This window comes from Marinobacter sp. NFXS11, assembly GCF_040148675.1.
Lineage (GTDB): Bacteria > Pseudomonadota > Gammaproteobacteria > Pseudomonadales > Oleiphilaceae > Marinobacter.
In genome coordinates this window covers 114,943-172,613 of record NZ_JAGDDV010000003.1, presented here as the reverse complement: position 1 = coordinate 172,613, position 57,671 = coordinate 114,943, and the positions used below count along the sequence as shown (strand labels likewise).

Genomic DNA, 57,671 nt, shown 5'->3' with positions numbered 1-57,671 from the left:
TCTCGGCCTCCCACTGGCAAAGGCGGGCGACATTGCTGACGACTTCGTTCAGCGCGATTGGTGCGGTGCGCTTCTGGCCTTTGCGTAAGAAGGCTCGCAAACGTTTGATGACCTCCGAGGCCCGGTTGGCATGGTGAACAATCTTCTGGAGGCCGTCGTCCACTCGGTCGAGGCACTCGGGATTGGTTCGGGCGCTCTTAAGATAGCGCTGGCTGGCGCTGGCAAAGTTAACGATGGTGGCCAGGGGCTGGTTCATCTCGTGGGCAATGCTTGAAGCAAGCTCCCCCAGAGTGGCAAGCCTGGCTGTGTGGGCGAGTTCGTCGGCCAGCCTCCGGTTGTTCTCCTCGGATTCTACCCGGGCGGTGATATCCCGGGATACGCTGATGACCTCAATGACGGCGCCAGTGTAGGTTTCCCGAATGGCCCTGCTGGCAATCTCGAACCAGCGGCGGGAACCGTCCCGGTGAATGATCTCCAGGGTCATGGTGGCGTAGCCGTCATCCCGTAGTTGGTTGCGGGTTTCGGCCAGCTTATGAACCACCTGATCGCCCCGGAATATCTCTTCCAGGGGCTTACCCCTCAGTTCTTCCGGCCAGTAGCCCAGCAGCCGCCAGGATGCGGGCGTGGCATCGATAAACCGTCCGTCCGGGGCATGGCGGGATATGAGGTCGGTGGTGTTCTCGGTAATCAGCCGGTAGAGACGGTTGGAGCGGGTCGCTTCTTCCCGGTTGATGATTTCGTCTGTAGCGTCTCTGGCCCGCGCCAGAACCGTCGAGCTCCCGATATCGGGCACGAACGTCCACACCAGGAAACGCTCGGTGGTGTCTGCCGGGATTCTGGCTTCCACATTCTCGATCGATCGTTCCTGGTCCAGGGACGACTTCACGAGCGCCTGAACGTTGATCGGCAGCAGATGGAACAGCGAGGTCAGGTTGGCGTTCTGGCAGAGATGAAGGCTGGCCAGGTTGCCCTCCAGAACGCTGCCTGTCGCATCCAGGATCAACCCGGGTTGCGGGTCGGCGTCATGCAAACTAAATACACTTGGAGTGGAAAAATCGTTCATGGCTTATCGTTATAGTAAATTAACTATAATACGTTAGTATAGTTTCTAGTGTTTTTGCTATCCAATACTATTCTGACCAGCCCGAAGTATAGCTAGTTTAGCGATATTCCTGAATACGCCATAAGAACAACAGTACTCAAGAGGACCACGCAATGACCTCGATATTTGATCAAGGCCTGGCGCCCGTAGACGCCAACTACGCCGTTCAATCTCCCGTCGATTTTATCGAACGCACAGCTGCCGTATACCCGGAGTACCCCGCCGTCATTCACGGGGCGATCCGTTACACCTGGGCGCAGACCTACGAGCGCTGCCGCCGCCTTGCCTCAGCCCTCAAAGGGCGCGGCATCGGACGTGGTGATACCGTTGCCGTCATGCTTCCGAATATTCCCGCGATGGTGGAAGCCCATTTCGGGGTGCCCATGATCGGTGCGGTGCTGAACACACTGAACGTTCGCCTGGACGCTGAGGCCATCGCCTTCATGCTGGAGCACGGTGAGGCCAAGGTTGTGATTGCAGACCGGGAGTTCGGTGAGGTGATCAAGGACGCCGTCAGCCGGCTGGACACCAAGCCGCTGGTGATCGATGTGGACGACCCCGAGTATGGTGAGGGTGTTCAGGTCAGCGATCTGGATTACGAGGCGTTCCTGCAGGAGGGCGATCCGGCATTCCAGTGGAGCTTCCCGGAGAACGAGTGGGATGCCATCTCGCTGAATTACACCTCCGGCACTACCGGCAATCCAAAAGGTGTGGTCTATCACCACCGCGGCGCCTACATCAACGCTATCGGCAACCAGACTGTCTGGTCCATGGATATGCACCCGGTCTATCTGTGGACTCTGCCGATGTTCCACTGCAATGGCTGGTGTTTTCCCTGGACCATCACCGCCATGGCCGGTACTCATGTTTGCCTGCGCCGCGTTGATCCGGAGAAGATCCTGCAACTGATCCGTGATCACCAGGTCACCCACATGTGTGGCGCCCCGATTGTTCTTAACGCGTTGCTGAACGTGCCGGAATCCGCCAAGGCCGGCATCGATCACGACGTGAAGTCCATGACAGCCGGCGCGGCACCCCCCGCCCAGGTTATTGGTGCCATCGAGGAAATGGGCATCCAGGTGACTCACGTTTACGGCCTGACCGAAGTCTATGGTCCGGTAACCGTTTGTGCCTGGAAATCCGAGTGGGATTCGCTGCCACTGCATGACCGTGCCCGAAAGAAGGCCCGTCAGGGCGTTCGCTATCATACTCTGGCAGGCACGATGGTCGGCGACCCGAACACCATGGAGCCAGTGCCCAAAGATGGCAAAACCATCGGTGAGATTTTCCTGCGCGGCAATACGGTGATGAAGGGCTACCTGAAGAACCCCAAAGCCACCGAAGAGGCCTTCCGGGGTGGCTGGTTCCACACTGGCGACCTGGCGGTATGGCACGAAGACGGCTACATGGAGATCAAGGACCGGCTGAAGGACATCATCATCTCCGGTGGTGAGAACATTTCCACCATTGAGGTTGAGGATACCCTATACCGCCATCCGGCTGTGCTTGAGGCGGCTGTGGTTGCCCGGCCTGACGAGAAGTGGGGCGAAACTCCCTGCGCCTTTGTGACCCTGAAGCCGGAAGCCGGTGAAGTCAGCGAGGAAGACATCATCAACTTCTGTCGCGAGCATCTGGCCCGGTTCAAGGTGCCGAAGACCATCGTTTTCTCGGAACTGCCCAAAACCTCCACGGGCAAGATCCAGAAGTTTGTGCTGAGGGACCAGGCCAAAGAACTGGACTGATTCCCCGATTGGCTGCGCCGGCCCCGGCGCAGCCAAATTAAACCCGAAAAAACAACGCTGTCAGGCACACGCGCCGCGTGAGCCCGGAGACCTTTTTATGCAAATGTTTCACCGAAAGAACGGGGAAGAGCAGCCGTTCTGGCCGGCCGGTCCGTTCAAGGTTCGTCTGCCGTTCGTTCATTACCGCTGGGAGTTCGCGGAGATGGTGCAGGCACTGATCATGTTCGTGGTCAGCCTGGCCATGATTCCCCTTCTTGAGAAATATCTGGGTGTGCCCTACGACGTGGCTCTGGCTTATGTGGTGATCTGTGGTATCGGTTTCATGCTGCCGGCACTGCTGGGTGTTCCCCTCGTGCCGGGCTGGATTACGCCAGGGATTCCTGTGGTTCTGCTGTTCCTGAGTGACTATGAGCCGGGCCCCGAGGCGATTCAGGCGCTGTTCGCGCTGCAGTTCCTGGTGTTCATTATCTTCCTGGTTCTGGGTATTACCCGCCTGGGCAGCAAACTGGTGGAGCTGATTCCCCGTTCCATGAAAGGCGGGATTATCATCGGTGCCGGTATCGCCGCCCTGATGGGTGAGATTGAGGCAGGCGGCCGTCTCGCCAACACGCCGATCTCCCTGATCATCGGTGGCCTGGTGTGCCTCTACCTGATGTTCTCGGTATCGTTCAAAGGTTTTGTGGAAAGCAATTCAATCGCCCGCAAGATTGCCAACTACGGCATGGTGCCGGGCATGGTGATTGCGATCCTGGTTGGCTTTGCCACTGGCGAATACGAGGTGCCCAATGTGGAGTGGGGCATCACCAAACCCGCGTTTGATGAGCTGTGGAACTACCTGCCGTTCGCCGTCGGATTCCCGGATGCCAACGTCTTCCTGTACGCCATTCCCACGGCGGTGATCGCCTACGTGATTGCCTTCGGCGATATCGTGGTCGGCCAGTCATTGATGAACCGCGTTGATCATCTGCGCAAAGACGAAGATATCGATAACAGCATCGACCGGGTGCATCTGGTAACCGCTATCCGCAATGGTGGCCACGCGTTCTTCGCACCCTATCCGGGGCTGGCGGGCCCGATCTGGACGGCTGTCACTGCCACCATGGCCGAGCGCTACAAGTACGGTCGTAACGCCATGGACTCCATCTACAGTGGCGGCGGTACTTTCTGGATTACGGGTTTTATTGCCCTTTTCGTTCTGCCGCTGGTGAGCTTCTTTCAACCGGTGCTGCCGATTGCCCTGTCACTGACACTGCTGCTGACCGGCTATATCTGCCTGATGGTAGGGCTGGAGCAGCTGGAGAATAACACCGAGCGTGGCATTGCCGGCACCATGGGCGTTGTTCTGGCCGTCTATGGCGCTGGCTGGGGCCTGGCCACCGGCGCCGTCCTCTATTTCCTGATTGAGCGAACCAAATTGCTTGGCTTTACCGCCGACCCGGAAGCCCCGGGCGTGAAAGCCGCGGAAGAGCACTAAACCTGCGTCTTCCGGCTCTGCACCGGAAGGCGTTGACCCCCTGTGTGTCCTTGGGAGGCCTCGTGCCTCCCTTTTTTATGCCTGAATTTTCCCTGAACATGGTCGTTGACAGATTGTCATTTCGTGACAATTTGTCTGATTTTTCCGCCTGAAGTATTCCTTCCGCGCGGTTTCCGGGTTTAAACTGCCAGGACTGATGAATTTTTGTCCGCTGTTCACTACTGATAACAACACTACAAAAACAGGAGGCAGTCATGACCATCAGCTCCACGCCCGAGGGTGTGTCTGTCGAGCCGAGACATTTGCGGTTCGATGTCAGCGAGGATCTGAAAACGCTCTGGCATGGCAATGATGCTTTCCGGACTGCGTTCTTCAACGCCCTTTCCCTGCAGTTCCCTGATGGCGAGCAGCAGTTCATTAATGCGGTACGGCTCTATCGGGACAAGATCGAAGATCCAAAGCTGAAGGCGGAGATCCGCGGATTTATTGGCCAGGAAGCCCTGCACAGCAGGGAGCACAAGGATTATAACGAAGCCCTTAAGGCCCGGGGCTACGATATTGATGCTCTGGACCAACGGTTCCGCAAGCATATGGAGTGGGTGGGTAAACTGCCGCCAAGCCGCCAACTGGCAGGTACCTGTGGGGCCGAGCATTACACCGCCGTCCTGGCCAACGCCATCCTGAGCCACCCGGAGTGGATGGAAGGCGCTACGCCGGCCATGGCGAAGCTCTGGCGCTGGCATGCGATTGAGGAAACCGAACACAAATCCGTCGCCTTTGATGTTTACCGGGAATGTGTCGGTAATGAACGGCTTCGCCGGATCGTTTTCCTTTTTGTCACCTGGAATTTCTTCAAGTACACCTTTCTGAATACCTGTAGCCTGTTGAAGGCTGATGGCAAACTCTGGAACTTGGGCACCTGGGTTGGCGGGCTTAATTTTCTCTGGGGTAAGCCCGGAGTGCTCCGCAAGTGTCTGCCGGAATTCCTGGCGTATTTCCGTAAAGGCTTTCACCCCTGGCAGCAGGACAACCGCGAGCTGCTCGAGCAGAATCTTCGTGAGCTGAATCTGACATCGGTTGCACGATAGGGCGGGCCGGGTTGCTGAAATTCTGATCGCGGTGTGTAAAACTGGGCGGCATAAAGAATAACGACAATAAAGGGGGCTTCCGGTCGAGAAGCTGCCCGGAGCTGGAGGCCCACCATGCGAGTTGGTTTGATCGTCGATTCTGCGTGCGATTTACCCTATGAGTTCAGTCGCAAGCACGACCTGTTCGTCCTGCCGGTAACCGCTGTAATCGATGGCCAGACCTATATAGACAAGCATGATCCGGTTCGGACCCAGGAGTTTTATCAGAGCGGCCTGTTACAGAAAGGACATCAGGCGGAAACCCGCGCCTTCACCGCAGAGCAGATCCACGACCTGTTCATGGAGAAGATTGTCACTCAGTTCGATGTTGCTATCTGTGAGACCGTCACGAAATCCCGAAGCCTGATTTTCCAGAATGCCACCGAGGCTATGAACAGCGTCCTGGCGAATTACGAAGGTGCCCGGGAGGCCGCCGGTCGTGATGGCCGGTTCTTTATGCGGGTGATCGACAGCAAACAGATTTTTGCCGGCCAGGGCCTGCTGGCAGCTCACACCCTCAAGCTGATTGACCAGAAAGTGTCCAAGAATGCCCTGCGCCATGAGGTGGAAACCTTTAGCGACAAGATCTATACCTGCGTGATTCCGAGGGATCTGCACTACATCCGTGAACGGGCGAGGCGTCGTGGTGACAAGAGTGTGTCGGCGCTGGTTGCCTTCCTTGGCAAAGCACTGAACATTACGCCGGTTATCTTTGGGCAGGGGGCTGAAGGCCAGCCTGCGGCCAAAACCCGTAGTTTCGATGTGGCCGTCGAAAAGGTGATGAACTATGCCGCTGCCCGTGTCGAAGCCGGGCTTCTGACACCCTATGTGAGCCTCTCCTGTGGTCTGACCTGGACCGAGATCGAGGATTTGCCGGGTCTCAATCGACTGCGCGATGCTTGCGAACGCAATGGTGTGGAACTGCTGCTCTCCCAGATGGGGATTACCAGCAGCATCTACGTTGGCCCCGGCAGTCTTTGTCTTGCACTTGCTTCGGAACCCCATACCTTCAACGATTTTCAGTAACTCCTTCTCAGAGTGCGTCGCTGAACCAAACTGGCCCGGCCGCGCCTTCCCACCTGTAGTTTTGGCAAACCTGCCAGCGTTTGGTTCGTGTTAGCCTCTGGCCTTTGTGTTTCATTTCAACAACAGGACAACTGACGCCATGACCAAAGGCAAAACGGATCTCGCCGACCAACTGCTTGAGCAGCATGTGAAACATGAGCTGGCTTCGCTAAAGGGTGCAAAGCTGCGCAAGTTCCTGGGGCAGGAACTGGATGAGCTTTGGCATTATGCCGGCGAGATAACCCTTGGCCGGATAACCTCGGAAGAGCAGGTGATGGGCGTTATCCAGCGTATCGTTATGGATATGGAACTGGATGCCGGCATTCCGGAACTGGCCGCGGAGATGGCCACCGAGGTCCTCAATGCCGATGTGCAATCAGAGACCACCCTGGGCGAGATCATCACCCGCGAACAGGCCACGGGCTTTCTGGAAGAAACTCTGGAACTCCGGCAACAGCGGGAACGGGTAATCAGCGAGATCATGGCCCACCCGGTCTATCAGGAGCTGGTGTCCAATGTGGTTTACCACGGCCTGGTGAACTACCTGTACGAGGACAACCTGATCACCAAGTCCGTACCGGGCGTTGGCTCGATGATGAAGTTCGGCAAGCGCATGGCCAACAGGGCCGTTCCGGGACTGGATGAAACCTTTGAGCGGCGACTGAAGGCCTGGCTGTCGGACAGCCTGCCCGGTCTGATCAGCCGCAGTGAGCAGTTCCTGCACAGTGCTCTGTCTGATGACGAGCTGCGGGACAGCGTGATGGCCGCCTGGGTATCGCTGGAAGACCGCACTATTGAGGAGCTTCGCGAGGGCCTCGGGGAGGTGGAGCTTCAGGAGTTTGTCGTGCTCGGTTATGAGTTCTGGTTGCAGTTCCGGAAAACTCCTTACTTTGAGGGCTGCGCGAGGGCCGTGGTTTCCTACCTGTTCGTGAAATATGGTGACCGCCCTCTCACGGACCTGCTGGGCGATATGGGTGTGAGCCGAGAAGTCGTCATGGCAGAGATTGATGCCTACGCAATTCCGGTTATAGACGTGTTACGTGAAGAGGGCTATGTTGAGGCCCTGATTCGTCGGCGGCTTGCGCCATTTTACAAGTCCGCCGCCGCGCGTAAGATTCTCCAGCAGGAGGCCTGAGTCTGAGATTGTCGGCAGGGCCCCGGGGAAGGTTTCGTTCAGGATTTTGAGAGGGCATGACGTTGATATCGGATCTGTTCTGGGCCTATCTGGTTGCCATTACCTTGCTCACCATCACGCCCGGTGTGGATACCCTGCTGGTGATGCGTAATACCGGCCGGGGCGGATTGCGGGATGGTTGCGTGACCAGCGTCGGCATCTGTAGCGGCCTGTTCATTCATGCCACGCTCTCGGCGCTGGGCATTTCCCTTCTATTGGTGGAAACCGCCTGGGCATTCTCTGCATTGAAGTGGGCCGGTGCCTGCTATCTCGTGTGGCTGGGCATCGGTTCGTTGCGCCAGGCCCTTCGCCGGGGTGAGGCGCCCGCGACAAAGGCGGAAAAGGTTGCCCGCCGGAAGGTCGCGGTGGTGGTGTCGTTTCGGGAGGGTCTGCTGTCCAATGTTCTGAATCCGAAAACCGCGCTGTTCTACATGGCTTTGCTACCACAGTTTGTGGATCCGGCGGGTAACGCCTTTCAGCAGTCCCTGATGCTGGCCGGCGTGCATTTTCTGCTGGCAATGCTCTGGCAGTGTGGTCTGGCCTGGGTGGTGGTTACGTTTCGGAGTCTTGGTGTAAACGCGCGCGTGAAGCGAACGCTGAACGGCCTGACGGGAGGGTTTTTCGTGGCCATGGGCGCCAAGCTGGCCAGCACCTGACGCAATCACAGAACTTCAGGCAAAGAAAAGGGAAGCCTCGGCTTCCCTTTTTTGTTCCGGTTCCGGATGCTTACTTTTCCAGATACTGAAGCTTGTTCGGCTTGCCATCCCACTCTTCAGCGTCTGGCAGCGGATCTTTCTTTTCGGTGATGTTCGGCCATTTGGCGGCCAGATCGGCATTCAGCTCCACAAACTGGACCTGATCGGCCGGCAGCTCGTCTTCCGAGAAAATGGCTTCGGCCGGGCACTCTGGCTCGCACAGGGCACAGTCGATACATTCGTCCGGGTCGATTACCAGAAAGTTCGGTCCCTCGTAGAAGCAGTCTACCGGACAGACTTCCACGCAGTCTGTGTACTTACACTTGATGCAGTTATCAGTAACGATAAACGCCATAGTCAGATCCCTGGTCCAGTGGTCGGTCAGTCTCATCAGGAGCGCCGTCGGGCGCTACCGTTATATTTTGGTGCGCGATATTGTAGGGAGCGACCCGCACAGCCGCAAGCGTTCGACTGCTATAACCTTATTACACAGATCAATTCTTCGCTATTTCTTCATCAACGCCTTCAGTTCGTAAAGCTGATTCATGGCATCCCGGGGGGTTAGTCCGTCCAAGTCCAGGTCCTTAAGGGCATCCTCTACGGCACTGGGCTCAATGCTGGCGAACATATCGCCCTGGTAGACGGGTTCGCTAACCTGCGTTGCCGGTTTGGCGCGGGGCGTGTCTTTTTGAGGTTCGCCACCCGTGGCTGCCGGTACCTTGGGAGAGGCGGTGCCTTCCAGGTGGGAGAGCTGGGTTTTGGCGTTGCGGATCACATCCTGGGGCACGCCGGCGAGTTTGGCTACCTGAAGCCCGTAGCTCTGGCTCGCCGGGCCATCGTGCACATTGTGCAGGAACACGATGCTGTCATCGTGTTCGGTGGCTGTGAGGTGCACGTTGACGGCATGCTGCAACTCATCGGCCAGCTGGGTGAGCTCGAAATAGTGGGTGGCAAACAGAGTGTAGCAGCGGGTTTCCCTGGCCAGATGCTCCGCGGTGGCCCAGGCCAGTGACAGGCCGTCAAAGGTGCTGGTGCCACGGCCGACTTCGTCCATCAACACCAGGCTGTGCTCGGTGGCGTTGTGCAGGATGTTAGCGGTTTCTGTCATTTCCACCATGAAGGTGGAGCGGCCGCCAGCGATGTCGTCTGAGGAACCCATACGGGTGAAAATCCGGTCCACCGGGCCAATAACCGCGCGGTTGGCGGGCACGAAGCTGCCGGTATAGGCGAGCAGGGCAATCAATGCAGCCTGGCGCATGTAGGTGGACTTACCGCCCATGTTTGGGCCGGTAATAACCAGCATACGACGCTGGGTATCCATCAGAAGATCGTTGGGTACGAAGGGCTCATCCAGCAATTGCTCGACGACCGGGTGGCGGCCTTCTTCGATGTCAAAGCCCGGGGATTCGCTGAATTCCGGTGCTGAAAAACGCAGGGAGGTTGCCCGCTCGGCAAAATTGCTCAGCACATCCAGCTCCGCCAGTGCCTGAGCAGCATCCTGGAGCGGCGCCAGTTGACCGGCCACGGTTTCCAGCACTTCGTCGTACAGGCCTTTCTCACGTGCCAACGCCCGGCTCTTGGCACTCAGGGCCTTGTCTTCGAATTCCTTCAGTTCCGGCGTAATGAAACGCTCGGCATTCTTCAGGGTCTGGCGGCGAATGTAATCCACCGGCGCCTGATCGGACTGGGCCCGGCTGATTTCAATGTAGTAGCCGTGAACCCGGTTGTAACCCACCTTCAGGGTGCTGATGCCGGTGCGGTCCCGCTCCCGTGTCTCCACATCGAGCAGATACTGGCCTGCGTTCTCGCTGATGTTGCGAAGCTCGTCCAGCTCCTCGTCGAAGCCTTCCCGAATGACGCCGCCTTCGCGGATCACCACTGGCGGATTTTCGATAATGGAGCGCTCGAGAAGTTCCGCCAGTTCCGGGTATTCCCCGATGGTGGTGGCGAGTTTGACAATGTGATGCGAATTCACCGGTTTCAGGGTTTCCTGAAGATCCGGCAGTGCCTGAAACGCATCCCGCAGGCGGGCGAGGTCACGGGGACGGGCTGAGCGGAGGGCGACCCGGGCCAGGACCCGCTCAATGTCGCCGACGGCTTTAAGAAGATCGTGTACCGGTTCGTAGTGAAACCCGTCGAGCAGCGCGGACACTGCCTGCTGACGCTGCTGGACGATGTCCACATCCCGCAGTGGGCGGTTCAGCCAGCGCCGAAGCTCGCGCCCGCCCATGGACGTTGCGGTGCGGTCCATGACCCAGGCCAGAGTGTACTGGTGCCCGCCCATCAAGTTGGTGTCGATCTCCAGATTGCGTCGGCTGGCGGCATCCATTATCACCGCTTCATCCCGACGCTCGCGGGTCAGCTTGCGAATATGGGGCAGGGCGGTGCGCTGGGTTTCCTTCGCGTACTGCAGCAGGCAGCCGGCAGCACAAACGGCGAGGTTCAGGTCCTCGCAGCCAAAACCGGTGAGGTCCCGCACCTGCAGCTGCTGGGTGATCACGCGGCGAGCGGTATCGGATTCGAACAGCCAGGGGCCCTGGCGCCGAATTCCGGTAAAGCCCTCCAGAACTTCCTGGTAAGGAAAATCTTCGCTGATCAGGATTTCCGCCGGGCGTACCCGCTGGAGCTCCCCTTGCAGGGCTTCAAGGTTTTCCAGCTCGGAGACGGCAAAGCGGCCGCTGGAGATATCGAGCGAGGCAAAACCGAACTGTTCCCGGTGGTTATAAATGGCCACCAACAGGTTGTCCCGGCGGTCTTCCAGGTAGGCATCGTCACTCAGGGTTCCTGGTGTGACAATCCTTACCACCTGCCGGTCGACAGGTCCCTTGCTGGTTGCCGGGTCACCAATCTGCTCGCAGATGGCGATGGATTGACCTGCCCGAACCAGCCGGGCAATGTAGCCCTCAGAGGAGTGATAGGGGATGCCGGCCATAGGGATCGGATTGCCGCCTGATTGGCCCCGGGCGGTGAGGGTAATATCCATCAGCTCGGCCGCTTTCTTGGCGTCTTCGTAAAAAAGCTCATAGAAATCCCCCATGCGGTAGAACACGAGTTCGTTGGGGTGCTGACCCTTGATCTTCAGGTACTGCTGCATCATGGGGGTGTGCTTGGAAAGATCGGTCTGAGCTGCTGACATGAACGGGTCCGGGTAGCCTTGCTTTGGATGAAGGCGTGAATTGTAAGAAAATAACCGCCGTGATGAAACGAAGGAGGTCATTATGCTGGCCAGCGATCAGGAATTGGAAGAGGCAGGCAACCGTCTCGGTGAACGACTGCTGGGAACCGGCCGTACAGTTGCTACAGCGGAGAGTTGCACTGGCGGCTGGGTTGCCAAGGTACTGACCGACCGGGCCGGGTCCTCGGCTTATGTGCTGGGTGGCCTGGTCACCTACAGCAATGAGGCCAAGCAGGGGCTTCTGGGCGTAACCCGGAAATCGCTGGATGAACACGGTGCGGTCAGCGAACCGGTGGTACGGGAAATGGTTGCCGGTGCCCTGGTGGCCACAGATGCTGACGTTGCCGTTGCGATCAGTGGTGTGGCAGGGCCCGGCGGTGGCAGCGAGGACAAGCCTGTGGGCACCGTCTGGTTTGCCTGGGGCAGCAGTCCGGCCTCCACCGTGGCAGTGGTAAAGCACTTTGGGGGCGATCGTGATCAGGTTCGCCGGCAGGCCGTTCTTTTTGCCCTTCAAGGGGTTAACGATTTTGTGGGCGAAGTCTGACGGCTTTCACATCCGGAGGGGTTGGTCTCTTCTGCGGGTTATGTTTTAATACTGTTCAAATATACAGGGAATTGGCTGTTCAAGCTGTACGGATTCCCGATTCACTATTTCGCTGCCAGCCTTTTCCTGAGGGTGGCGGCCCAGGCGACAGAGGGTTTGCACTGATGGAAGACAACCGCAAGAAAGCATTGAGCGCAGCACTTGGACAGATTGAGCGCCAGTTTGGCAAGGGCGCCGTCATGAAAATGGGCGATCATCCTCGCGAAGCCATTCCTGCGGTCTCCACCGGTTCCCTCGGCCTGGACGTTGCCCTGGGTATTGGCGGTCTTCCATATGGTCGAATTTGCGAAATCTACGGTCCGGAAAGTTCCGGTAAGACGACGCTCACCCTCCAGGTAATTGCCGAAGCACAAAAAGCCGGCAAAACCTGCGCATTTGTGGATGCCGAGCACGCGCTCGATCCGGTTTACGCCGAAAAGCTGGGCGTCAATGTGGACGACCTTCTGGTGTCCCAGCCGGATACCGGTGAGCAGGCCCTGGAAATTGCCGACATGCTGGTTCGTTCCAATGCGGTAGACGTGATCATCGTGGACTCCGTGGCGGCCTTGACCCCGAAAGCGGAAATCGAGGGTGAAATGGGCGACAGCCACGTTGGTCTGCAGGCGCGACTGATGTCCCAGGCGCTTCGCAAGCTGACCGGTAATGTCAAACACGCTAACTGCCTGATGATTTTCATCAACCAGATCCGTATGAAAATCGGGGTTATGTTTGGCTCGCCCGAAACCACCACCGGTGGTAACGCGCTGAAATTCTACTCCTCCGTTCGCCTTGATATCCGCCGCATTGGTGCCGTAAAAGACGGTGACGAAGTGGTCGGTAACGAGACCCGCGTGAAAGTGGTCAAGAACAAAGTATCGCCGCCGTTCAAGCAGGCCGAGTTCCAGATTATGTACGGCAAGGGCATCTACCACATGGCCGAAGTCCTGGATATGGGCGTCAAGGAAGGCTTTGTCGACAAATCCGGGGCCTGGTACGCCTACAATGGCGACAAGATCGGCCAGGGCAAGGCCAACGCCTGCAAGTTCCTGGAAGAAAACATGGACATTGCCAACGAAATCGAAGCCAAGGTTCGGGACAAATTGATGCCCAAGCCTGAACCGAAGAAAGACGCTAAAGAAGAGCCCGCAGAAGCCAACGGCGAGCTGCTCTAAGCTTGATGTAGGGAGGACGTATGGATGACATGAAGAAACTTTTGATTGTTGCCCATGCGCCTTCCCCGAACACCCTCCGCCTACGAGAAGCTGTGGAGGAGGGGGCCCGCCATGAAGACATCGAAAACGTTGAAGTAACCGTTCTGGCACCGTTGGATGCCGGTCCCGACGACGTGCTTGCCTGCGACGCCATCATTCTCGGTACCACTGAGAATCTCGGGTATATGAGCGGTGCCCTGAAGGACTTCTTCGATCGAAGCTACTATCCCTGCCTTGAGAAAACCCAGGGGTTGCCGTTTGCCTACTATATCCGCGCTGGACATGACGGCACCGGTACCAATCGGGCCATCGAGAGCATTACCACGGGGCTACGCTGGAAATTGATGCAGGAACCCCTGATCTGCAGGGGCGAGTATCGGGATGAGTTTCAGGAGCAGTGCCGTGAACTGGGGATGTATGTGGCCGCCAGCCTTGACGCCGGTCTGGCGTGAGACTTCAGGGCTGCCTCAACTGGCGAACCGGTTGTAAAAGCCTTCAATCCGCGACAGGGCATTGTCTACTGTGCGTGAGTACCCTTTCTTGTCCAGGCAGTAACTGAATTGGACGCTGACGCGATAGCCGGTCTGGAAGGGCTGGCACTCCACGACCCGGGCACAAACCCGCGATTCGCTGATGTACTTGCCGTCAAAATCCATGAACAGACGGGCGCCCGGTTCTACTGGCCTGGGGCAAAGTACTGCCATTCCGTAACGGTTGAGGTCCAGGCAGGTAACCGGCGTGGGGTGTTTGCCACGACCAAAGAAGCCACGTTCCCGGAGCTGGACCTTCAGGCAGGAGGCGGGGTAACGATCCTTGATTCTGCGCTCTGCGGAATCACTGGTCATACGCTGGCGTCCGTTGCGTGCATTGTCTTTATGGTTGGGAGAAGAAGTGTAGTTCCGGAAAGGCTGGTTGAAAAATGAGCGGCGGCGGAATTGTGAACTGCCTAACAAAATCCCGCGCACTGTGCGCAACTCCAGAAATCTTCGTGCTGAACGCGACAGAGCCGACCGCAGAATCTACAATGACCGGCCAATGTGTTAACCGTTACAGGACCAAACCTTGAAGTCACTGCCTCTGCACCAGCTTTACAAAGCCTGTGTTCTGAAAGATCTGCCGTTCAAAACCACCAAGCAACTGGAGCCCCTGGCTGAAATCGTTGGCCAGAACCGTGCCCAGGAGGCTGTGCGTTTTGCTCTGGCAATGCCCCATGGCGGTTACAACGTCTATGCCGTTGGCCGTAATGGCCTGGGTAAGCGCACCATGATGCTGCGTTACCTCGAGCATCATGTGGATACGGATCAGCAGAGCCATGACTGGTGCTACGTGGCCAACTTCGAGGAGCCGCGCATTCCGAAGCTGTTGCAGCTCCCGGCCGGGAAGGGTACCCAGCTCAAACAGGATATGGAAAAGCTGATGAGTCGCCTGGTCAAGGTTATTCCACAGACCTTTGACAGCGACAGCTTTCTTGAGCGCTCCGAACAGTTGAAAAACGAATACGGCAAAAAGCAGGAAGACGAGCTGGAGAAGGTTGCGGCCCAGGCCAAGCGCAAAAAAGTCAGCCTCACTGTGACAACCCCGGGCGGTTATCGGTTGGTGGCCATGAATGGCGACGAACCCCACACTGCGGAATCTTTCCAGGCCCTGACCGATGAGCAGCGCGACAAGTTCGAAGATGCCATCAACAAGCTTGAGAAAAAGCTCCGGCAGGCGCTTCGCAAACTGGCGGACTGGGAGCAGGAATACGCTGATAAACAGCAAGCCCTGAACCAGGAGACCCTCGAGAGTATCTCAGGCCATCAGATCGATGAGCTGATCGAGAAATACAAGGATCTGCCGGACGTGGTCGCCTTCTTTGAAGCGGTTCGGGCGGACCTGGTTGAAAATCTCGAGATCTTCCTCGATGACAACGAGGAGCAGGCAGCGATTGCGTATGCGTCCCTCGACAAGAAGATGCCCCGCCGTTACCTCGTCAATGTTCTGGTGCATCAGAAAACCAACGAAGTGCCGATGGTGGTGGAGGATAACCCCACCTACCACAACCTGTTCGGTTACGTTGAGAACGTCACCTACAAGGGCACCGTGTTCACGGATTTCTCCCTGATTCGCCCGGGCAGCCTGCACAGGGCCAACGGTGGCTATCTGTTGATGGACGCCATCAAGGTTCTGGAGCAACCGTTCGTATGGGATGGCCTCAAGCGTGCTTTGCGTTCGAAGTCCATACAGATAAATTCCCTGGAACGGGAACTGACGCTGTCCGGAACCATCTCAATTGAACCAGAATCGGTGCCCCTGGACGTCAAGATTGTTCTGTTCGGCGACCGTGAAACCTGGATGTTGTTGCAGGAATACGATTCCGAATTCGCCGAGCTGTTTCGAGTCACGGCGGATTTCGAGAACGAAATGTACCGGTCCGATGACAGTCAGCTGCTATATGCCAAGTTCATCGCCAGCCTGGTGAGCGAGAAGAAGCTGCTTCACTGTTCGAACAAGGCGGTTGCCCGGGTGATTGAACACAGTGCCCGTATGGCCGAGCATCAGGATCGACTGTCCCTGCATGCGGCCGATATTGCCAACCTGCTGCGGGAATCCGATTTCTGGGCCCGTCAGGCCGGTGCCAAGCTGATCCAGGACCTGCACGTTGAGCGCGCGCTGGAAAGCGCGAAATACCGCAGCAGCCGGATCCGGGATCAGTTCTATGATTCCATCCGTGACGGCACAACGCTCGTAACTACAAGTGGCAAGTGCGTTGGCCAGGTTAATGCACTCTCGGTGCTGTCCACGGGTGGATTTGAGTTCGGTCTTTCCAACCGTGTCACCGCTACCTGCTATTATGGAGATGGCGCGGTCATGGATATTGAGCGAGATGTAAAGCTTGGCGGCAATCTGCACTCCAAGGGCGTGATGATTCTGAGCTCCTGGCTAGCCTCCCATTTTGCGGTTAACGATCCGATGCACCTGTCGGCCAGTCTGACCTTCGAGCAGAACTACGGTGAAGTGGACGGAGACAGTGCCTCACTGGCAGAACTGTGCGCGTTGATTTCGTCCCTATCCGGTATACCGGTTCGGCAGGATCTTGCGATTACGGGGTCGGTCAACCAGTTTGGTGAGGTTCAGCCCATTGGGGGCGTGAATGAAAAAGTGGAAGGCTTTTTTACCACCTGCCAGCTCAAGGGTGGGCTTTCAGGCAGCCAGGGGGTCATTGTGCCATCCACCAATGTGCAAAACCTGATGCTTGACAGCGAAGTGGTGCAGGCAGTGCGCGGGGGGCAGTTTGCGGTGTACGCGGTCGCCCGTGTAGAAGAGGCCATCACGCTGCTGCTTGGAAAGCCTGCGGGCAAGGCCGATGACAAAGGCAGGTACCCGAAGCAGAGCGTTTTTGGCATTATCCAGCAACGGCTAGAAAAAATGCGGGAACACGAGCGCCAGGAACATGCCCGTGACGACCATAAAGACCCGTCAATTCACTGACCGGCGATCATAAGAAAACGGACAGGAGAGAACACACCCATGACTGATATCCAGCAAACCGTGTACGTTGTTGAGGACGATGAGGCAGTCCGCGATTCCCTGGAGCTGCTGCTGAAATCCGACGGCAAGCCGGTAAAGACCTATGAGAGTGCAACCGCTTTCCTGAAGGACTATTCCGACAAGATGGCAGGCTGCATTGTGCTGGATATTCGCATGCCGGGCATGGACGGTATGGAGCTCCAGAAAAAGCTCAATGAAAAACACTCCATATTGCCGATTATCTTTGTGACGGGCCACGGTGACGTTCCCATGGCCGTCGACGCCATGAAAGAGGGCGCTGTGGACTTCATCCAGAAGCCCTACCGTGAGGAGGCACTGCTGGAGAAAATTGAGGCAGCCCTCAAACAGGACCTTGAGCAGCGCAAGTCTCTGGACGAGAAGCAGGAGATCATTCGCCGCATCAAGAGCCTGACCCCTCGGGAACACGAGATCATGGACCGGATGATTGCCGGCCAGGCCAACAAGGTGATTGCCATTGAGCTGGAAATCAGCCAGCGCACGGTAGAGATCCACCGTTCCCGCGTTATGCACAAGATGGGAACCCATTCCCTGGCACATCTCGTTCGTATGGTCCTGTCCGTAAAGGACCTTATCGACGCAGGGTGATCCCGGCGGCATCATACGGTTACTTTTCTAACCGGCCCGACATTTATGACTGAAGCTGTCAGCGAGAACTCGGAGGTGACGGTTCTGCTCGTGGATGACAATCCGCAGAACCTCAAAGTCCTCTATGAGACCCTGAAAGACAAAGGTTACCGGCTACTCATTGCCAACGAGGGCGAAAAGGCCCTCGACCTTGCCCACCGCCATCAGCCCGAAGTGATTCTCCTCGATATCATGATGCCGGAGATGGACGGCTATGAAGTCTGCAAGCGCCTCAAGGCCGCCCCGCAGACGGCAGACTGTGCCGTCGTCTTTTTGTCTGCGCTGGACGACCTGCAGGCAAAAGTGAAGGGCTTTTCACTTGGAGGTGCCGACTACATCTCCAAGCCGTTTCAGTCCCAGGAAGTGATCGCTCGCGTAAAAACCCACGCCAGCGTTATTCGCCTTGAAAGAGAGTTGCAGGCCCGCAACCGGGAGCTGCAAAGTGATCAGGCCCGGATTCTGAACTCGATCAGCGAAGGCATTTACGGCCTCGATGAGAACGGCATTATTGAATTTGCCAATCCGGCGGCTGCATCAATTGTTGGCTGCCCGGTGGAAGAGCTGATTGGTCGTGATTTCTTCGAAACCCACTTCGCGACTGCCGGTGACAATCCGGACGGACTGCCGGTGAAGGCGACCTGTCAGCAGGGTGTGGCCGAGAACCAGCGGGATATACGAATGCTAAGGGCCGACGGAACCGGCTTTCCGGCGGAGTACCGCTCAACCCCGAAACTGGACTCTGACGAGCTTCACGGTGCCGTTGTTGTATTCCGGGATATCACCGCCGAACTGGACAATGAAAAGGCGCTGGAGGATGCCCGGCAACTGGTTCAGGAACAGCGCGACCAGCTTGCACATACCTCGCGCCTGACCACCATGGGTGAAATGGCCGCCGGCGTTGCCCATGAGGTGAACCAGCCGCTGACCGCCATCACCAATTATGCCCGGGTCGCCAAGCGGATGATGGCAAAGGAAAGCCCTGATATGGGGCTGCTCCAGGAGACCCTCGACAAGATCGAGGCACAGTCCCATCGCGCCAGTGAAATCATCCGACGCATTCGTCGATTCATGAAAAAACCGGCGACGGGCAAGGAAGTACTGTCTGTGCCCGCGTTGCTGGAAGACACCCGGCAGTTTGCCGAGGTGGATATGCGTAACAACAAGGGCGCCATTGAGCTGTCCGTGCCTGAGAACATGCCTGAGGTTCTGGCCGATCCGGTTCAGGTACAGCAGGTCGCCCTGAATCTGATTCGCAACGCTCTGGAAGCGACCAGCAGTATTGATTCCAGCGCGCCGGTAGAAGTGAGTGCCAGTGTGCAGGGTGACACCTGTGTTCGAATCCAGGTGCGGGACCATGGCATCGGCCTGTCGGAAGATGCCGAAGAGAAACTGTTCCTGCCGTTCTTCACGACCAAGGACGAAGGGATGGGCATTGGCCTTTCAACCTGCCGTTCCCTCATGCAGGCGCAGGGTGGCGACATCGGTTTCGAGCGGCCGGAAGGCGGTGGTGCCTGTTTCTATTTCACGTTGCCCGTTGCCGGCGCCCAGGGTTCCCCCTGCGCACCGGATGGCAAGCCCTCCTAGAGCCAGTCGATGCGCCCGGTCAGATGAGGCGCATCGCCTTTGGCATTCAAAACCTGATAGTCCCAGCCCGTTTCTCCCGTTTGCCAGTTAAGTTGGGCTGTGCCGGGTAGAAACAGCGGCTTCTTGAACTGACAACTGACGCTCAGAGCGCCACTTTGCCAGCCTTCCTGTTGCTCCAGCAGTGCGAGTGCGTGGGCTTTGGTCCACATGCCGTGGGCGATTGCCCGTGGAAAGCCGAACGCTTTGGCGCTCAGGGCATGCATGTGGATCGGGTTGCTGTCGCCGGATACCCGGGCGTATTGCCGGCCAATCGATTCGGGTGCCTTGAAGTTTTCGGTGTTCGGATAACGTTCCAGCTCTGGAGGTGCTTTTTTGCCGGACGACTTGCTCTCGCCATCCGGTTGTCGGAACAGCGTCGTGCTCGCTTCTTCCCAGGCCAGTTTGCCAGCCGAGCGAGCCTCGGTGATGAGATCAAACTCCACACCCCGGTCACTTTTCACGGTATTCCCCAGTCGTACAGATAAATCCAGGTTCTCCCCGGTGCCGATCGGCCGGTGCTGGGTAATGGTGTTTCGCAGGTGCACCAGGCCCAGCAGCGGCAGGGGGAAGGCCTTCTCGGTGAGCAGTTTCAGGTGCAGTGGAAAAGCCAGCACATGGGGCCAGGTAACGGGCAGATGACTGCCTGCCGCGAAGCCACAGACCTGCTGGTAGCGCTTGAGGTTCTTGCCGGCAGTACTGACGCCAAGCAGGCTGGCAGACAACTCCGGGATGCTGACGTCACCGCCGGTTTGCTTTTGTTTCGGCAGCAGTGTTCTGCCATACATGGGCAATAAAGCGGGTGGTGTCGTGTGGTAAACGAGGGTCTCTGGCATGGATATTCTCCTTTATAGCCTCGACCGGAAATGCCGGCGCTGCCTGAGTAAAAGCGTAGTAGCAGAGGATATGCTTTTTTTTACATTTTGGTACAACTCGGCGTTCGTGGCCTGATATGCTCTAATATAAGACGATTGTCTAACAGGGTGCCTTTTCCGGGCCCTCTGGATCTGACAAACCTCTGGAGTGTGGCAAACCCTGCCAGATCAGGCATTGACCTGGCGAGCCCCGGCGACTGTCCGGCCGGCCAAAGTAGACGTCAACAAATAAGAAAACGGGATCTTATGCAGGAACTTCGTGACGCGGGAGTGATGTTGCGCCTGATTTATGAGGCGATGAAAAAGAAGGGAATCGATACCAACGCGATTTTCAGCCGTCTGGGTGTGGATGAAAATTACGTTTATACCGAACAGCTTCGAACTCCCCACAGTGCGCAGATGTACTTCTGGCAGGCTGTTGAGGATGTTTCCGGCGATCCGGATGTTGGCCTGCATCTGGGACAGTTGCTGCCAGCGTATAAGGGGCAGGTGCTGGAATACCTCTTTCTGAGCAGCCCAACATTCGGCGAGGGCCTGCGTCGGGCCCAGAACTATCAGCGTTTGCTGAGTGATGCTGCAAACACCGATTTCTTCATTGAGGGCGACGATGCCTGCATGGTCCTGGATGCAGCGTCTGATGATGTGCGTCGTTTACGGCATTTCAATGAATGTTTCGTGCTGGGGTTGATTACCTTTTTCCGCTCCATCACCGATGGCAACTTTTACCCCTCACGCATTGAGTTCGAGCATGAGCGTTCCGAGGGTCAGGATCATGTCCGCGAGGTGCTGGGGTGTGACGTCACCTTCGGTGCGCCGGAAAACCGGCTGTACTTCCCGGTCAAGCTGCTGTCACATGCCTCGCCGCATGCCGAGCCGGAGCTGCTGGATCTGCACGAGCGGTTTGCCAGCGAACAGGTTGCCCGGTTGGAGAAGAAAGACATCGTTGGTCAGGTGGAGCGCATTGTCGCAGAGCTCCTCGATAGTGGAGAGGTCACCCTCGATGCCGTGGCCGAGCGGCTCGGCATCAAGCCGAGGACCCTGCGTACCCGGCTGACAGAGGCCGAGACCAGTTTCAATCAGGTACTCGCGGATTTTCGCTATCGCCTGGCCCGTCAGTTGCTGGCAACCACCGATGAATCCATTGATGAGATTGTCTACCTGACCGGCTTTTCTGAGCCCAGCACTTTTTATCGCGCATTCAAACGCTGGTCCGGAATGACGCCTATCGAATACCGCAAAACCGCCCAGGGCAAGGACGCCATGGTCGATGCCATGTAACAGAACGCTTTTTCTGAAAATATTTAAGAAAAAGCGTTGACATAACAGGGCGCCTCTTTATAATGCGCCCTCGTTGTCACAGAGCAATCACACCCTTGATTGCCAAGCCTTTTCGAGGCGAGCTGTGATGACCCGCACGGAGCGGTAGTTCAGTTGGTTAGAATACCGGCCTGTCACGCCGGGGGTCGCGGGTTCGAGTCCCGTCCGCTCCGCCATTTTTACCCCTTGTTTTACCTTTCACGTTACCCGAATTTTCCAGTTGGCTTGCTGCCAACGCAAACCTTCATTGTCATCGTTCTGTCATTGAGTGCTTCTAGGCTATTTCTGAAAATTCAGAAATCAGGAAGGCTGTGATGCGGGATTACGAAGAAGAGTTGATTGAAAACCAGTTCGAAGAATATGAAGACGATGATGGCTGGGACGACGCCATGGAGTTATAGGCAAGGGATGAAACCATCACCGATGTCACCCATGTCTGATCTGCTTTCGGTGTTCCCCGGGGCTTAGATTGAACCAGCGCCGGTAGGCCTTGTGAAAGGCCGCAGGATTGGCAAACCCCAAAAGCCAGGCAATCTCCGCCAGTGATGTCTCTGTCTCCCGAATATAATCCCGCGCCAACTGTTTTCGCGTTTCATCCACCAGTTCCCTGAATCCGGTGCCCTCGGCGGCCAGTTGTCTCTGCAGCGTCCATGGCGCAACCCCCAGTTTAACTGCAATGGTTTCCAGGCTGGGTGTCTCGCCCCGAAACAGGGGCGTGAGGAGGTTTTTTACCCGGTCGCCCGTGGTCCACCCCCGTCGTATCTGCTGAAGTTCCCGTTCGCAGAGATCGGAAAGCCTTTCATGCATGGCCGGCTGAGCCTGCTGGCTGGTGCTTTCCCAAATATCCTGCCGCACGGCAAGGCTGTTCTTCGAAGCCCCAAACTGCACGGGGCAGCGAAACCAGCTCTCGAACAAATCATCCTGGCCGATTGATCGGTATTCGATAGTGACCTTCTCCAGAACGTCGTAACGGCCTGTAACGGTCCGGAGAAACTGGGTCCACGCAGCAAGAACGGAGTCCACCACGAAGTAGTTGAAGCCGTTATAGGGGCGAATCGAGTAGAACTTTGCTTGCCGGGTTTCCGGTTGGACAGTTGGAACGCCGCGGCTATTGCGGCTGGTTAGCAGAGCGTAGCGAATCAGAGTGGAGAGTGCCGCGCCAGCGGTGCCGGCGGTTTCTCCGGCCAGCCCTGCAATACCCGCGTCGACAGGGCGTGATAGCGCTCCCATCCTCAGCCCGAGAGTCGGGTTTCCGGTCTCGTTGATCGCGGCATGCCCCAGGCGCATGAACCGCGGGATGCTGATGCGCGCTTCCGGTGATGTCAGGGTCTGATGGTCAAGCTGGAAACGGGATGCCAGTTCTGCGCTGCTGGCGCCTTCGGCTTCGGCGGCCCGCAAAAGAGCCGACACATAGAGAACACTGATGTCCCCGAGTGAGTTTCGGTTTTTTGACGGGCTGGAGAGGTGGGCGTTCATTGAAGCCTTTGTCTGACATGTTATGCAAAGATAATAAAATGTTATCCCTGGATATTGTCGATCGCAAGATGCGCGGGTAGTTTAAGGCTCAACAATGAACGGAGCCCTGTCATTTACAGGCGTTCCGCCCAAGATCACGATGAGGAGAGCAAACATGACCGCGAGCACGACGCCAGGCGTTGCCAAGTACCCGAACCTGCTTGAGCCACTGGACCTTGGTTTTACCAAACTGCGTAACCGCACCCTGATGGGCTCCATGCACACCGGCCTGGAAGAGGCCAAAAATGGCTTCGAACGCCTTGCGGCATTCTATGCAGAGCGTGCCCGAGGCGGTGCTGGCCTGATCGTGACTGGCGGTATTGCTCCGAATGTGGAAGGGGGCGTTTTCCAGCACGCCGCCAAGATGACCACCGAAGAGGAAGTCGAGAAGCACAGGGTCATTACCGATGCGGTGCATGGAGCTGATGGCAAGATCTGCATGCAGATCCTCCACGCTGGCCGCTACGCCTATTCTCCGGAGCTGGTGGCACCCTCGGCCATTCAGGCGCCAATCAATCCGTTCAAGCCCCGGGAACTGGATGAAGACGGCATCGAGAAGCAGATCCAGGACTATGCGGAGTGCGCCGCACTTGCACAAAGCGCCGGTTATGACGGCGTTGAAGTGATGGGGTCAGAGGGTTACTTCATTAACCAGTTCATTGTGTCTCACACCAACCATCGGACTGACCGTTGGGGTGGCAGTTACGAAAACCGCATTCGTCTGCCCATCGAAATCGTTCGCCGGGTTCGTGAACGAGTGGGCGAGAACTTTATCCTGATTTACCGCCTGTCCATGCTGGATCTGATTGAAGACGGCAGTACCTGGGAAGAGGTGGTGCATCTGGCCAAGGAAATCGAGAAGGCGGGTGCAACCATCATCAATACGGGTATTGGCTGGCATGAGGCCCGCGTACCTACCATTGCCACCTCAGTTCCCCGGGGCGCATTTACCAAGGTGACCGCGCGCCTGAAAGGTGAAGTGAGCATTCCTCTGGTCACCACCAACCGGATTAACATGCCGGACGTGGCCGAGAAGATTCTGGCCGAGGGCGATGCCGATATGGTGTCCATGGCCCGGCCGTTCCTCGCAGACGCCGATCTGGTTCTAAAGGCGGCGGAGGATCGCGCGGAGGAGATCAACACCTGCATCGGCTGTAATCAGGCCTGTCTTGATCACACCTTCAGCGGCAAGCTGACGTCCTGCCTGGTCAATCCCCGCGCCTGTCATGAAACCGAGTTGACCTACGTGAAGACTGCGAAGCCGAAATCCATCGCGGTGGTTGGTGCCGGCCCGGCAGGACTGGCTTTCGCTTCCGTGGCGGCAGAGCGTGGCCATAAGGTGACATTGTTTGACGCCGGCAGTGAGATTGGTGGCCAGTTCAACGTTGCCAAGCTGATTCCGGGCAAGGAAGAGTTTTACGAGACGTTGCGCTATTTCCGGGTGATGCTCGACAAGCATCAGGTCGATGTACGCCTGAACACCCGGGTTAGCGCTGATGACCTGAAAGCCGGTGGCTTTGACGAAGTGGTTCTGGCCACGGGCGTAAAGCCGCGTACGCCGGAAATCGAGGGTATCGATCATCCCAAAGTGATCGGTTATCTGGACGCGCTGCTGGAGCGCAAGCCGGTTGGCCAGAGAGTGGCCGTGATCGGTGCCGGCGGTATCGGTTTCGATGTCTCCGAGTTTATCGTCCACAAGGGCACGTCGGCTGCTTTGGATACCGATCACTTCATGCGGGAGTGGGGTGTGGATCTCAGTGTTGATCATCGTGGTGGCATCCAGGGCGTTGAGCCGCAGGTACCGGAGCCGGCCCGGGAAGTCTATCTGCTTCAGCGCAAGGCCTCGAAAGTGGGTAAGAACCTGGGCAAGACCACCGGCTGGATTCACCGGACTTCCCTGAAAAACCGTCAGGTTCAGATGGTGCCCGGTGTGACCTATCGTAAAATCGATGATGAGGGGCTGCATATAACGGTCACGCCGAAAGGCGCAGAGCAGGGCGAAAATCGTGTGCTGCCCGTGGATACCATTATCGTCTGCGCGGGCCAGGAGCCGCTGCGCGAACTGCAAAGCGAACTCGAGGCAGCGGGCCTGCCAGTTCACCTGATTGGTGGCTCGGATGTGGCGGCTGAACTCGATGCCAAGCGGGCCATCGACCAGGGGAGTCGTCTGGCGGCAGAGCTCTAAGCGCTAACACGATCACAAATCGTTGCAGTTTTTCCCTGTGCAGAAACGATTGTCTGGCTAGACTAATAGCTTTGAGTCTGTCGAGTCGTTGAACTTTGGAGAACGTGCAATGGTGTCTGCCGACCAGGCAACCGATGGTTATTCGGCGGTATTTTTTGTGGAAGGAAGCCAGGTGGCTCGCGAAATGCGGGCCACGGAATTCGGCGCTTTCCTGGATGGCTACGTTGGGCTGTCCGATCTTGCCGAAACCGATGTCAGGGCTGTTCTGGTTGAGTTGAGTCCCGATCTTCGGGTTCAGGCACTCGTGTTCTTCCGAATCTGGTTTGATGAGGAGGGCAGGGCAGACAGTCACTGGAACCTGCCGATTGAAGAGCTCGCCAGGCAAGGCGCCAAGGGGCCGGACATGGGCGGTGGTCCGATCCGGCTGGTTTGCCGGAGCCAATGCCCCGATCCCAAGTTCAAGGAGGATCTTTGGGACCCGGACATGACCCCGGGTAATAATCATTTCCAGGCCATTCGCAAGGCAGTAGAGGCCAATAGCCTTAAATTCCGCAAAGTTGAGCCGGTACAGGAAGAGAATATTCCGGTTCTGAGTGAGCAGGCAGAAGATTCTTCGGAGCGCGAAGAGGCCGCAGCCGCCGCCGACCGTTCCCGCCTGGCGCAGTTGATTCGTGAGCAACGCCTGCGGATCAAGACCCTCCAGAGTGTCCACCGCGATGCGCTTTCGGATATCCAGCGAGAGCACCGGCTGGAGGTTCAGGGGTTGCGCCGTGATATTGCGGATCTCGAGCAGAAATACGAACGCCAACGCCTCAGCAATGAGCAGCTCAAGAAGCGGCTTTCCGAAAGAAACGAGCAATACCTTTCCATGCAGGAGCAGATGGCCGCTGTAGGTGAGGAGAAACAGCGGGAGGATTCAAACGCGGGTGCCGAGCTCCTGCTCCTCAGGGAGCAACTTGAGCGGCGTCAGCGGGAGCTCGAGCTGAGAGACGAGAAGATTGTCGCCCTCGAGGAAGAGAACCACGAGCTGAGAAACCGCGAACCTCCGGAAGACTCCATCATGGACCACCTGCAGCGCCAGGCGGTGTTCCTGGTGGCCTACCAGCCAGGCGTCGGTCACATAACGTTGCCCTTCAAGGACATTGAGACCTACTTCAGTAACCCCACCGCCTATGCTGCGGAACGCTGCGGCATGAATGAGCCTGCCTATCGTGAATGGCTGGATCACTATGAAAATCCTGTGTGCACCCACAAGGGCAACGATGGCAAACCCTGTGACGAGCCAATCCTGCGGGTAAGCCAGCCCTCGGAATTCCGCCCGGGCGTTGATGATCGGTGCGAGAAACACCAGGCCTGAGGTTGGAACTTTTTCAGTATCGGGGTGACTTTCGTTAAACTGTACGCCAGATTGTCACCGGGGTAACGGTTTCGTTGGTCCCCGCCGCATCCCGACATCACAGGAAACTTCATGGATCAGTTCAGGAACATTGGTGTAATCGGCCGAATGGGCAGTGTGAAAGTGGTTGAATCACTGCGCCAGCTCAAACAGTACCTGATCACCAACAATTACCACGTCATTCTTGAAGAAGACACAGCCAGCATGCTGCCAGGGCATGGCCTGCAGGTGGCCAGCAAAAAGCTTCTGGGCGAAATTTGTGATCTGGTCATCGTGGTTGGCGGGGATGGCAGCCTTCTGGGCGCCGCCCGGGAGCTGGCCAAGTCCAAGATACCTCTGCTTGGGGTGAACCGTGGCCGGTTGGGCTTTTTGACTGACATTTCGCCGTCCGATCTTGAGGAGCGCCTGGGCAAGGTCCTGGAAGGCGAATACATGGAAGAGACGCGGTTCCTGCTGGATGGCAATGTTGAGCGCAACGGCCAGCCCCTGGGGTTTGGTACGGCCCTGAACGATGTCGTTCTGCACCCGGGCAAGTCCACCCGAATGATTGGCTTCGACCTCTTCATTGACGGCCATTTCGTGTACAGCCAGCGTTCGGATGGCCTGATTGTCTCCACGCCGACCGGGTCTACCGCCTATTCGCTGTCTGCCGGCGGCCCGATCATGCACCCGAAGCTGGACGCCATTGTTCTGGTGCCCATGTTTCCCCACACTCTCAGTAGCCGGCCGATCGTTGTCGATGGCAAGAGTGAGATCAAACTGGTGATCGGGGAGACCAATGAAACCTATCCGCAAATCAGCTTTGACGGCCAGATGAACATTGCCTGCGCGCCTGGCGATATCATTCGCATTACCAAAAAGCCGTTCAAGATCCGGTTGATTCACCCCACAGACCATAATTTCTACGCCACCTGCCGTGACAAGCTTGGCTGGGCTAGTGAAATATCAGCGAGTTGATCATGGCTGCTACAAAATCGACCGCAAACCGCGGTTACGACATCATTGGCGACATTCACGGCTGTGCCAATACCCTGGCCAGATTGCTGGACCAGATGGGGTATCGGAAGATCAACGGGGTCTACCAGCACCCCCGTCGTCAGGCGATCTTCATTGGCGATATTATTGATCGTGGCCCACGCATCCGTGAAGCCCTGCACCTTGTGCGCGATATGGTGGAACATGGTTCGGCCCGAATTGTCATGGGCAACCATGAGTACAATGCCCTGGGTTACTGTACGCGGGCGCGCCCGGGCAGCGGAAAAACCTTCCTGCGTGAGCACAACGCGCGTCACGACCGCCTGATCCGCGAGACTCTCGAGCAGTTCGAAGCGCACCCCTACGAGTGGAACGAGTTTCTCGAGTGGTTCTACACCATACCGCTGTTCATCGACGACGAGGATTTCCGCGTTGTGCACGCGTGTTGGGATGGCGACCTGATCGAGAAATTCAAGCAGTCGCAAGGTGGTGCGTGCATTGATGAGGATTTCCTGCACGCCTCTGCTGCCATCGAGTCTTTTGCCGGGCAGGTCATGGATACCCTTCTGAGGGGGACGGATCTGCGGCTCCCCCGGGGAATGACCATCACCGGTCGGGATGGCTATGTGCGCGAGTTTTTCCGAACCAAGTTCTGGGCCGACGACCCTCATACCTATGCCGATGTTGTCTTCCAGCCGGACCCGTTGCCACCGGAAGTGGCAAGCCGGGTATTGACGGAAAACGAGCGGAAACAGCTGATCAGTTATCCTCTTGATGCGCCCCCGGTCTTTGTCGGGCATTACTGGATGGAAGGCGAACCGGCGCCGCTCAGATCCAATGTCGCGTGCATCGATTACAGTGCCGTGAAGTACGGGCGGTTGGTCGCTTATCGAATGGATGGTGAGCGGGCACTTTCCCGGGACAAATTTGTCTGGGTTGATGTGGAAAGACCGGAGCAATCGGACTATCCCACCAGCGAGGACAGTCTTGCACGCTAGACCGAGCGTTGTGGCTGAATCATTTCCGGAGGCGGAGTAAGCGGTGTACCGAGTCAAGCAGTTGGATACCACGGTAAACCTGGCCGGCTTCAGCCGTTGGCTGAACGGTCAGGGTGTGACCCACCGCATCACGGAAGAGGGCGGGTTCCAGGTGCTCTGGCTGGAAGATCCTGCCCATGCCGAACCCGTGCTCTCGGCCCTGGACCGTTTTATGGCGGAACCGGAAATCAGGGAAGCGGTGGATCGCCAGAACAGTTCGCCGGTGTTTGTTGGTGGCCGCTGGCAACCTTCACCGCGTCATGCGCCGCTGGTGCTGGGGATTATCGTGTTTGCTGTAGCCATGGTCTGGCTCACGGCCATGGGGCAGAATGAGCTGGCGGCCAGCCTGATGGTGATCGACCCCCGGGATTACGACTGGAGCACCATGGCTGGCCGCATTGAAGCGCTGACAGCGACGCTGGCAAGCGGCCAGGTCTGGCGGCTGCTGACGCCGGATTTTCTGCACTTCAGCTGGACCCACATCATTTTTAATTCGGTCATGCTCTGGTTTCTGGGTAGCCAGATCGAGTGGTTTGATGGTCGCGCCCGGCTCATCACGCTGTTTGTGATCACCAGTCTGATTTCCAACGGCCTGCAGTATTTTGTCTCAGGCCCGCTGTTCGGTGGGCTATCGGGCGTGGTTTATGGGATTCTGGGCTATTGCTGGCTCAGCCAGCGATCGGCACCGAGGTTTCAGTTTCCACCTGCGTTGGTAACCTTTGCCGTTGCGTGGATGGTCATCGGGTTTACCCCGCTGCCGGAAATGATCGGGCTCGGGCGTATGGCCAACGAGGCGCACCTGGGCGGTTTTGTTGCCGGCCTGGCCCTTGCGGTGGTTTGGCCCGAAAGAGGCAGAAGGGGAACATAAAAAAGCCCCGCCAGAGGCGGGGCGTTAAAAGAGCTTTTAGCTCCTGATGAGAGAGACCAAATGATACGACCGTCGTCATTTGGCGAAGTAATGATAATCATTATCGTTTGATTCTGTCAAACGGTTCCGCCATATTTTTAATGAACGTTTTTTCAGGAGAGCGGGATGACCTACGAAGAACTGATCGAGCGACTGGATCCCAATGTCTACCGGAGCCTCCGGCAGTCAATTGAACTCGGCAAATGGCCTGATGGACGCAAACTGACGCCCGAACAGCGTGAAATCAGCCTGGAGGCGGTGATCTACTACGAGAACCTTCACAGCATTCCCGAAGAAGAGCGTACTGGTTACCTTGATCGGGGCAGCAAAGCCGGTACCGCCTGCGATCCCTCGGTGCAGCGCAAGCAGGATAAAGACGATATGGACCCCAGCCAGTTTGTCGAGGTCAAGTCTTGAGCGAACTGATTGATGTAACCGGCCGGCTCCGGAAAATGCCGGCGGAGGCCGGAAACCCGGTGGCCTATTCCATTGCCGTTGGCGATACCCGTATCCCTCTGAATGATCTGATCGGCAGGCCTTTGCGCCTGGATTTTGATGGCGTGATTCGCTGTATTCATTGCGACAGGAAAACCAACAAAAGCTTTAATCAGGGATTTTGTTACCCCTGTTTCCGCAAGCTTGCCGCTTGTGACAGTTGCATCATGAGTCCGGAGAAGTGCCACTATCATCTTGGTACCTGCCGTGAGCCCGAGTGGGGTGAAACCCATTGCATGGTGGAGCATGTGGTGTACCTTGCGAACTCGTCGGGTCTCAAGGTTGGTATTACCCGGGCATCCCAGGTGCCAACACGGTGGATTGACCAGGGTGCTGTTGACGCTATCCCGATGGCGCGAGTTGCAACGCGATACCTCGCAGGCCTTGTGGAAGTTGCCTGTAAGGCTCACGTCGCCGATCGGACCAACTGGCGGGCTATGCTCAAGGGTGATGTCCCGGAACTCGATCTGGTGGATGAGCGGCAGCGGATGCTTGGGCTGATTGCCGAAGACCTTGAGGCGCTCAGGCAGACCCACGGTCGGGACGCCATTCGGGAAGTTGACGAGCAGGGGCTTGGCCTGAGCTATCCTGTCCAGGTCTGGCCAGCCAAGATTAAAACCCATAACCTCGACAAATCGCCGGAAGTCGAAGGCGTACTTGAGGGCATCAAGGGGCAGTACCTTATTCTGGATACCGGTGTGATCAATATTCGGAAGTTCACCGGTTATGAAGTCCGCTTCCGGGTCATGGAAGGCTGAGAGCGCCTTTCCCGGCAAATCTTGTCATGCCTGTGGGTACTGAATGCCAGTGCCCGCCGGCCGCGAATTCTGGAGAAAACCCATGCGTACCAGCCAGCCACAAACCATTTATCTGAGCGATTACAAGGTACCTGCGTATCTGGTCGACACTGTAGACCTGCGATTCGAGCTTTTTGAGGATGGCGCACGGGTGCACAGCACCCTCGAACTCCGCCGGAACCCGGAATCGGATGAGACGGCGGCGCCTCTGGAGCTCGATGGTGACAGCCTGACGCTCGAATCTGTCGCTCTGAACGGCGCTGAGCTGGCCGCGGGTGATTATGAAGATCGGGGCGACCAGTTGGTGGTTCGCTCGGTGCCGGAACAGTTCACTTTGACGGTCGTCACCTGGATCGAGCCGCAGAACAATACCCGTCTGGAAGGGCTTTACAAGTCCTCGGGCATGTTCTGCACCCAGTGCGAGGCTGAAGGGTTCCGCTGCATCACATTCTTCCCGGACCGCCCGGACGTGATGGCGCGTTTCCGCACTCGCATAGAAGCCAACAAGGACGCCTATCCGGTTCTCCTCTCCAATGGTAATGATGTTGAAAAAGGCGAGCTGGAAAACGGCCGTCATTTTGTAACCTGGGAAGATCCGTTCCCCAAGCCCTGTTACCTCTTCGCCCTGGTGGCCGGAGATCTGGTAGAGAAAAGGGACACGTTTTCCACGTGCTCGGGCCGCGACATCGATCTGCGCATGTATGTGGAACCCCGCAACGCCGAGAAATGCGATCACGCCATGGACTCGCTGAAGCGTTCCATGCGCTGGGATGAGGAAGTCTATGGTCGTGAATACGACCTCGATATTTTCATGATTGTGGCGGTAGACGACTTCAACATGGGCGCGATGGAGAACAAGGGGCTCAACATCTTCAACTCGTCCTGTGTGCTGGCCAGCCAGGAAACCGCTACGGACATGGCGTTCCAGCGCATTGAGGCCATTGTCGCCCACGAATATTTCCACAACTGGTCAGGTAACCGGGTCACCTGCCGCGACTGGTTCCAGCTCAGCCTGAAAGAGGGCTTTACCGTGTTCCGGGATTCCCAGTTTTCGGCAGACATGGGTTCTCCTACTGTGAAGCGGATTGAGGATGTCACGCTGCTGCGTACCGCCCAGTTTGCTGAAGACGGAGGCCCGATGTCGCATCCGGTGCGGCCGGCTTCCTACATGGAAATCTCCAACTTCTACACCCTGACCATTTATGAGAAAGGTGCAGAAGTCGTACGTATGATCCATACCCTGCTGGGGCCGGACATGTTCCGCAAGGGCAGTGACCTGTATTTTGAACGTCACGATGGCCAGGCCGTCACAACCGATGATTTTGTCAAAGCCATGGAGGATGCCTCCGGTCGGGATCTGAGCCAGTTCCGTCTGTGGTATGAACAGGCCGGTACGCCGGTTTTGGTCATTTCGGACGACTTTGACGCGGAGACAGGCGTGTACCGCCTGACCATTGAGCAAAGCATTCCGGATACCCCGGGCCAGACCAACAAAAAGCCCCAGCACATCCCGTTTGCGCTGGGTCTGCTCGGACAGGATGGCCAGCCCCTGCCGTTGCAGCTTGAACCCGGAGATTCGGGTGCGCCGACGGAGCGGGTGCTTGAGCTGACCGAAGCCGTCCACACTTTCGAATTCCATGGCGTCGAGTCCAGACCCGTGCCATCACTTTTGCGGCACTTCTCCGCGCCGGTTCGGGTTCGCTACAACTGGACCCGCGAACAGCTGCTCTTCCTGATGAGCCATGATCCGGACGGGTTCAATCGCTGGGATGCGGGCCAGAGACTGGCGGTCGATGTTATTCAATCGCTGGTGAATGCGTCCGATGATGCCGAAATCGACCCGAGACTGGTTGAGGCCTATCGCAAACTGATTTCTGACGCCGATCTTGATCAGGCACTGGTTGCGAAAATGCTGCAGTTGCCATCTGAAGCCTACCTGATTGAACTGACAGACAAGGCCGATGTGCCGGCTATCCATCGTGCACGCGAGGCCGTGCTACGGCATCTGGCGAGTGCCCTGAAAGGCGAGTTGCTGGGCTGTTACCAGCGGCATCAGGGCAGTGGTCCTTACGAGGTGACACCGGATGCTATTGCCCGCCGTAGCCTGCGCAACACCGCGCTTGCCTGGCTGCTGATGATTGATGATGAGGAAGGTCGGAGTCTGGCTGTCAGCCAGTTGAACGCTGCTGACAATATGACCGATCGCATGGGTGCCTTGAGAGCACTGGTCAATTCGGGCTTTGAGTCTGATCGCCAGGAGGCGCTGGACGACTTTTACGATCGGTTCCACGATGATCCTCAGGTTGTTGAGCAATGGTTCTCCGTCCAGGCGGCCAGTGATCAGGCCGGGCAGCTCTCTGATATCCACAAGCTTCTGGAGCATCCGGCGTTCGACTGGAAAAACCCCAACAAGATCCGGTCTGTGGTTGGCGCGTTTGCGGGCCAGAATCTGGCAGCTTTCCATAACCCGGACGGATCCGGTTACGAATTCCTTGCCGATCAGGTCTGCCGCCTGGACGACAGCAATCCGCAGATTGCAGCGCGTCTGGTAACGCCGCTGACCCGTTGGAGAAAGTTTTCGCCTTCATACAGCAACCGGATGAAATCGGCCCTGGAGCGTATCCGGGACAAAGCCGGATTGTCCCGGGATGTCTACGAGGTGGTGCACAAGAGCCTTGCCGATTGAAGTCAGATACAAAATCGCACTTTCGGTCGATAGACTTTAGTCTGGGATCGGTTAATCTGGAATAAGGTCTGTAATTCCATCAGACGACAATAAAAAAGCCTCCAAAGAGGCTTCCAGACGCACTTAAGGTTTCACAATGATGTATAACAAAAATGCGATTCTCGGCGGCCTCTTGGCTCTCTCCGTGGCGTCATCGCCTGCGTGGGCGGCTGTTTCCGCCAGTGAAGCGGCCCGCCTGGGCCAGGATTTGACACCCTTTGGCTCGCCCAAGGCCGGCAACAGCGCCGGAACCATTCCGGCCTGGACCGGAGGCCTGACAGAGGCGCCTCCCGGCTATGAGGGCAGCGGCCAGCACCACATCAATCCTTTTCCGGACGATGAAGTCCTGTTTACCATCACGCCTGCCAACATGGATCAGTACGAGGAGTACCTCACTGACGGTGTGAAGGCGTTGCTGGAAACCTACCCGACAACGTTCCGGGTGCCCGTTTATCAGTCCCGTCGTACCCATGCGGTTCCCGATTGGGTGGCTGAGAATACTCGCGAAAACGCGGTGAATGCAGAAATTGTTGGGCAGGGCGAAGGCCTGGATGGTGCGTTTGGCGGCTATCCGTTCCCGATCCTGCACGGCAATGACGAGCAGAAAGCCTGGCAGGCGGTGTGGAACCATCTGACGCGCTGGCGCGGTGTGTCTGTAACCCGGCGCTCCAGCGAGGTGGCAGTCCAGACCAACGGTGACTATTCGCTGGTTACCTCCCAGCAGGAAGCCTTCTTCAATTACTACAACCCGGAAGGCGGTCAAGAAGATCTGGATAACGTGATCTTCTACTACCTGTCGTTTACCCAGTCACCACCCCGCCTGGCCGGTGGTGCCATACTGATCCACGAGACCCTGAACCAGATCATCAATCCGCGGAACGGGTGGGGCTATAACGCTGGGCAACGTCGCGTACGACGGGCGCCAAACCTTGGTTACGATTCGCCGATTGCAGCGGCCGACAACCTTCGTACTGCAGACGATACCGATATCTTCAACGGGGCCCTGGACCGCTATAACTGGAATTACGAGGGCAAACGGGAGATCTACATCCCCTACAACAACTACCGGATTGGTGAAAAAGGTCTTCCTTACGAGGAAATCCTGGGTATCTCACACCTGAATCCGGATCTCACCCGCTGGGAACTTCACCGCGTTCATGTGGTTGAAGCTACGCTGAAAGACGGGGAGCGCCATATCTACGGCAAACGTCGGTTCTATATTGACGAGGATAGCTGGAACACCGTTCTGCTGGATCAGTACGACGGTCGCGGCGAACTCTGGCGTGTAACCATGGGGCTGCCCAAAAATTATTATGAACTTCCGGGTGTGTGGACGGTTCTTGACGTCTATCATGACCTTCAGGCCCGTCGTTATCATGTGCTCGGTCTGGATACGGAAGAGCCAAATACCCGCGTGTTCACCGACGAGGTTCCGAACAAGCGCTACTTCTCGCCGGCTTCCCTGCGCCGCAGGAGTGTTCGCTAACGCGCTGTTGGCCGAGGGATGCGTCCCCCCGCCCACAGGAAGTGGCGACCTGACATACCGGCAATCGCGAGGTTGCCGGTATGTTCACAGTTATTCCCGGCTCTGCCGGTCAGAGACACAGTTCAATACAACATAATAGGCAATCTGAATGGCTAAAAGGTTGATGTGCAAGACTCTGGGCGCTGCCTGCCTTGGACTTTCCATGGTCTGGTCTGCCCCTGCAGCGTTTGCGCTTGCAGATATCATCGAAACCCCGGCCCGGCCGACGGATCTGGCCCCGGACAATCTTCTCACCGATGCGACCCGGGTAGGGGATCGCATTGTGGCTGTGGGAGAACGCGGCCATATCATCTATTCGGACGATGAGGGAAAAAGCTGGGTTCAGGGTGAAGTTCCTGTTTCTGTAACCCTGACAGCGATCGATTTTGGCTCCGACACCCATGGCTGGGCAGTGGGCCACAGTGGCGTTGTGTTGCATACCAGTGATGCCGGGGCAACCTGGAGCCTTCAGATTGACGGTATCCGGGCCATGGAACTGGCGATTGAGAGCCGGGAAGAGCAGATTGCCGCCATGGAGGAGCGCATCGAAGAAGCGCCCGAAGAGGAAAAAGAGGATCTCGAGTGGGCGCTGGATGACCTCTACTTTGCCCTTGAGAACATTCAGGCAGATATGGATATTGGTCCGGTCAACCCGCTGTTGGATGTCTGGTTTGAAAACGAGAACCGCGGTTTTGTTGTTGGTGCCTACGGCATGTTCCTGCGCACGATGGACGGCGGTGAGACATGGAAAGACTGGGCGCCAAGAATTGAAAACCGGCAGAACTTTCACCTTAACGGCATCACCCGCATCACGGGGGGCGCTCTCGTTGTCGTCGGTGAGGCCGGTCAGATACATGTTTCCGTTGACGGTGGAGAGACTTTCGAGCGCCGCGAGGCACCCTATGAAGGCTCCCTGTTCGGTGTGATCGGTACAGGTCAGGTGAACGAGATTCTCGCTTTTGGCTTGCGAGGGAACATGCTGTTCTCCTCGGATCTGGGCAAGAGTTGGCGGATGGTTCCCAATTCAGCGGGCGCGACACTCAACAATGGCGTGGTTGCCGATGATGGTCGCATCACCCTGGTGGGTAACGGCGGTGCCGTGCTGATGAGTACCAATGGCGCCGAAACCTTCCGGGAGCATTTCCGTAGTGATCGGGAAGGCGTCATGAGTGCGGTGCCTATCTCAGGAACAGACCTGCTGATTGTCGGCGAAGGTGGCGTAAGAATTACAGACGCCCGTGGCAGAAACCTTCAATAACGCCCTGATGTGGCAACAACCGAACGAACAATAGAGGGGCTTTTGAATGTCCAACCCTAAGCATGACAAGGGCGAGCACTACTTGACGACGCCCAAGGCGGAACCCTTTCTCGAGAGGCTGATTTTCAACAATCGGGCAGTTATTCTCATTGCCTTTGCCATTTTGACGCTTTTCCTCGGGTACAACGCCGTCAAGATTCAGCCCGATGCCAGTTTCGAGCGCATGATTCCGCTCGAACACCCGTATATCGTAAATATGCTTGATCACCGGGACGATCTGGAGAATCTCGGTAACTTCGTTCGTATCGCCGTTGAGTCGAAAGAAGGCGATATTTTTACCCAAGAGTATATGGAAACCCTGAAGCAGATCACTGACGAGGTTTTCTATCTCAACGGTGTGGATCGCTCCGGCCTGAAATCTCTCTGGACGTCGAACGTCCGCTGGGTTGAGGTTACCGAGCAAGGTTTCCAGGGTGGTACTGTCATACCGGACGGTTACGACGGCTCCCGGAAAAGCCTCGAACAACTTCGTCAGAACGTTCTGCGTTCGAACGAAGTGGGGCGGCTGATCTCTGATAACTTTAATTCGACAATCGTTTACGCGCCGCTCTATGAAAAGAATCCAGAAACCGGTGAGGCTCTGGATTACGGTGACTTTTCCCGTCAGCTTGAAGAAAAAATCCGCGAAAAATACGAAGAGCAGAATCCGAACATCAAGATTCACATCGTCGGCTTCGCCAAGAAGGTGGGCGATCTGATTGAGGGCATTGGCTCCATCGCATGGTTTGCGGGGATTACCATTCTCCTGACCACGCTGTTGCTGTTCTGGTACTCCCGTTCCATTACCGGAACCCTGGTTCCCGTATTTACGTCGATCATCGCCGTGTTCCTGCAGCTGGGCACGCTCCGGCTTCTGGGCTATGGCCTGGACCCTTACTCGGTTCTGGTGCCATTCCTGGTGTTCGCCATCGGCATCAGTCACGGTGTGCAGATTGTAAATGCCATGGCTGTGGAAGCGGCCAAGGGCTTCGACGCAGTGACCGCAGCTCGTCTGGCATTCCGGGCACTCTACATACCTGGCATGCTGGCTCTGATCTCTGACGCCTTCGGTTTTCTGACTCTGTTCTTTATCGAGATCGATGTAATCCGCGATCTGGCGGTTGCCGCGGGTATTGGTGTGGCGTTCGTTATCCTCACCAACCTCGTGCTGCATGTGCTGATCATGTCTTACATCGGGATTTCCAAAGGTGGCATCCGCCACGTTCAGAACCACGGTGAGAAGCAGGACCGGAAATGGCGAGTGCTGTCCTACTTCTCCCATCCTGGTGTGGCACCGATCTCGCTGCTGATCGCTGTGATTGGCCTCGGGCTCGGTCTCTACTACAAGCAAAACCTCAAGATCGGCGACCTCGACCAGGGTGCGCCTGAGCTGCGAGCGGATTCCCGTTACAACAAAGACAACGCCTACATCATCAACAACTACTCAACCAGTGCAGATGTCTTGGTGGTGATGGTTAAAACGCCGGAAGAGCAGTGCACCCAGTACAACGTGCTGCGTGCAATGGATTCCCTGCAGTGGGAGCTTCAGAACACGCCGGGCGTGCAGTCATCTGTTTCTCTGGCCGATGTTTCCAAGATGGTCACCAAGGCGTTGAACGAGGGTAACTGGAAGTGGTTCGAGATCTCCCGTAACCAGACCATCATCAATGCGTCCATTCGTGAGGCTCCTGCGGGGCTGATCAATACCGACTGCAGTCTGACGCCTGTCCTTGTCTTCCTCGAGGATCACAAGGCGGAAACGCTGGAGACCGTTGTTGATCGGGTGGAAGAGTTCGCCCAGAACAACAGCACTGAGGAACACAGGTTCCTTCTGGCGGCCGGTAACGCGGGTGTGGAGTCCGCGACCAACGAAGTAATCTCTGCTGCGAAGGACAAGATGCTGATCCTTGTCTACGGCGTGGTTAGTTTGCTGTGCTTCGTGACCTTCCGCTCGATCCGTGCGGTGCTGTGTATCGTGATACCTCTGGGGCTGACTTCGGTCCTGTGCGAGGCAATCATGGCGGTATCTGGCATCGGTATCAAAGTGGCCACCCTGCCGGTGATTGCCCTCGGGGTTGGTATCGGTGTCGACTACGGCATCTATATCTACAGCAAGCTGGAGAAATACCTGCTGGAAGGCAAGACCCTTCAGGACGCGTACTATGAAACCCTGCGCTCGACGGGTAAGGCCGTTATGTTTACTGGCGTGACCCTGGGTCTGGGCGTTGTTACCTGGATATTCTCGCCGATCAAGTTCCAGGCTGACATGGGCTTCCTGCTGTTCTTCATGTTCCTCTGGAACATGGTGGGAGCTATCTGGCTGTTGCCGGCTTTGGCCCGGTTCCTGCTGCGGCCGGATCAGATGCTTGCCAAGGCACGAGCGGCGAAATAACATTCGCACCGACCTGCAAAAAAGCCCGCCCTGCGGGCTTTTTTGTTGTCTGCTCAACCGGTTAGCGAGCTAATCCGTGCTTTATTTATGACGTGAAGTGGTCTATGTTTTACCGTGACCGTATGTCTTGCCCGCCCTACAGGCGGTCATCTAATTACAACGAGCAGAAAAAGGAAGAACTCACATGACACTGAAACTGAAAGCCTCCGCATTTGCTGTCGCTGCTGCAGTCAGCCTGGGTGCTGCTTCAACCTCTGTTTCCGCGCAGGAGCAGCGTTTCGTGACCATCGGTACCGGCGGTGTAACCGGTGTTTATTATCCGGCCGGCGGTGCGATCTGTCGTCTGGTGAACATGGACCGCAAAGAGCATGGCATTCGCTGTTCCGTTGAGAGTACCGGTGGTTCCGTATACAACCTGAATGCGATTCGCCAGGGTGAACTCGATCTGGCCGTAGCCCAGTCCGATTGGCAGTACCACGCCTACAACGGCACCAGCCAGTTCAAGGACGATGGTGCGAACAAGGACCTTCGGGCGGTGTTTTCCCTTCATCCGGAACCGTTCACCGTTGTTGCCAGCAAGGGCTCGGGCATCAAGACCTTTGAAGACCTGGAAGGCAAGCGGGTATCCGTTGGTAACCCGGGCTCTGGTCAGCGCGCCACCGCCGAGGTTCTGATGGATGAGATGGGCTGGACGCTGGACAAGTTCTCCCTGGCTGCCGAAATCAAGGCGGCGGAGCAGTCCCAGGCCCTGTGTGACGGTAACATTGATGCCTTCTTCTACACGGTTGGCCACCCCTCTGGCGCCATCAAGGAAGCGACCACTTCCTGTGACAGTGTCCTGGTTAACGTTGATAACGCTGCCACACAGAAGCTGATCGACGAGAACCCGTACTATCGTAAGGCGGTCATTCCTGGTGGTATGTACCGCGGCAGTGACGATGACGTTACTACCTTCGGCGTTGCGGCAACCTTCGTATCATCCACTGATGTGCCGGATGACGTTGTCTACGCGGTTGTGAAGGCTGTTTTCGAGAACTTCGACAGCTTCAAGCGCCTGCATCCTGCGTTTGCCAACCTGAACAAGGAAGAGATGGTCTCTGATGCCCTGAGTGCGCCTCTGCACCCGGGTGCTGCCAAGTACTACAAGGAAGCTGGTCTGATCGACTGATCTGCCTGCTGCACTCCGTCACGGCGGGCTTAAGCCCGCTGTGACGCCCTTTCAGAGATTGATTGTTTACGTACGGGACTAATTTATGGCGACGAGCGATCCGGCTAACGGAGCTGGTGCTGGTGGTAGCAGTAATGTAGACCAGATCCTGCAGACTGAAACCGGGGGCAGGGCGACCAGTGGATACGCCGCGGTTATTCTCTTTATCGTTCCCCTGGTGTGGTCGCTGTTTCAGCTCTGGATTGCGTCACCGCTACCCTATATCTTCAATTTCGCAATCTTTAATTCCACAGAAGCGCGCTCAATCCATCTTGCGTTTGCCGTTTTCCTGGCGTTTTCCGCCTTCCCGATGATCAAGGGGCGGCATGTAAATATCGTCCCCATCTACGACTGGATTCTGGCGCTTGTCGCTGCTTTCTGTGCCTCATACCTCTACGTTTTTTACGAAGAGCTTTCAACACGGCCCGGGGCGCCGATCATCCAGGATTTGTGGGTTGCGCTTATCGGTCTCGTGCTTTTGCTGGAAGCCACGCGCAGGGCGCTCGGCCTCCCGCTGACTATCGTCGCTGCGGTCTTCATCACTTATTCGATTGCCGGCCCCTATATGCCGGATGTGATTGCCCACAAGGGCGTGAGCCTGAGTAAACTGGCGTCTCACCAGTGGCTGGGCACGGAAGGCGTGTTTGGTGTTGCACTTGGGGTTTCCACCAGCTTCGTTTTCCTGTTTGTGCTTTTTGGTGCGTTGCTTGAGCGGGCGGGTGCCGGTAACTATTTTATAAAAGTCGCCTACGCCATGTTGGGGCATATGCGTGGTGGTCCCGCCAAAGCCGCAGTGGTCTCGAGCGGTCTGAGCGGCGTTATTTCCGGTTCGTCCATCGCGAACGTTGTCACAACCGGCACGTTCACTATTCCTCTGATGAAGCGAGTCGGCTTTCCGGCGACCAAGGCCGGTGCTGTAGAAGTTGCCGCATCCACCAATGGCCAGCTCACGCCGCCCATCATGGGCGCTGCCGCCTTCCTGATGGTCGAGTACGTTGGTATCTCCTATCTGGAAGTGATCAAGCACGCGATTCTGCCTGCGATGATTTCCTACGTGGCACTGATCTATATCGTCCATCTGGAAGCCTGCAAACTCAACATGCAGGGCATTGAGCGCCTCAACAAGCCAACCCTTGCCCAGCGTCTGTTGAACTGGGTCGTTATCCTGATTGGCCTGAGTGTCCTGACCCTGGCGGTTTATTACGGGGTCGGCTGGACGAAGACGCTGTTCGGCGAGGCGGCGATGTGGGTATTGGCCCCGCTGCTTGTGCTGATCTATGTGGGCCTGGTTGGCTACGCCACCCGATTCCCTGAGCTTGAGGAAGACGATCCGGAAAAGGACATGGGCGAATTGCCGCCTGTTGGCCCGACGGTAAAGACTGGCCTGTACTTCCTTCTCCCCGTTGTGGTGCTCGTGTGGTGCCTGACTGTCGAGCGTTTTTCACCGCAGTTGTCAGCGTTCTGGGCCACACTGTTCATGATTTTCATCGTCGTGACACAGCGCCCGTTGAAGGCCTTCTTCTACAAGCACGGTAATTTCCTGGGCGAATTCAAAGACGGTGTGTTCGATCTCGCGCATTCGCTCGCCACCGGTGCTAGGAACATGGTGGGTATCGGTGTGGCAACTGCCACCGCCGGTATCGTGGTGGGCACAGTCACCTTGACCGGCATCGGTTTGGTAATGACCGAGTTTGTCGAGTTTTTGTCCGGCGGCAACCTGCTGTTGATGCTGATCTTTACGGCAATCATCAGCCTGATATTGGGCATGGGCCTGCCAACCACTGCCAACTATATTGTTGTATCCACTCTTATGGCCCCGGTGATTGTCACTCTGGGGGCTCAGAACGGCCTGATCGTTCCCCTGATTGCCGTTCATCTGTTCGTTTTCTACTTCGGCATTCTGGCGGATGACACTCCGCCCGTGGGGTTGGCGGCTTATGCCGCCGCTGCCATATCCGGAGCTGACCCCATACGAACGGGTATTCAGGGCTTCACCTACGACATCCGGACAGCGATCCTTCCGTTCATGTTCATCTTCAACACGCAGTTGTTGTTGATCGGTCTGACGGGCTGGTTCGATCTGTTAGTAACGATATTCAGCGCCATAACTGCCATGTTGGTCTTTTCAGCGGCCACTCAGGGCTTCTGGTTTACCAAAAGCTACAAGTGGGAATCACTGCTGTTGCTGTTGATTACCTTCACCATGTTCCGGCCGGGTTACTGGTGGGACATGGTCTACCCGCCAACAGAGGATCAGCCGGGTGCGCAGATCATGGAGTACGTCGAGGATGTACCGGCTGATAAGCCCATTGTGCTGAAGGCATCCGGAATGACAATCGACGGCGACGAGGTGACGACCTATGTAAGGCTCGAGATTCCGGCTGGCGATTCGGCTGAGCAGCGTCTGATGGACGCCGGGCTGGAGCTCAGCCCGGACGGCGAAAAGATGGCCGTCGACTTCGTCGGGTTTGGCAGCCCGGCAGAAGATGCCGGTATCCAGTTTGGCTGGACCATCGACGCGGTGCAGGTTGACCTCGAACGCCCGCCAAAGGAACTGATGTTCATTCCGGCATTGGCGTTGCTCGGGCTTCTGGCGTTCGGTCAGTTGCGTCGGCGGGCCAGGGAAGAGGCCGCCGGCCAGCCGGCCTGATGCCGCGCCTGTTCGTGAAAACCCGGCATTAACCTGCCGGGTTTTTTTCTGTTAGACTTCGAGTCGAATCGGCCCGCGGTTTGTATCGCGCCGTGCCGTCACCATGTGGTCTCTGGTATAGATCACCGCTGAGTAACCAACAGGAGCTTTTCATGCCCGTCGTAACCTTGCCCGATGGCAGCCACCGCAGTTTTGCCGAACCCGTAACCGTTCATGATGTTGCCGCCGACATTGGCGCTGGTCTTGCCAAGGCCGCCCTCGCCGGAAAGGTGGATGGTCAGCTTGTGGACACCAGTTATCGAATCGAGAACGATGCCGAACTGGCGATCGTTACGGAGCGTGATGAAGAGGGCGTTGATGTCATTCGCCATTCCACGGCTCACCTGATGGCTATGGCTGTCCAGGAACTGTTTCCCGGTGCCCAGGTTACCATTGGCCCGGTGATCGATAATGGCTTCTACTACGACTTCAAGTACGACCGCCCGTTTACCAACGAGGATCTGGCGCGGATCGAGAAGCGCATGGAAGAGCTCGCCAAACAGGATCTTGCGGTCTCACGCTCCATCATGTCCCGCGATGAGGCGATCAAGCTTTTTGAGGATATGGGCGAGGAGTACAAAGTCCGTATCATTCAGGATATTCCCGGTGAAGAGGACCTCTCTTTCTATCGTCAGGGCGATTTCATCGACCTGTGCCGTGGTCCCCACGTTCCGAGCACCGGCAAGCTCAAGGCCTTCAAGCTGACCAAGGTTGCCGGCGCCTACTGGCGTGGCGACACCAGCAATGAGCAGCTGCAGCGTGTCTACGGCACCGCCTGGGGCAACAAAAAGGATCTCAAGGCCTATCTGCATCGCCTCGAAGAGGCCGAGAAGCGCGACCATCGCAAGGTTGGCAAGAAACTGGGTCTTTTCCATATGCAGGAAGAAGCGCCGGGTATGGTGTTCTGGCATCCGGACGGCTGGACGCTGTATCAGGAAGTTGAGCAGTACATGCGTCGCAAGCAGCAGGAGCATGGCTACAAGGAAATCAAGACACCGCAGGTGGTGTCCCGCACCCTTTGGGAGAAGTCAGGGCACTGGGACAAGTTCAAGGACGACATGTTCACCACCGAGTCGGAAAAGCACGACTACGCGATCAAGCCGATGAACTGTCCGTGTCACGTGCAGGTGTTCAACCAGGGCCTTAAAAGCTATAAGGATCTTCCGCTCAGGCTGGCGGAATTCGGCTCCTGTCACCGCAACGAAGCTTCCGGCGCACTGCACGGACTGATGCGTGTTCGTGGGTTTACCCAGGATGACGCTCACATCTTCTGTGAAGAAGATGCTATCCAGCAGGAAGTGTCGGCATTTATCGAAATGCTCCACGAGATCTACACCGACTTCGGGTTTACCGAGATTCTGTACAAGCTTTCAACCCGCCCGGAAAAGCGGGTTGGCTCTGACGAAGTCTGGGATAAGGCTGAGGCCGCTCTGGAAGAAGCGCTGAACCGTGAAGGTGTAGACTGGGAATTGCTCCCGGGCGAAGGCGCCTTCTATGGCCCGAAAATCGAGTTTTCATTGAAAGACTGTATCGGGCGGGTGTGGCAGTGTGGCACTATCCAGGTGGACTTCTCGATGCCGGGGCGTTTGGGAGCGCAGTACGTGGCCGACAACTCCGAGCGGAAAACCCCGGTTATGCTGCACCGCGCGGTTCTGGGTTCCTTCGAGCGTTTCATCGGTATCCTGATCGAAGAATACGAAGGCGCTTTCCCGACCTGGCTTGCTCCAACTCAGGTGGCGATCCTCAATATTACCGATAATCAGCGTGATTATTGTCAGAATCTGGCGAAAAAGTGGGATTCTTTGGGGTTTAGGGTTAATGCTGACTTGAGAAACGAGAAGATCGGCTTTAAAATCCGCGAGCATACTCTTAACAAGGTTCCCTACCTTGTCGTTGTCGGCGATAAAGAAGTCGATAACAACGCCGTTGCGGTGAGAACCCGCAAAGGTGAAGATTTGGGAACTCTATCGCTCGAAGCGTTTGAGCAGCTTTTACAGGAAGATGTTGAGCGCAAGGGCAAAACAAAGACGGAGATCTGATTATTAAACAGCGAGCGAATCGGGGTGGGCGTACACCAAAGGCGCCGATCAATGAGAATATTGACGCAACCGAAGTCCGACTTATCGATGCCGAGGGCAATCAGGTCGGTGTAGTACCAATTGAGGATGCCATTAAGCAAGCTGAAGAGGCATCTCTTGACCTGGTCCAGGTTACGGATTCCGATCCGATCGTCTGTAAGATAATGGACTACGGCAAGAAAATCTTCGACGAGAAGAAGGCCAAGGCGGCTGCCAAGAAAAAACAGAAGCAGACGCAGGTCAAAGAGCTTAAGTTCCGTCCAGGAACTGAAGAAGGGGATTATCAGGTCAAACTACGCAACCTGGTACGTTTCCTTGAAAACGGGGACCGCGGCAAAATCACCATCCGCTTTCGTGGCCGTGAGATGGCACACCAGGAAATTGGTATGCAGCTCATGCAGCGCATTGAAACGGATATTGAAGAGCTTGCCCAGGTCGAGATGCGGCCGAAAATGGAAGGCCGGCAGATGACCATGGTAGTGGCGCCCCGCAAGAAGAAGTGAACCTGATCGGGTGCTTGTCCCCCGCGCATGCGGGGGATTTGTCGTTCAGGAACACATTATTGTTTATTTAAAAATAGAATGCGGAGTTTTAAAAAATGCCTAAGATGAAAACCAAAAGCGGAGCCACCAAGCGGTTCAAGAAGACCGCCACCGGCTTCAAGCACAAGCAGTCCTTCACCAGTCACATCCTGACCAAGAAGAGCCCGAAGCGTAAGCGTCAGCTGCGCGGCACCAAGCTCATCGCCAAGTCGGATGTTGCATCTATCAAGCGTATGACCGCGTGCTGATCCAGCCGCGAGAATCATTCCTTAGAAAGTAAAGGTAGAAGGATAAAATTATGGCTCGTGTAAAACGTGGTGTGGTCGCACGCCGTCGTCACAAAAAGATTCTCAATCAGGCCAAAGGTTACTACGGCGCTCGTAGCCGGGTATTCCGTGTAGCCAAGCAAGCGGTTATCAAGGCCGGTCAGTATGCTTACCGTGACCGTCGTAACCGTAAGCGCGCTTTCCGCGCTCTGTGGATTGCCCGTATCAATGCTGGTGCCCGCGCTAACGGTCTGTCATACAGCCGTCTGATCGCTGGTCTGAAAAAGGCTAACGTTGAAATCGATCGTAAGGTTCTGGCCGATCTGGCCATGAACGAGCAGCAGGCGTTCGCCGCTGTTGTTGAGAAGGCCAAAGCGTCCCTGTGATAGCTTAGCTCTTTCATCGATTGCTGATCGATATGGGCGCCCCATGATTTCATGAAGGCGCCTCCTGATAGGGGAAGGGCACGCTCTTCCCCTATTTTTGTTTTTGAAGTTACGTTTTTAAGCACTTCCATTTCTGGTTTGGAGCAGGGTCAATGGAAAACCTGGAGCAACTGGTTCAGGACGGTCTGGCAGCAGTTGATAGCGCCGACAGCCTGCAGGCACTTGATCAAATTCGTGTTGAGTATCTTGGCAAGAAGGGTGTGATTACCCAGCAGGCGAAAACACTGGGCAAGCTGTCTGCTGAAGAGCGCCCTGCCGCCGGCCAGAAGATCAATGAAGCCAAAGGGCAGGTAGAGCAGGCCATCAATGCCCGCCGAAACGATCTGGAACGTGCCGCCATCGAACAGAAGCTTGCCAGCGAATCCATTGATGTGACTTTGCCGGGCCGAGGCCAGGACATGGGCGGCTTGCACCCGGTCACTCGCACCCTGCAGCGGATCGAACATTTCTTTGCGCGCGCCGGCTACACCGTAGAGCAGGGGCCCGAGATCGAAGATGACTATCACAACTTCGAGGCCCTGAATATTCCTGGCCACCATCCCGCCCGCGCGATGCACGACACGTTTTATTTCAACCCGGGCACACTGTTGAGAACACACACCTCTCCAGTACAGATTCGCACCATGGAAGCAGGCAAGCCGCCCTTCCGGATGATCTGCCCTGGCCGCGTTTACCGCTGTGATTCGGATATGACTCACACCCCCATGTTCCACCAGGTGGAAGGGCTTCTGGTCGAGAAAAACGTCAGTTTTGCGGATCTCAAAAGCACGGTTGAGGAGTTCCTGAGAGTGTTTTTCGAACGAGACCTTCAGGTCCGTTTCCGGCCATCGTATTTCCCCTTCACTGAGCCCTCTGCGGAGGTGGACATCGAATGGGGACGGGAAGCCGATGGCAGCATAAAGTGGCTGGAAGTCATGGGTTGCGGAATGGTGCACCCCAAGGTGTTTGAATACTGCGGAATCGATGCCGAGGAATACCGTGGCTTTGCGTTCGGCCTGGGTGTTGAGCGACTGGCCATGCTTCGTTATGGCGTTAACGATCTGCGCATGTTCTTTGAGAACGACCTGCGCTTCCTGCGACAGTTCCGTTAACAGGCAAGATCACGGCATCCAACCAAACAGGCATAACCGCATCAGGACAAGGCAATAACCATGAAATTCAGTGAACAGTGGCTGCGCGAATGGGTCAATCCGCAAATCGATACCCAGGAATTGATGGACCAGATCACCATGGCGGGTCTGGAAGTGGACGGTTTCGAACCGGTGGCCGGTCAATTCCGTGGCGTAATCGTGGGTGAAGTCCAGTCGGTGCAGCCCCATCCGGACGCAGACAAGCTCCGGGTATGCCAGGTAAGTGATGGTTCCTCAGAGGTTCAGGTAGTCTGCGGTGCACCGAATGTCCGCGAGGGTATGAAAGTGCCTTTTGCGGTGGTTGGCGCTGTCCTGCCGGGTGATTTCAAGATCAAGAAGGCCAAGCTTCGCGGTCAGCCTTCCGAAGGAATGCTTTGCTCCGAATCCGAGCTCGGGCTCTCTGAGAACCACGATGGCCTGATGGAGCTCCCTGCGGACGCACCGGTGGGTAAGGACGTGGCGGATTATCTGCAGCTGAACGATGTCACTATTGATGTGGACCTGACTCCGAATCGCGCCGACTGCCTGTCTATCAAAGGCATCGCCCGGGAGGTGGGTGTTCTGAACAGCATGTTGTTCAACAGCCCCGCGATTGAGCCCGTGGAGTCTTCGCACTCCGAAGTCCCTGATATCCGGGTGGAAGCGCCGGCAGGGTGCCCGAGGTATCTTGGCCGTATTCTCCGGAATGTGAACCTGCAGGCGGAATCGCCATTGTGGATGCAGGAAAAACTGCGTCGCTCCGGTATCCGTTCCATCGATGCCGCCGTAGACGTCACCAACTACGTCATGCTGGAACTTGGCCAGCCGATGCACGCTTTTGACCGTGACGAAATCCAGGGCGGGATCGTCGTTCGCATGGCGCGGATAGGGGAAAAGCTTGTTCTGCTGGATGGCCAGGAAGTTGAGCTCACCCAGGGCACGCTGGTGATTGCGGATCACGAAAAGCCGATCGCTATTGCCGGTGTCATGGGCGGCGAGCATTCCGGTGTCAGCCCGAAGACCCGGGATCTGGTACTGGAGTCTGCCTACTTTGATCCGATTACCCTGGCGGGCAAGGCTCGTCACTATGGCCTGCACACTGACGCTTCGCACCGGTTCGAACGAGGTGTCGACTATAAACTGGCGCGCGACGCCATGGAGCGCGCCACGAGCCTGCTGATGGATATTGTGGGCGGTGAGCCTGGCGAGATTGTCGAGGTTGCCAGCGATGAAGACATGCCCAAGGATCGGGTTGTCGACCTGCGTGCCGGCCGGCTAAACGATGTTCTGGGTATGGAAATCGACCGGACGACAGTCGAGGAAATCCTGACTCGGCTTGGGCTAAGGGTCGAGAAGCTCCTGAAAGACGGTTGGCGGGTCAGTGTTCCCAGCTTCCGCCCGGACATCTCCATTGAAGAAGACCTGATCGAGGAAGTAGGGCGGATCTATGGCTACAACAATCTGCCCGTCACCGAGCCCAACGGGTCACTCGGTCTTCGCCCGGAGCAGGAGGCGGTTCGGCCAGTCTCGGCCATTCGCAACTTCTTTGTGGATCATGGCTACCAGGAAGCGGTGACCTATAGCTTTGTTGATCCGAAAGTCCAGCAGTTGGTTGATCCCGACCGTCAGGGCATTGCCCTGGCGAATCCGATTTCCTCGGATCTGTCGGTAATGCGCACCAGTCTCTGGAGTGGGCTGCTGAAGACCGTCGCCTACAACCAGAACCGTCAGCAGCCGCGTATCCGTCTGTTTGAAACTGGCCTGCGGTTCCTCCAGGAAGGGGAGCGGATTGATCAACAACCGATGCTCGCCGGCGTCGTGGTAGGCAATCAGTTTCCTGAAAATTGGGCGAACGGTCGCAGAACGGCGGATTTCTTTGATGTAAAAGGGGATTTGGAAAGTCTGTTCCGTTTGCTGGGTATCGAAATACGTTTTGTTGGCAGCCAGCATCCTGCCCTGCACCCGGGGCAGACCGCAGAGCTCATTCGTGACGGCGAGCATGTGGGCTGGCTGGGGACTCTGCATCCACAAGTTCAGAAAAATCTTGAACTTAATGGCACGATCCTGATGTTTGAGCTATTCTTGAATTCAATCGTTACCGGATATGTGCCTAATTTCAAAGAAATTTCGAAATTCCCGGAAGTTCGTCGGGATTTGGCTATTATTATCGGAAGCGAGGTAGCGTTCGCCGATGTGGAGCGTGTAGCGAGAAAGCATGCCGGTGAGCAGCTGACAGCGTTGCGTGCGTTCGATGTCTATGAAGGTGAGAGCTTGGGCGAAGGTAACCGGAGCCTGGCTCTGAGCCTGTTCTGGCAGCACCCCGAACGTACATTGAACGAGGATGAAGTGCATTCGCTCTTCAACGGTGTCATCGACGCATTGAAAGAAGAGCTGGGGGCAACACTGAGGAGTTGAGAAATGGCGGCTTTGACGAAAGCGGAAATGGCAGAGCGGTTGTACGAGGAATTGGGCCTGAACAAGCGCGAAGCCAAGGAAATGGTAGAAGCTTTTTTCGACGAGATCAGAGGCGCTCTCAGCCACAACGAGCAGGTGAAGCTGTCGGGTTTCGGTAACTTCGATCTGCGGGACAAGAAGCAGCGGCCGGGACGAAACCCCAAAACCGGCGAAGAGATTCCGATAAGTGCACGGCGAGTTGTTACGTTTCGCCCGGGACAAAAACTAAAGCAAAAAGTAGAAGCGTATGCTGGAACCCAGTCATAACAACGAACTTCCCACGATTCCCGGGAAGCGTTACTTCACCATCGGTGAGGTGGCGGAACTGTGTGCGGTAAAGGCGCACGTCCTGCGGTATTGGGAGCAGGAATTTCCGCAGCTTTCGCCCGTAAAGCGTCGGGGTAACCGGCGCTATTATCAGCGGGCAGACGTTATCACGATCCGCCAGATTCGCAGTCTGCTTTATGATCAGGGCTATACCATCGGTGGTGCGAAGCAGAAGCTGAGTAGTCACGAGGTTAAAGACGATACTTCCCAGTACAAACAGCTGATTCGCCAGATGATCACGGAGCTTGAGGAAGTACTTGAGGTGCTGAACGCGCCGGTCAAGTAGGGCTTCCGAAAGTCAAAAAAAACCGGGACAGCGAGGCTGCCCCGGTTTTTTTATGCCTGTATGTTTACTGCTTCTTGCAGGTCTTGATGCCCAGAATTGAATAGGCGGGGCAGTTGCCCACTGCGGCAGTGGCGAGAGGAATAATGCCGATCCAGCCCCAGGGTGTTTGGGGGCCCACAAATACGAGGGCCAGGAGTACAATGCCGGCAATGGCGCGAATGATACGGTCCGCAGATCCCATGTTAATGCTCATGTTCCATTCTCCTTGGTTGATATGAGACGACAGGACTGACTCTAGCGCCTGCGCCCTGAATGTTCAGTGATAAAGTCACACAGAGCGGAGCGCTGGATAAAATATTCTCACCACTTATGGAAAAGTCGATGTTGCAACACAGCATTCTCGAAACATTGCCCGAGGATCTTCACAGGGACGCCCTGAGCGGACTGCAACCCCTGCGCTTTGAGCATGGGAAGGTCCTTTTCCGGGCCGGAGATCCCTGCCAGGGGCTTCCTCTGGTGCTGAATGGCATTGTAAAAGTTCAGATGACCGGCCTGTCGGGTAATAGCATTGTGCTGTATCGGATGGGGGCAGATGATATCTGCACGCTGTCCATTGGATGCCTGATGACTGGCGATGGCTTTCGGGCGGAAGCGGTGGTTGAGGAGGACGCTGAGCTGTTCATGGTGCCGAGGGGGTTGTTCGACCGGCTAATGGATCAATCCGCTGATTTCCGGCTTGGAATTATGGAATCCTACGGTCGCCGGTTGAATGATTTGATGCTGTTGGTGGAAGAAGTGGCGTTCAGGCGTATGGACGAACGTCTTGAGCACTGGCTTGAGGTCAGGGCAGAGAAGGGCGCCATCACGATAACGCACCAGGAGCTGGCTGTTGAGCTGGGAACCGCCAGGGAAGTGGTCAGCCGGTTATTGAAGGAGCTTGAACGCAAGGGCAGGCTGCGGCTTGCCCGAGGAAAGATCGAGTTCATCGGTTCGTTTGTGGAATAAGGGCCTGAAAAACAAAAAGCCCGGACCTTTCAGGCCGGGCTTTTTGTCGGAATCTGGTCGGGACGGTAGGATTTGAACCTACGACCCCTTGCACCCCATGCAAGTGCGCTACCAAGCTGCGCTACGCCCCGATTCGCTCTTCGCCACTTCGAAACTTGAGAGTATTCTCAGTGGCTTAGCGGGAGCGAAGTCTACACGAGCCCATGGAAAAAATAAACATCCGATGGCGATTTTGATGGCAATTTTTAGCGTAGCTTGGTCTCCCGCAGTTTGAGGATAAATTCGGGTGGTTCGAAGGTATCCGCCCGGGCCGATTCCCAGTACTTATCGAACACGGTCAGGTCTGTTTTCCCCTCCAACAGGGCGCCCGGCTCAAGAAACGGGAAAAGGTCCATGTACGAGTGAACTTCGGTTTTCGATACCCGCCGGACAACGTGTTCCGGACCAAGCTCGGATGGGTGCTTGAGCCCGGAAGCCTCAAGCAGGTTTTGCAGGGCGTCCAGCGTGTTCTTATGGTAGTTGTACACCCGCTGGCTCTTGAGCTCTACGTCGAGCTTGTTGCCGCGTCTGGGGTCCTGGGTGGCCACGCCGCTCGGGCAACGCCCTGTGTGGCAACTGAGCGCCTGTATGCAGCCCAGGGAGAACATATAGCCACGGGCTGCGTTGCACCAGTCCGCACCAAGGGCCAGGGTTCGGGCTATGTTGAAGGCCGACGTGATCTTGCCTGCTGCGCCAATGGCTATGTCTTCCCGCAAATGGGTGCCGACCAGCGTGTTGTGAACCAGCAGAAGCGCCTCAGTCATGGGCATGCCGAGGCGGTTGATAAACTCCAGTGGAGCGGCTCCCGTGCCGCCTTCGCCGCCGTCGACGACGATAAAATCAGGTTTTCGACCGGTTTCCAGCATGGCTTTGACGATGGCGAACCATTCCCAGGGGTGGCCAATGGCCAGCTTGAAGCCGACGGGTTTGCCGCCAGAAAGTTCACGTAGCCGGTCAATGAACTCCAGCATCTCGATGGGGTTTGAGAACGCCGAATGGCTGGCTGGAGAAACGCAGTCCTCACCCACAGAAACGCCCCGAGCTTCAGCGATCTCGGGGGTAACCTTGGCACCCGGCAAAATTCCGCCGTGGCCCGGTTTCGCACCCTGAGATAGTTTGAGTTCTATCATTTTGACCTGTTCAATCGTGGCGTTCTGCCGAAACATGTCTTCGTTGAACGAACCGTCTTTGTAGCGGCAGCCGAAGTACCCTGAACCGATCTCCCAGACCAGATCGCCACCCGGCTGTCGGTGGTATCGGGAGATGGAGCCTTCTCCGGTGTCATGATAGAAACCGCCCATTCTGGCACCGGTATTCAGGCTCAGGATGGCGTTGGCGGACAGCGAGCCAAAGCTCATTGCGGAAATATTGAACACACTGGCGTTGTAGGGTTTATCACAGTTCCTGCCGATCAGAATCCGGAAATCACTGCTGTCGAGGCGGGTGGGAGCGAGTGAATGGTTCATCCACTCGAATCCCTCGTCATACATCCCGAGTTGTGAGCCAAAAGGGCGTTTGTCGAGGACATTCTTGGCACGCTGATAGACGATCGTGCGTTGCTCCCGGGAGAAAGGGCGCTCTTCGGTGTCTGACTGGATAAAATACTGGCGGATTTCTGGCCCAACGGATTCGAGCAGGTACCGGAAGTTGGCCATGATTGGATAATTCCGGCTGACCGTGTGCCGCCTTTGCAACAGATCATAGGTGCCAAGGGCAGCGAAGGCACCAAAGATCAGCGGAAACGCGAAACTCACGTCTGCGAATATGGCCAGCCCAAAAGAGACTAAAAAGCCGACAATGCTTAGTGCATAGGCGGAATAGCGAAGCGGAAAGGTCTTGGTTTTTTCCATGTAATCCTCTGGTTGTCTCACAAAACCGGCTCAACGGATAAAGAAGAGTTTAGTCCTACGATGCGGGATTGTGCCTCGATTGGTCCTGACTTTGACTGGTCCGATATCGATCATGGTCTATGATAAATATCAAGGCGGCTAAAATAATCGTAGTTTTGATGTTTTGAACTCAAAACATTATGATAACGCGCTTGTAATGTTTGAACTCCGATTCTGAATAAACGACTTACCAACTCAGGAGGCGCCATAACGTGGGCGAGGTAGTTAAAGACGAATATTCGACGGACTACGTGGCCGGCCAGGACAATATCACACCGTTCGGGCTGGATCTCCACGCACCGGTATTTCCGATTACGGCGATACTGGTTGTTGCGTTCGTGATAGGGACCCTGATGTTCCCCGGGCCAGCCAAAGAGCTGCTCGATGGAGCGAAATGGGACATTATCGCGACGTTTGACTGGTTTTTCCTGATCAGTGCCAACATCTTTGTTGTTGTATGTTTGGCGTTGATCTTTCTGCCGATGGGTAAGATCCGTATTGGCGGCCAAGACTGCAAGCCTGAATTCTCTACGATTTCCTGGTTCTGCATGCTGTTCGCGGCTGGCATGGGTATTGGTCTCATGTTCTGGGCGGTTGCCGAGCCCGTGGCTTACTACACAGGATGGTATGAGACGCCACTCAACGTAGAGGCCGGAACAAATGAGGCCCGCAATCTTGCCATGGGCGCGACCATGTACCACTGGGGTCTGCACCCCTGGGGCATCTATGCGATCGTAGCGCTCTCCCTGGCATTTTTTGCGTTTAACAAAAACATGCCGTTGACGATCCGCTCCGCTTTTTTCCCGTTGCTGAGAGACAAGGTTTGGGGCTGGCCCGGTCACGTTATTGATGTTCTGGCGGTCGTAGCCACTATTTTTGGTCTTGCGACGTCCCTCGGTTTCGGTGCCCAGCAGGCGGCTTCCGGCCTCAATTATCTGTTCGACACCGGCGCCGGAACCAATATCCAGATGGCGATCATTGTCGGTGTTACAGCGCTTGCATTGATGTCAGTGCTCAGGGGCCTCGACGGAGGCGTCAAGATCTTGAGTAACATCAACATGGCCGTCGCCGCCGTTCTGCTGTTGTTCGTTATTTTCGCTGGTCCGACCATGACCATTCTGGAAACTCTGTGGGTAACTTCTTCCAACTATGTTGGCAACGCTTTGCAGCTCAGCAATCCGTTTGGTCGTGAAGATGAAGCCTGGTTCCAGGGCTGGACTGTATTCTACTGGGCATGGTGGATTTCCTGGTCACCGTTCGTCGGTATGTTTATCGCCCGTGTGTCCAAGGGGCGTACCGTTCGTGAGTTTGTGACTGCTGTGTTGATCGTTCCGACCGTTATCACGGTTGTATGGATGAGTGCTTTCGGTGGTGCTGCTATCGAACAGATCCAGCAGGGCGTCGGTGAACTGGCCGACAACGGCCTGACCGAAGTATCTCTTGCGACGTTCCAGATGTTTGCAAATCTGCCGCTGACCGGGATCTTGTCGTTCGTTGGCATTATTCTGGTGCTGGTGTTCTTCGTAACTTCGTCGGATTCCGGCTCGCTGGTCATCGACAGCATCACAGCCGGCGGCAAGACCGACGCTCCGACCGCTCAGCGTGTTTTCTGGGTAGTTGCTGAGGGTGCCATTGCTGCGGCCTTGATCTTTGGTGGCGGTGAAGATGCACTTGGCGCGATTCAGGCGACAGCAATCAGTGCTGGCCTGCCCTTTACGGTGGTTCTGCTGATCATGACGTGGGGACTTTTGAAGGGCCTCAGTCATGAGCGTAAACTTCTGATTGCCAGAGGTGAGCTCACCTAAGCGTGCTTTGAAATGAAAAAACCGGGGCCCTGGCCCCGGTTTTTTTATGTCTGGTTAACGCTCAGAAACTGGCGAACGTGTCCATGGCGAAACGAGAGCGTTCCAGTGGCGTGAAGTGTGGCCGCTTGAGAGCCTCAATCGCCCGCAGGCGAGGCAGAAGCCCTCGACCGTTTGCCATCTGGATTGCCAGCCCGGGTCTGGCGTTAAGTTCCAGCAACAGTGGCCCTTCGTTGGCATCTACCACCAGATCGACTCCCATATAGCCAAGGCCGGTTGCTTCGTAGCATCGAGAGGCCATCTCCAGCATTTCGCCCCAGGCGTCAATCTGGATGTTTTCCAGCGCAAGACCGGTATCCGGGTGAAGTGTAATGGGACGGTTGAACTGAACTGCGTTCAGACTTCGACCAGAACCGATATCAAGACCAACGCCTACGGCTCCCTGATGAAGATTGGCTTTACCGTCCGATGCGGTTGTAGCCAGTCTCAGCATGGCCATAACGGGATAACCCTGGAACACCACAATACGGATGTCGGGCACACCCTGATGCGAATACTTTGCCAGTGAAGGGGCGGATTCCACCAGATTTTCGACAATCGCAACGTCAGGAGTGCCTGCAAGAGAGTAGAGGCCGGCCAGAATATTGGTAAGGTGACGCTCAAGGAATGAAGAATCTACACGGGAACCGGAAGCCTTGATGTAATTCTCACCATCGCGCCCGGTAATCACCGTAATTCCCTTGCCGCCAGACCCCTTCGCCGGTTTGATCGCAAAGCCCTCAAGGTCTTCAGCCATCTCCCGGAAGTGCGATATTTCATGCTGTTGGCGGACAATCTGAAGCAGCTTGGGCGTTTTTACCCCGTATTCGGCAACCACCAGCTTGGTCTTCAGCTTGTTGTCCACCAGAGGGTACGACGAGCGCTCATTGTACCGGGAAATGTAGTCGACATTTCTCCGATTCATATTGAGCATCCCGAGCCTCTTGAGAGATCGCGGTGAAATCCAGTCCATATCAGTCGTACGCCTTCATTGGCGTGAACCGTCGCAGCTCGCTGAGCTTGTAGCCGGTGTATTGGCCCATCAACAGGATCAGCCCGAGGATCACGAGGTGCAGCTCCGGGAAGTTGAAAGTCAGATGACCAGCCAGAGGTGCGCTCATCAGCAGATAGGCACAGATAGCTACGAACAGGCTGCCGGCACCCTGAACCATAACCTCGTGGGCGCCTTCTTCCTCCCAGAGGATGGACATGCGCTCAATCGTCCAGGCAATGATAACCATCGGGAAAAAAGTGACTGTCATGCCGGTGTTGAATCCCATCTGGTAGCCGATAATGCTCAAGCCCGCGGTGATGAAAATAACCAGAATGATCAGAGCGGATATTCGAGACACCAGCAACAGGTTGAGACTGGACAGATAGCCGCGCATAAGCAGACCTATGGCGACAACCGACAGGAAAGCAATAAGCCCGGGCACCAGAGTCGTCTGGACGAACGCGACGGCAATGAGCACGGGCATGAAGGTGCCAGAGGTACGTATGCCGATGACAATCCGCATGAAGGCCACCATGAGTGCGCCAAGTGGCAGCAACAGCAGCATCCGGAACATGCTTTGCTCTTCAATGGGTAGCTCATAGAAGCTCAGGAAACCGAGGCCGTTGGAGGCGGATTCCATGGTCGCCAGTTGCAAGGCCGGAACAGTTTGCCGGAGCATAGAGAAGCTCACTTCTGAGTTCTCCCCACCCACGACATCCAGCAAAGAAGCAGAGCCCTGGCGCCAGAGCAACAGATCGTCAGGTACGCCCTGTTCAGCGGTTTTCGGGTTGAAGGTGAGCCACTGTTTGCCATTGTAGATTTGCAGGTAGGGCATCAGCTGTTGCCGCCGGCGCGCATCCTCAAGCCTGAGGCCATCGGCTATCCTGGCAGCGATACCGCTATGGTTGAGCATATCGACCAGAAGGTCCAGGTAGTTCTCTTCCGAGACCAGCAGGGTGGTGTTCTGGGTGCGGGTGTCGGGCTGCATCAGCCGGATAAGCTCTCGGGTCATGCTTTCTGGAGTACTCGAACGGGCCCTGGCCTGGTCCAGTATTTCCTGAACGGCTGTGGCTTCGGGTTCCTCCCAAAAGGTCCTCGGTGTTTTCGGTTCCCGCACGGGAATTTCCGGTTGGGCGTTAGCGTCCGGAATAAACTGGGCTTTGAAATACAGTGTCTGCGGTCCGGAGACTTCCCGCTTGCTCCATTCCGCCCGGCGGCTTCCCGAGCTGTCGATTATAGAGAAGCCGTAGCCAGGTGATGCAGCCTGCTCGGTAAGGATACGGAATCCCGGAGGTTGCTCGGGTATGTTGAGGCTGGCAAGAACTGATCCGTCGCCGGCGTCAAAATCGATTCGGGCCTCGACCATCCAGACAGGACGCTGCTCGCCTGTCAGCCAGGGGATGCCAAGCTCAATGTGTCTCCAGACAGCAAGCGAAATGCCCGCAGCGATGAGGAGAAAAACGGCAATATAAAACGGCAGGCGCGAGCGTGTAGTCACGATTCGTTCCCGTTACTTTTGCGGATGGATTCAGGCAATTCGGTGGCGTACTCCTTGCCGACATCGACCAGCATTACGTCACGCAAAATATTGCGGCCGATCAGAACTTCGTAGGTCAGGTTTGTTCTGTCGGCAAGTGTGAACTCGGCTACCTGCCGATGGTCGCCAATAAAGAACTGGAGTTCGACAACAACACGGCGCTCAGCTTCGTCCGCGCTGGCCTGGATAACCCGGACACGACGGGAGATTTCTTTTTCCAGGGTCACTAACTTGTCGGCGCCGGGAACGGGTACGTCGAAACGCACCCAGTTATTGCCATCCCGCTCAAACCGGGTGATGTTGCGTGCGTCGATCGAAGAGGTTTCGGCGCCGCTGTCAATTCGAGCCTTATAGATCAAACCGGGGTCGGCGAGGTAGAA

Annotated in this window: 47 protein-coding genes and 2 tRNA genes (2 of these 49 only partly in view); 37 read left to right on the top strand and 12 right to left on the bottom strand. The window is 56.4% G+C overall.

The features are described from left to right. Window positions 1–1,063, bottom strand: partial view of a PAS domain-containing sensor histidine kinase gene (locus J3362_RS16460; RefSeq protein WP_349521181.1) — the 5' portion only. Its footprint begins 452 nt before the window's first position; 1,063 of the gene's 1,515 nt are visible here — the first part of the coding sequence; the start codon lies at window positions 1,061–1,063; the stop codon falls past the left edge of the window. A gap of 152 nt (window positions 1,064–1,215) precedes the next feature. Here J3362_RS16460 and J3362_RS16455 point away from each other — a divergent pair, with 152 nt between their 5' ends. The 6 genes from J3362_RS16455 (at window position 1,216) to J3362_RS16430 (ending at window position 8,340) form a co-directional block, all read left to right on the top strand. Then, window positions 1,216–2,844: an acyl-CoA synthetase gene (locus tag J3362_RS16455; protein ID WP_349521179.1), complete on the top strand. Its 1,629-nt coding sequence runs from the start codon at window positions 1,216–1,218 to the stop codon at window positions 2,842–2,844. Between the two features lie 97 nt (window positions 2,845–2,941). Beyond that, window positions 2,942–4,318, top strand: coding sequence for a solute carrier family 23 protein (locus J3362_RS16450; protein WP_349521177.1), 1,377 nt, complete (start codon window positions 2,942–2,944; stop codon window positions 4,316–4,318). 254 nt (window positions 4,319–4,572) lie between these two features. Then, the gene (locus tag J3362_RS16445; RefSeq protein ID WP_349521175.1) at window positions 4,573–5,406 is read left to right on the top strand and encodes a metal-dependent hydrolase; all 834 of its coding nucleotides are present in this window, start codon (window positions 4,573–4,575) and stop codon (window positions 5,404–5,406) included. Window positions 5,407–5,520: 114 nt separating this feature from the next. Further along, on the top strand, window positions 5,521–6,471 hold the full coding sequence (locus tag J3362_RS16440; protein WP_349521173.1) for a DegV family protein: 951 nt from the start codon (window positions 5,521–5,523) through the stop codon (window positions 6,469–6,471). A 139-nt stretch (window positions 6,472–6,610) separates the two neighbouring features. Beyond that, window positions 6,611–7,645 carry a hypothetical protein gene (locus J3362_RS16435; RefSeq protein ID WP_349521171.1) on the top strand — a complete coding sequence of 345 codons (1,035 nt, stop codon included), beginning with the start codon at window positions 6,611–6,613 and terminating at the stop codon, window positions 7,643–7,645. A gap of 56 nt (window positions 7,646–7,701) precedes the next feature. Next, a complete protein-coding gene (locus tag J3362_RS16430) occupies window positions 7,702–8,340 on the top strand; it encodes a LysE family translocator (protein WP_349521169.1) in 639 nt (212 codons plus the stop codon). A gap of 70 nt (window positions 8,341–8,410) precedes the next feature. On the opposite strand, the gene fdxA is transcribed toward J3362_RS16430, so the two are convergent. Both fdxA and mutS read right to left on the bottom strand, forming a co-directional pair. Then, window positions 8,411–8,734, bottom strand: a complete 324-nt coding sequence (fdxA, locus tag J3362_RS16425) for a ferredoxin FdxA (RefSeq protein ID WP_008170541.1) — start codon at window positions 8,732–8,734, stop codon at window positions 8,411–8,413. Window positions 8,735–8,884: 150 nt separating this feature from the next. After that, on the bottom strand, window positions 8,885–11,515 hold the full coding sequence (gene mutS, locus J3362_RS16420; protein WP_349521167.1) for a DNA mismatch repair protein MutS: 2,631 nt from the start codon (window positions 11,513–11,515) through the stop codon (window positions 8,885–8,887). Window positions 11,516–11,597: 82 nt separating this feature from the next. Here mutS and pncC point away from each other — a divergent pair, with 82 nt between their 5' ends. From pncC to J3362_RS16405, 3 genes are all read left to right on the top strand, one after another. After that, a complete protein-coding gene (gene pncC / locus J3362_RS16415) occupies window positions 11,598–12,098 on the top strand; it encodes a nicotinamide-nucleotide amidase (protein ID WP_349521165.1) in 501 nt (166 codons plus the stop codon). Between the two features lie 164 nt (window positions 12,099–12,262). After that, window positions 12,263–13,309 (top strand): recombinase RecA, encoded by a 1,047-nt coding sequence (gene recA / locus J3362_RS16410; RefSeq protein WP_349521163.1) that lies wholly within the window; start codon window positions 12,263–12,265, stop codon window positions 13,307–13,309. Between the two features lie 20 nt (window positions 13,310–13,329). Continuing rightward, on the top strand, window positions 13,330–13,800 hold the full coding sequence (locus tag J3362_RS16405) for a flavodoxin family protein (protein WP_349521161.1): 471 nt from the start codon (window positions 13,330–13,332) through the stop codon (window positions 13,798–13,800). 15 nt (window positions 13,801–13,815) lie between these two features. Here the strand turns inward: J3362_RS16405 and J3362_RS16400 are convergent, their stop codons facing one another. Further along, window positions 13,816–14,193: a PilZ domain-containing protein gene (locus J3362_RS16400; protein ID WP_349521159.1), complete on the bottom strand. Its 378-nt coding sequence runs from the start codon at window positions 14,191–14,193 to the stop codon at window positions 13,816–13,818. Between the two features lie 217 nt (window positions 14,194–14,410). On the opposite strand from J3362_RS16400, the gene J3362_RS16395 reads away from it, so the two are divergent. Genes J3362_RS16395 through J3362_RS16385 form a run of 3 tightly spaced genes read left to right on the top strand, consistent with a single transcriptional unit; the run spans window position 14,411 to window position 19,108 of the window. Further along, window positions 14,411–16,819, top strand: coding sequence for an AAA family ATPase (locus J3362_RS16395; protein WP_349521157.1), 2,409 nt, complete (start codon window positions 14,411–14,413; stop codon window positions 16,817–16,819). 39 nt (window positions 16,820–16,858) lie between these two features. Next, window positions 16,859–17,485, top strand: coding sequence for a response regulator FixJ (gene fixJ, locus J3362_RS16390; RefSeq protein ID WP_008170525.1), 627 nt, complete (start codon window positions 16,859–16,861; stop codon window positions 17,483–17,485). A gap of 45 nt (window positions 17,486–17,530) precedes the next feature. After that, window positions 17,531–19,108: an ATP-binding response regulator gene (locus J3362_RS16385; protein WP_349521155.1), complete on the top strand. Its 1,578-nt coding sequence runs from the start codon at window positions 17,531–17,533 to the stop codon at window positions 19,106–19,108. Here J3362_RS16385 and J3362_RS16380 read toward each other — a convergent pair. Then, on the bottom strand, window positions 19,105–19,980 hold the full coding sequence (locus J3362_RS16380; RefSeq protein ID WP_349521153.1) for a MaoC family dehydratase: 876 nt from the start codon (window positions 19,978–19,980) through the stop codon (window positions 19,105–19,107). The genes J3362_RS16385 and J3362_RS16380 overlap by 4 nt on opposite strands. A 285-nt stretch (window positions 19,981–20,265) precedes the next feature. Here J3362_RS16380 and J3362_RS16375 point away from each other — a divergent pair, with 285 nt between their 5' ends. Then, window positions 20,266–21,297, top strand: a complete 1,032-nt coding sequence (locus J3362_RS16375) for an AraC family transcriptional regulator (protein WP_349521152.1) — start codon at window positions 20,266–20,268, stop codon at window positions 21,295–21,297. Between the two features lie 138 nt (window positions 21,298–21,435). Further along, window positions 21,436–21,512: transfer RNA gene (locus J3362_RS16370), tRNA-Asp, on the top strand. A gap of 250 nt (window positions 21,513–21,762) precedes the next feature. Here J3362_RS16370 and J3362_RS16365 read toward each other — a convergent pair. Next, window positions 21,763–22,812: an AraC family transcriptional regulator gene (locus J3362_RS16365; protein WP_349521150.1), complete on the bottom strand. Its 1,050-nt coding sequence runs from the start codon at window positions 22,810–22,812 to the stop codon at window positions 21,763–21,765. Window positions 22,813–22,966: 154 nt separating this feature from the next. Between J3362_RS16365 and J3362_RS16360 the strand changes: the two genes are divergently transcribed. The 21 genes from J3362_RS16360 (at window position 22,967) to J3362_RS16260 (ending at window position 49,986) form a co-directional block, all read left to right on the top strand. Further along, window positions 22,967–25,036: an oxidoreductase gene (locus tag J3362_RS16360; RefSeq protein WP_349521148.1), complete on the top strand. Its 2,070-nt coding sequence runs from the start codon at window positions 22,967–22,969 to the stop codon at window positions 25,034–25,036. 109 nt (window positions 25,037–25,145) lie between these two features. Further along, window positions 25,146–26,393, top strand: a complete 1,248-nt coding sequence (locus tag J3362_RS16355) for a DNA repair protein (RefSeq protein ID WP_349521147.1) — start codon at window positions 25,146–25,148, stop codon at window positions 26,391–26,393. A gap of 111 nt (window positions 26,394–26,504) precedes the next feature. Beyond that, window positions 26,505–27,389 (top strand): NAD(+) kinase, encoded by an 885-nt coding sequence (locus tag J3362_RS16350; protein WP_008170512.1) that lies wholly within the window; start codon window positions 26,505–26,507, stop codon window positions 27,387–27,389. Between the two features lie 2 nt (window positions 27,390–27,391). Beyond that, window positions 27,392–28,405, top strand: a complete 1,014-nt coding sequence (locus tag J3362_RS16345; protein ID WP_349521146.1) for a metallophosphoesterase — start codon at window positions 27,392–27,394, stop codon at window positions 28,403–28,405. A 43-nt stretch (window positions 28,406–28,448) separates the two neighbouring features. Then, window positions 28,449–29,312 carry a rhomboid family intramembrane serine protease gene (locus J3362_RS16340; RefSeq protein WP_349521145.1) on the top strand — a complete coding sequence of 288 codons (864 nt, stop codon included), beginning with the start codon at window positions 28,449–28,451 and terminating at the stop codon, window positions 29,310–29,312. Window positions 29,313–29,477: 165 nt separating this feature from the next. Then, entirely contained in the window at window positions 29,478–29,768 is a 291-nt protein-coding gene (locus tag J3362_RS16335) for a YeaC family protein (protein WP_349521143.1), read from the top strand. Beyond that, on the top strand, window positions 29,765–30,604 hold the full coding sequence (locus J3362_RS16330) for a DUF2797 domain-containing protein (RefSeq protein WP_349521141.1): 840 nt from the start codon (window positions 29,765–29,767) through the stop codon (window positions 30,602–30,604). Before J3362_RS16335 ends, J3362_RS16330 begins: the two co-directional genes overlap by 4 nt. Window positions 30,605–30,686: 82 nt before the next feature. After that, window positions 30,687–33,329, top strand: a complete 2,643-nt coding sequence (pepN, locus tag J3362_RS16325) for an aminopeptidase N (protein WP_349521139.1) — start codon at window positions 30,687–30,689, stop codon at window positions 33,327–33,329. A 139-nt stretch (window positions 33,330–33,468) separates the two neighbouring features. Next, a complete protein-coding gene (locus J3362_RS16320; protein ID WP_502882447.1) occupies window positions 33,469–34,854 on the top strand; it encodes a DUF1329 domain-containing protein in 1,386 nt (461 codons plus the stop codon). Between the two features lie 148 nt (window positions 34,855–35,002). After that, on the top strand, window positions 35,003–36,151 hold the full coding sequence (locus J3362_RS16315) for a WD40/YVTN/BNR-like repeat-containing protein (RefSeq protein WP_349521135.1): 1,149 nt from the start codon (window positions 35,003–35,005) through the stop codon (window positions 36,149–36,151). Window positions 36,152–36,197: 46 nt separating this feature from the next. Next, window positions 36,198–38,582, top strand: a complete 2,385-nt coding sequence (locus J3362_RS16310) for an efflux RND transporter permease subunit (protein WP_349521134.1) — start codon at window positions 36,198–36,200, stop codon at window positions 38,580–38,582. Between the two features lie 184 nt (window positions 38,583–38,766). Continuing rightward, the gene (locus J3362_RS16305) at window positions 38,767–39,750 is read left to right on the top strand and encodes a TAXI family TRAP transporter solute-binding subunit (RefSeq protein WP_008170494.1); all 984 of its coding nucleotides are present in this window, start codon (window positions 38,767–38,769) and stop codon (window positions 39,748–39,750) included. Between the two features lie 85 nt (window positions 39,751–39,835). Next, window positions 39,836–42,439, top strand: coding sequence for a TRAP transporter permease (locus J3362_RS16300; RefSeq protein ID WP_349521133.1), 2,604 nt, complete (start codon window positions 39,836–39,838; stop codon window positions 42,437–42,439). A 152-nt stretch (window positions 42,440–42,591) separates the two neighbouring features. Continuing rightward, on the top strand, window positions 42,592–44,517 hold the full coding sequence (thrS, locus tag J3362_RS16295; RefSeq protein WP_349521131.1) for a threonine--tRNA ligase: 1,926 nt from the start codon (window positions 42,592–42,594) through the stop codon (window positions 44,515–44,517). After that, window positions 44,514–45,059 (top strand): translation initiation factor IF-3, encoded by a 546-nt coding sequence (gene infC / locus J3362_RS16290; protein WP_349521731.1) that lies wholly within the window; start codon window positions 44,514–44,516, stop codon window positions 45,057–45,059. The genes thrS and infC overlap by 4 nt, the downstream gene beginning before the upstream one ends. Window positions 45,060–45,154: 95 nt before the next feature. Continuing rightward, entirely contained in the window at window positions 45,155–45,346 is a 192-nt protein-coding gene (gene rpmI, locus J3362_RS16285) for a 50S ribosomal protein L35 (RefSeq protein ID WP_007151842.1), read from the top strand. 50 nt (window positions 45,347–45,396) lie between these two features. Beyond that, a complete protein-coding gene (rplT, locus tag J3362_RS16280) occupies window positions 45,397–45,750 on the top strand; it encodes a 50S ribosomal protein L20 (protein ID WP_008170485.1) in 354 nt (117 codons plus the stop codon). 152 nt (window positions 45,751–45,902) lie between these two features. Further along, window positions 45,903–46,901 carry a phenylalanine--tRNA ligase subunit alpha gene (gene pheS, locus J3362_RS16275; protein WP_349521129.1) on the top strand — a complete coding sequence of 333 codons (999 nt, stop codon included), beginning with the start codon at window positions 45,903–45,905 and terminating at the stop codon, window positions 46,899–46,901. Window positions 46,902–46,961: 60 nt separating this feature from the next. Beyond that, window positions 46,962–49,334 (top strand): phenylalanine--tRNA ligase subunit beta, encoded by a 2,373-nt coding sequence (pheT, locus tag J3362_RS16270; protein WP_349521128.1) that lies wholly within the window; start codon window positions 46,962–46,964, stop codon window positions 49,332–49,334. Window positions 49,335–49,337: 3 nt separating this feature from the next. Next, complete coding sequence (gene ihfA / locus J3362_RS16265; protein WP_007151838.1) at window positions 49,338–49,640, top strand: integration host factor subunit alpha; 303 nt, start codon at window positions 49,338–49,340, stop codon at window positions 49,638–49,640. Further along, complete coding sequence (locus tag J3362_RS16260) at window positions 49,621–49,986, top strand: MerR family transcriptional regulator (protein ID WP_008170477.1); 366 nt, start codon at window positions 49,621–49,623, stop codon at window positions 49,984–49,986. Before ihfA ends, J3362_RS16260 begins: the two co-directional genes overlap by 20 nt. A gap of 64 nt (window positions 49,987–50,050) precedes the next feature. On the opposite strand, the gene J3362_RS16255 is transcribed toward J3362_RS16260, so the two are convergent. Then, window positions 50,051–50,239, bottom strand: coding sequence for a YgaP family membrane protein (locus J3362_RS16255; RefSeq protein ID WP_349521127.1), 189 nt, complete (start codon window positions 50,237–50,239; stop codon window positions 50,051–50,053). Window positions 50,240–50,367: 128 nt separating this feature from the next. Here J3362_RS16255 and J3362_RS16250 point away from each other — a divergent pair, with 128 nt between their 5' ends. Then, window positions 50,368–50,991, top strand: coding sequence for a Crp/Fnr family transcriptional regulator (locus tag J3362_RS16250; RefSeq protein WP_349521126.1), 624 nt, complete (start codon window positions 50,368–50,370; stop codon window positions 50,989–50,991). A gap of 54 nt (window positions 50,992–51,045) precedes the next feature. Here J3362_RS16250 and J3362_RS16245 read toward each other — a convergent pair. Together J3362_RS16245 and J3362_RS16240 are read right to left on the bottom strand one after the other, a co-directional pair. Continuing rightward, window positions 51,046–51,122 (bottom strand) — tRNA-Pro (locus J3362_RS16245). Window positions 51,123–51,236: 114 nt separating this feature from the next. Further along, window positions 51,237–52,880, bottom strand: coding sequence for an FMN-binding glutamate synthase family protein (locus J3362_RS16240; RefSeq protein ID WP_349521125.1), 1,644 nt, complete (start codon window positions 52,878–52,880; stop codon window positions 51,237–51,239). 251 nt (window positions 52,881–53,131) lie between these two features. Between J3362_RS16240 and J3362_RS16235 the strand changes: the two genes are divergently transcribed. Beyond that, window positions 53,132–54,724 (top strand): BCCT family transporter, encoded by a 1,593-nt coding sequence (locus J3362_RS16235; protein ID WP_349521124.1) that lies wholly within the window; start codon window positions 53,132–53,134, stop codon window positions 54,722–54,724. 61 nt (window positions 54,725–54,785) lie between these two features. Here J3362_RS16235 and J3362_RS16230 read toward each other — a convergent pair whose 3' ends face one another. The 3 genes in view from J3362_RS16230 to J3362_RS16220 are tightly spaced (at most 1 nt apart) and all read right to left on the bottom strand, a layout consistent with a single transcriptional unit that may run on beyond the window. Then, window positions 54,786–55,733, bottom strand: a complete 948-nt coding sequence (locus tag J3362_RS16230) for an alpha-L-glutamate ligase-like protein (RefSeq protein WP_349521123.1) — start codon at window positions 55,731–55,733, stop codon at window positions 54,786–54,788. A 1-nt stretch (window position 55,734) separates the two neighbouring features. After that, window positions 55,735–57,252, bottom strand: a complete 1,518-nt coding sequence (locus J3362_RS16225; RefSeq protein ID WP_104270304.1) for an inactive transglutaminase family protein — start codon at window positions 57,250–57,252, stop codon at window positions 55,735–55,737. After that, window positions 57,249–57,671, bottom strand: partial view of an ATP-dependent zinc protease family protein gene (locus J3362_RS16220; RefSeq protein ID WP_349521122.1) — the 3' portion only. Its footprint extends 276 nt past the window's final position; only the last 423 of its 699 coding nucleotides appear in the window; its start codon lies off the right edge, out of view; its stop codon occupies window positions 57,249–57,251. The genes J3362_RS16225 and J3362_RS16220 overlap by 4 nt, the downstream gene beginning before the upstream one ends.

Excerpts from the sequence above, each read along its gene's own strand:
- thrS (WP_349521131.1), top strand. The coding sequence starts at position 42,592 with ATGCCCGTCGTAACCTTGCCCGATGGCAGCCACCGCAGTTTTGCCGAA.
- J3362_RS16400 (WP_349521159.1), bottom strand. The coding sequence starts at position 14,193 with ATGACCAGTGATTCCGCAGAGCGCAGAATCAAGGATCGTTACCCCGCC.
- pheT (WP_349521128.1), top strand. The coding sequence starts at position 46,962 with ATGAAATTCAGTGAACAGTGGCTGCGCGAATGGGTCAATCCGCAAATC.
- J3362_RS16375 (WP_349521152.1), top strand. The coding sequence starts at position 20,266 with ATGCAGGAACTTCGTGACGCGGGAGTGATGTTGCGCCTGATTTATGAG.
- J3362_RS16450 (WP_349521177.1), top strand. The coding sequence starts at position 2,942 with ATGCAAATGTTTCACCGAAAGAACGGGGAAGAGCAGCCGTTCTGGCCG.
- J3362_RS16440 (WP_349521173.1), top strand. The coding sequence starts at position 5,521 with ATGCGAGTTGGTTTGATCGTCGATTCTGCGTGCGATTTACCCTATGAG.
- J3362_RS16350 (WP_008170512.1), top strand. The coding sequence starts at position 26,505 with ATGGATCAGTTCAGGAACATTGGTGTAATCGGCCGAATGGGCAGTGTG.
- J3362_RS16355 (WP_349521147.1), top strand. The coding sequence starts at position 25,146 with ATGGTGTCTGCCGACCAGGCAACCGATGGTTATTCGGCGGTATTTTTT.
- J3362_RS16260 (WP_008170477.1), top strand. The coding sequence starts at position 49,621 with ATGCTGGAACCCAGTCATAACAACGAACTTCCCACGATTCCCGGGAAG.
- J3362_RS16230 (WP_349521123.1), bottom strand. The coding sequence starts at position 55,733 with ATGGACTGGATTTCACCGCGATCTCTCAAGAGGCTCGGGATGCTCAAT.
- mutS (WP_349521167.1), bottom strand. The coding sequence starts at position 11,515 with ATGTCAGCAGCTCAGACCGATCTTTCCAAGCACACCCCCATGATGCAG.
- J3362_RS16240 (WP_349521125.1), bottom strand. The coding sequence starts at position 52,880 with ATGGAAAAAACCAAGACCTTTCCGCTTCGCTATTCCGCCTATGCACTA.
- ihfA (WP_007151838.1), top strand. The coding sequence starts at position 49,338 with ATGGCGGCTTTGACGAAAGCGGAAATGGCAGAGCGGTTGTACGAGGAA.
- fixJ (WP_008170525.1), top strand. The coding sequence starts at position 16,859 with ATGACTGATATCCAGCAAACCGTGTACGTTGTTGAGGACGATGAGGCA.
- rplT (WP_008170485.1), top strand. The coding sequence starts at position 45,397 with ATGGCTCGTGTAAAACGTGGTGTGGTCGCACGCCGTCGTCACAAAAAG.
- pncC (WP_349521165.1), top strand. The coding sequence starts at position 11,598 with ATGCTGGCCAGCGATCAGGAATTGGAAGAGGCAGGCAACCGTCTCGGT.
- J3362_RS16385 (WP_349521155.1), top strand. The coding sequence starts at position 17,531 with ATGACTGAAGCTGTCAGCGAGAACTCGGAGGTGACGGTTCTGCTCGTG.
- J3362_RS16365 (WP_349521150.1), bottom strand. The coding sequence starts at position 22,812 with ATGAACGCCCACCTCTCCAGCCCGTCAAAAAACCGAAACTCACTCGGG.
- pepN (WP_349521139.1), top strand. The coding sequence starts at position 30,687 with ATGCGTACCAGCCAGCCACAAACCATTTATCTGAGCGATTACAAGGTA.
- rpmI (WP_007151842.1), top strand. The coding sequence starts at position 45,155 with ATGCCTAAGATGAAAACCAAAAGCGGAGCCACCAAGCGGTTCAAGAAG.
- J3362_RS16445 (WP_349521175.1), top strand. The coding sequence starts at position 4,573 with ATGACCATCAGCTCCACGCCCGAGGGTGTGTCTGTCGAGCCGAGACAT.
- J3362_RS16250 (WP_349521126.1), top strand. The coding sequence starts at position 50,368 with ATGTTGCAACACAGCATTCTCGAAACATTGCCCGAGGATCTTCACAGG.
- J3362_RS16430 (WP_349521169.1), top strand. The coding sequence starts at position 7,702 with ATGACGTTGATATCGGATCTGTTCTGGGCCTATCTGGTTGCCATTACC.
- recA (WP_349521163.1), top strand. The coding sequence starts at position 12,263 with ATGGAAGACAACCGCAAGAAAGCATTGAGCGCAGCACTTGGACAGATT.
- J3362_RS16455 (WP_349521179.1), top strand. The coding sequence starts at position 1,216 with ATGACCTCGATATTTGATCAAGGCCTGGCGCCCGTAGACGCCAACTAC.
- J3362_RS16300 (WP_349521133.1), top strand. The coding sequence starts at position 39,836 with ATGGCGACGAGCGATCCGGCTAACGGAGCTGGTGCTGGTGGTAGCAGT.
- pheS (WP_349521129.1), top strand. The coding sequence starts at position 45,903 with ATGGAAAACCTGGAGCAACTGGTTCAGGACGGTCTGGCAGCAGTTGAT.
- J3362_RS16315 (WP_349521135.1), top strand. The coding sequence starts at position 35,003 with ATGGCTAAAAGGTTGATGTGCAAGACTCTGGGCGCTGCCTGCCTTGGA.
- J3362_RS16320 (WP_502882447.1), top strand. The coding sequence starts at position 33,469 with ATGTATAACAAAAATGCGATTCTCGGCGGCCTCTTGGCTCTCTCCGTG.
- J3362_RS16405 (WP_349521161.1), top strand. The coding sequence starts at position 13,330 with ATGGATGACATGAAGAAACTTTTGATTGTTGCCCATGCGCCTTCCCCG.
- J3362_RS16435 (WP_349521171.1), top strand. The coding sequence starts at position 6,611 with ATGACCAAAGGCAAAACGGATCTCGCCGACCAACTGCTTGAGCAGCAT.
- J3362_RS16360 (WP_349521148.1), top strand. The coding sequence starts at position 22,967 with ATGACCGCGAGCACGACGCCAGGCGTTGCCAAGTACCCGAACCTGCTT.
- fdxA (WP_008170541.1), bottom strand. The coding sequence starts at position 8,734 with ATGGCGTTTATCGTTACTGATAACTGCATCAAGTGTAAGTACACAGAC.
- J3362_RS16345 (WP_349521146.1), top strand. The coding sequence starts at position 27,392 with ATGGCTGCTACAAAATCGACCGCAAACCGCGGTTACGACATCATTGGC.
- J3362_RS16310 (WP_349521134.1), top strand. The coding sequence starts at position 36,198 with ATGTCCAACCCTAAGCATGACAAGGGCGAGCACTACTTGACGACGCCC.
- J3362_RS16305 (WP_008170494.1), top strand. The coding sequence starts at position 38,767 with ATGACACTGAAACTGAAAGCCTCCGCATTTGCTGTCGCTGCTGCAGTC.
- J3362_RS16255 (WP_349521127.1), bottom strand. The coding sequence starts at position 50,239 with ATGAGCATTAACATGGGATCTGCGGACCGTATCATTCGCGCCATTGCC.
- J3362_RS16335 (WP_349521143.1), top strand. The coding sequence starts at position 29,478 with ATGACCTACGAAGAACTGATCGAGCGACTGGATCCCAATGTCTACCGG.
- J3362_RS16380 (WP_349521153.1), bottom strand. The coding sequence starts at position 19,980 with ATGCCAGAGACCCTCGTTTACCACACGACACCACCCGCTTTATTGCCC.